This window comes from Vibrio proteolyticus NBRC 13287, from assembly GCF_000467125.1.
GTDB lineage: Bacteria > Pseudomonadota > Gammaproteobacteria > Enterobacterales > Vibrionaceae > Vibrio > Vibrio proteolyticus.
Genome location: NZ_BATJ01000029.1, coordinates 1 through 46918 on the forward strand (window position 1 = coordinate 1; position 46918 = coordinate 46918).

Sequence of the window (46918 nt, forward strand, 5' to 3'; positions counted from 1 at the left end):
TTGTTGCGAAAATCTTTGAATAAGATTTGACGAAACACTGGTAAAAAGGGCATCATTTGATGCCCTTTTTATGCGCTGAATGAAGTGTTTGCTGGTTTCTTATTCATGCAAATGCGCAGTCAGGATTTTATTCGGTTGAGAGTTTGCACTCGACTGATAAAAAGAGCACATCACGGGGTTTCCCTTGGTGTTATGGATTTGCCCTGCAACAGCGGGGTTGTTGTCGTCTATATTAAGACTTAGACAGGTTGGTTTTATGAAAGCAAATAATGCTGAAACTCCTGATAGCTCGAACGCAGCAGACACATTTAAGTGGATCGTCGCTTTTGTTCTGCTAGCTGCCGCTGTTGTGGGAAACGCGCTTTTGGGTGGAAGTGGTCCACAGTCAAGCTTTACTGTGTATGAACTGCATGTGGTTGCGCGAGCAGCCGGCGCGGTAGTTTTGGTTGTTGCAGCACTGGGTGTGTTGGCGACGACCGTGAAAGGTAAAGCTGCGATCGCATTCGCTCGCGATGCACGTATGGAAGTTCGTAAAGTGGTTTGGCCGACTCGTCAGGAAACCATGCAAACAACTTTTATCGTTTTAGCTGTAAGTATTGTAATGGCTCTGGTGCTATGGGGCATTGACGGCATTATGGTCCGTCTGGTTGCCTTTGCGACTGGGGTATAGAGGGTTTTAATTCATGAGTGAAGCTCCAAAAAAACGCTGGTATGTGGTTCAGGCCTTCTCTGGTTTTGAAGGTCGAGTAGCACAGTCTCTGCGCGAGCATATCAAAATGCACGGCATGGAAGAGCTGTTTGGTGAAGTTCTGGTTCCTACTGAAGAAGTAGTAGAAATGCGTTCAGGCCAACGCCGTAAGAGTGAGCGTAAGTTCTTCCCTGGCTACGTTCTGGTTCAGATGATCATGAACGATGAATCATGGCACTTAGTACGCAGCGTGCCGCGTGTCATGGGCTTCATTGGTGGTACCTCTGACCGTCCGGCTCCGATCACAGACAAAGAAGCCGATGCGATTCTGAATCGTCTGGAGAAAGCCAGCGAAGCACCACGTCCTAAGACTATGTTTGAAGCCGGTGAAGTGGTTCGCGTTAACGAAGGTCCGTTTGCTGACTTTAACGGTACGGTTGAAGAAGTGGATTATGAGAAGAGCCGCCTGAAAGTGTCTGTGTCGATCTTTGGTCGTGCAACACCGGTTGAGCTCGAATTTGGTCAAGTCGAAAAACTTGATTAAAAAAACACCTTTTTAAGGCTTGTTTAAGGCGCGAAATATGACTATAATTTCGCGCCTTTTTGCTTCTATTGAAGCGAAAAGTTTTGTACATCAACGGGGAGCTGATCAGTCGATTAGCGTTTGAACCCAAGAATTAGGTATTATCATGGCTAAGAAAGTTGAAGCTTATATCAAGCTGCAAGTTGCTGCTGGTATGGCAAACCCAAGTCCACCAGTTGGTCCTGCACTAGGTCAGCACGGTGTTAACATCATGGAATTCTGTAAAGCGTTCAACGCAAAAACAGAATCTCTGGAGAAAGGCCTGCCTACTCCTGTTGTTATCACAGTTTACAACGACCGTTCTTTCACGTTCATCACTAAGACTCCACCTGCGGCTGTTCTGCTGAAGAAAGCGGCTGGCGTTAAGTCTGGTTCAGGTCGTCCAAACACTGAAAAAGTGGGTACTGTAACTGACGCTCAAATCCAGGAAATCGCAGAAACTAAAGCTGCAGACATGACTGGTGCTGACATCGAAGCGATGAAGCGTTCTATCGCGGGTACTGCTCGTTCAATGGGCCTAGTGGTAGAGGGTTAATATCATGGCAAAACTAACTAAGCGCATGCGCGTAATCCGCGAAAAAGTTGACGTAACTAAAGAATACGAAATCAACGAAGCTGTTGCTCTTCTGAAAGAACTGGCAACTGCTAAATTCGTAGAGTCTGTTGACGTTGCTGTTAACCTAGGTATCGACGCTCGTAAATCTGACCAAAACGTTCGCGGTGCAACTGTACTGCCACACGGTACTGGTCGTGATATCCGCGTTGCTGTATTCACTCAAGGTGCTAACGCTGAAGCTGCGAAAGAAGCTGGTGCGGACCTAGTGGGTATGGAAGACCTGGCTGAGCAAGTTAAGAAAGGCGAAATGAACTTCGACGTTGTTGTTGCTTCTCCAGATGCAATGCGCGTTGTAGGTCAACTAGGTACTATCCTGGGTCCTCGTGGTCTGATGCCAAACCCGAAAGTTGGTACTGTAACGCCTAACGTTGCTGAAGCGGTTAAGAACGCGAAAGCAGGTCAGGTTCGTTACCGTAACGACAAGAACGGTATCGTTCACACGACCATTGGTAAAGTTTCTTTCGAAGCTGACCAATTGAAAGAGAACCTGGAAGCACTTCTAGTGGCTCTTAAGAAAGCTAAGCCTTCTTCAGCGAAAGGTACTTTCCTGAAGAAAGTCAGCATCTCTACCACTATGGGTGCAGGTGTTGCAGTGGAACAGGGTAGCCTGAACACTCAAGCTTAAATGATTTGATTAGGCGTGAAATTGATGTATAATTTCGCGCCTAATTATTGTGGTTGGGGCTGAATTTTGGTTCTTTGAACTGTCTTTGGTTCGAAATGAATTAAGACTCAGTCTCCGTCCAAGACCGTAGGCGTTTGAATTCTTTCAGACTTAATTGTCCTACGTAGATGGTGCCCAAACCCGACAGAAAGCTCTATGTAAATAGTTACCTTTCTTCTGGGAATGCACCTAATTAACTCTCACTGTTGTGATAATAGTGAGTGGTGTAATAACAACCAGGAGTAAATCCAAGATGGCTTTAAACCTTCAAGACAAAAAAGCAATTGTTGCTGAAGTCAACGAAGCAGCCAGTGGTGCACTTTCTGCAGTTGTAGCTGATTCTCGTGGCGTTGAAGTTGGTGCAATGACCGCTCTACGTAAACAAGCTCGCGAAGCGGGTGTTTACATGCGTGTTGTTCGTAACACTCTTGCACGCCGTGCTGTTCAGGGTACTGACTACGAGTGTCTGACTGACACTTTCACTGGTCCTACTCTGATTGCATTCTCAAATGAGCACCCAGGTGCTGCAGCGCGTCTTTTCAAAGACTTCGCTAAAGAGAATGCTGAGTTCGAGATCAAAGCTGCTGCATTTGAAGGCGCAGTTACTGATGCTGAAATTCTAGCGACACTACCAACTTACGACGAAGCGATTGCACGCCTGATGATGTGCATGAAAGAAGCTTCTGCTGGCAAGCTGGCACGTACTATCGCTGCTATCCGCGATCAAAAAGAAGAAGCTGCGGCGTAAGCCTTGCTTTTTACTGGTTGCTTAATAAACTTATTGTTGACTTAAAAGAGAATTGTTATGTCTATTACTAACGAGCAAATCCTAGACGCAATTGCAGAAATGTCTGTAATGCAAGTTGTTGAACTGATCGAAGCTATGGAAGAGAAATTCGGTGTTACTGCTGCTGCTGCTGTTGTAGCTGGTGGCGCTGCTGGCGGCGAAGCTGCTGCTGAGCAAACTGAATTCGACGTAATCCTAGAATCTGCTGGCGGTAACAAAGTTGCTGTAATCAAAGCAGTTCGTGGCGCAACTGGTCTAGGCCTGAAAGAAGCTAAAGCTCTAGTAGACGGCGCTCCAGCACCTCTGAAAGAAGGCGTTGAGAAAGACGAAGCTGAAGCTCTGAAAGCTCAGCTAGAAGAAGCTGGTGCAACTGTTGTTGTTAAGTAATTATTACTTAGCTTCTTAGCCGTATGGCTAATGGCTGGTGGTTTTTTAACCACCGGCCTTTTTGCGCTGTAGGGCATAGGTGAATTTTCCCGCTGTTTAAGCACCTATCTCCGAGCAAAAAACATTTCATGCTCTCTTAATGGAATGTCACTACAGTTTAAACAGTTGTTTAGTCACTGTCTCATTATTAGTGGAGACAGTTTGGGTCACTTATCAGCGAGCTGAGGAACCCCATGGTTTACTCTTATACCGAGAAAAAGCGCATCCGTAAGGACTTTGGTACTCGTCCACAAGTGTTGGACATTCCATACCTGCTATCGATCCAGCTCGATTCGTTCGAGAAGTTCATCGAACAGGATCCTGAAGGGCAATACGGTCTTGAGGCTGCTTTCCGTTCTGTATTCCCGATTCAGAGCTACAACGGCAATTCCGAGCTGCAATACGTTAGCTACCGTCTTGGTGAGCCAGTTTTTGACGTTAAAGAATGTCAAATCCGCGGCGTAACATACTCAAAGCCACTGCGCGTGAAACTGCGCCTGGTGATCTTTGATAAAGACGCGCCAGCAGGTACTGTAAAAGACATTAAAGAACAAGAAGTCTACATGGGTGAAATTCCACTCATGACTGAGAATGGTACCTTCGTAATCAATGGTACCGAGAGGGTTATCGTATCCCAGCTGCACAGAAGCCCAGGTGTGTTCTTCGACAGCGATAAGGGTAAGACCCACTCATCAGGTAAAGTTCTTTATAACGCACGTATTATTCCTTACCGCGGTTCATGGCTCGACTTTGAGTTTGACCCTAAGGACAACCTGTACGTACGTATCGACCGTCGTCGTAAACTGCCTGCTTCTATCATTCTTCGCGCACTAGGCAAGACGTCAGAAGAGATCCTGGATATCTTCTTCGAGAAGATCAATTTTGAAGTGAAAGATGAAACGCTTCACATGGAATTGGTCCCTGAGCGTCTGCGTGGTGAAACCGCAACCTTCGACATCGAAGCGAATGGTACTGTTTACGTAGAAAAAGGTCGTCGTGTAACGGCTCGTCATATCCGCCAACTAGAAAAAGATGGCGTTGATCACATCGAAGTACCGGTTGAGTACATCGTAGGTAAAGTTGCATCGAAAGATTACATCAACGAAGCAACTGGCGAGATCATCGTTGCAGCGAACCAAGAGATCTCTCTTGAAGCGCTGGCGAACCTGTCTCAGGCTGGTCACAAGAAACTGGAAGTTCTGTTTACGAACGACCTGGATCACGGCCCATTCATGTCAGAAACCCTGCGTATCGACAACACGGTTGATCGTATTTCTGCACTGGTAGAAATCTACCGCATGATGCGCCCTGGTGAGCCGCCAACGAAAGAAGCAGCAGAAGCCCTGTTTGAAAGCCTGTTCTTCTCTGAAGAGCGTTACGATCTGTCGACTGTTGGCCGTATGAAGTTCAACAGCTCAATCGGTCGTGAAGACGCGCAAGAGCAAGGCACACTTGACGAAACTGACATCGTTGAAGTGATGAAGAAGCTGATCGCGATCCGTAACGGTATCGGTGAGGTCGACGATATCGACCACCTGGGTAACCGTCGTATCCGTAGCGTTGGCGAAATGGCTGAGAACCAATTCCGTGTTGGTCTGGTACGTGTAGAACGTGCTGTGAAAGAACGCCTAAGCCTTGGTGATCTTGATGCCATCATGCCTCAAGATCTCATCAACGCGAAGCCTATCTCTGCTGCGGTTAAAGAATTCTTCGGCTCTTCTCAGCTGTCTCAGTTTATGGACCAGAACAACCCGTTGTCGGAAGTGACGCACAAACGTCGTATTTCTGCCTTGGGTCCTGGCGGTCTGACTCGTGAACGTGCGGGCTTCGAAGTTCGAGACGTCCACGTAACGCACTATGGTCGCCTGTGTCCTATCGAAACACCTGAAGGTCCGAACATCGGTCTGATCAACTCGCTGTCAGCGTTTGCTCGTTGTAACGAGTACGGTTTCCTGGAAACGCCTTACCGTCGTGTTGTTGATGGTGTGGTGACGGATGACGTGGATTACCTGTCTGCGATTCAGGAAGGTCAATACGTTATCGCTCAGGCGAACACGGTACTGACTGAAGAAGGTACGTTTGCCGAAGAACTGATCACTGCTCGTCAGAAAGGTGAGTCTGGTCTGCACCCACGCGAACACGTTGACTATATGGACGTTGCGACCAACCAGGTTGTATCGATCGCGGCCTCGTTGATTCCATTCCTGGAACACGATGATGCGAACCGTGCCTTGATGGGCGCGAACATGCAACGTCAGGCGGTCCCAACACTGCGCGCAGACAAGCCGCTGGTCGGTACCGGTATCGAACGTAACATCGCGGTCGACTCCGGTGTAACTGCTGTGGCAAAACGTGGCGGTATTATCCAGTCAGTTGACGCTTCTCGCATTGTTGTGAAAGTGAATGATGAAGAACTGGTTCCGGGTGAAGCAGGCATCGACATCTACAACCTGACCAAGTACACCCGTTCAAACCAGAACACCTGTATCAACCAGCGTCCATGTGTGATGCCGGGTGAACCAGTACAGCGCGGTGACGTGCTGGCAGACGGTCCGTCGACTGACCTGGGTGAACTGGCTCTGGGTCAGAACATGCGCATCGCATTCATGCCTTGGAACGGTTACAACTTCGAGGACTCGATCCTGGTTTCTGAGCGTGTTGTTCAGGAAGACCGTTTCACCACGATCCATATTCAAGAGCTGTCTTGTGTGGCGCGTGACACCAAGCTGGGTGCAGAAGAAATCACGGCTGATATTCCAAACGTAGGTGAGTCTGCTCTGTCTAAACTGGACGAGTCAGGCATCGTTTACATTGGTGCAGAAGTGAAAGGTGGCGACATTCTGGTCGGTAAAGTAACGCCGAAAGGTGAAACTCAGCTGACGCCAGAAGAGAAACTGCTGCGTGCAATCTTCGGTGAAAAAGCGTCTGACGTGAAAGACACTTCACTGCGTGTACCAAACTCAGTATCTGGTACCATCATCGACGTTCAAGTCTTTACCCGTGATGGTGTAGAGAAAGACAAGCGTGCGCTTGAAATTGAACAGATGCAGCTGAAAGAAGCGAAGAAAGACCTGACAGAAGAATTCCAGATCCTGGAAGGCGGTCTTCTGAACCGTGTGAAAGCGGTCCTGATCGAAGGCGGTCACGCTGAAGCGAAACTGGACTCAGTCGATCGTAAGAAGTGGCTGGAAATGACGCTGGAAGACGACGCACTGCAAACTCAGCTGGAACAGCTGGCTGAGCAGTACGACGAGCTGAAAGCGGAATTCGATAAGAAGTTCGAAACCAAGCGCCGTAAGATCACTCAAGGTGATGACCTGGCTCCTGGCGTACTGAAGATCGTGAAAGTTTACCTGGCAGTGAAACGTCGCATTCAGCCTGGTGATAAGATGGCGGGTCGTCACGGTAACAAGGGTGTAATCTCGAAGATCAACCCTGTTGAAGACATGCCTTACGATGAGAAAGGCCAACCGGTCGACATCGTGCTTAACCCACTGGGTGTACCTTCGCGTATGAACATCGGTCAGATCCTGGAAGTTCACTTAGGTCTGGCAGCGAAAGGTATCGGTGACAAGATCAACCAGATGGTGAAACAGCAACAAGAGCTGGCGAAATTCCGTGAGTTCCTGCAAGAGGTTTACTCTCTGGGTGACACTCGTCAGCGTGTTGACGTTGCATCACTGACCGATCAGGAAGTACTGACTCTGGTTGAAAACCTGCGTGGTGGTCTACCAGTTGCAACGCCAGTCTTTGACGGTGCAACCGAGCCAGAAATTAAGAGCCTGCTGAAACTGGCCGATCTGCCAGAATCAGGTCAGCTGACTCTGTTTGATGGTCGTACTGGTGACGCATTCGAGCGTCCGGTAACCGTTGGTTACATGTACATGCTGAAACTGAACCACCTTGTTGATGACAAGATGCACGCACGTTCAACCGGCTCTTACAGCCTGGTAACGCAGCAGCCGCTTGGTGGTAAAGCTCAGTTCGGTGGTCAGCGTTTCGGTGAGATGGAAGTATGGGCACTGGAAGCATACGGTGCAGCTTACACCCTACAAGAAATGCTAACCGTTAAGTCGGATGACGTTAACGGCCGTACCAAGATGTACAAAAACATCGTGGACGGTAACCACAGCATGGAACCTGGTATGCCAGAATCGTTCAACGTATTGTTGAAAGAGATTCGCTCGCTGGGTATCAACATCGAACTAGAAGACGAAGAGTAATCCACTGCCTTTCAATAGAAAGCGGATTATCTGGTAGAAAGCAGCCTGCGCTGGCAGGCTGCTTTTAACTCCTTACAGGAGCTGATTGTGAAAGACTTATTAAACTTTCTAAAAGCACAGCATAAGACTGAAGAATTTGATGCAATCAAAATCGGTCTGTCTTCACCGGACATGATTCGTTCATGGTCTTTCGGTGAAGTTAAAAAACCTGAAACGATCAACTATCGTACGTTCAAGCCTGAGCGCGATGGTCTGTTCTGTGCGCGTATCTTTGGCCCGGTAAAAGACTACGAATGTCTTTGTGGTAAATATAAGCGCCTGAAACACCGTGGTGTTATCTGTGAGAAGTGTGGCGTAGAAGTGACCCAAACTAAAGTTCGTCGTGACCGTATGGGCCACATCGAACTGGCGTCACCAGTTGCTCACATCTGGTTCCTAAAATCACTGCCATCTCGTATCGGTCTGCTGATGGATATCCCTCTGCGTGATATCGAACGTGTTCTGTACTTCGAAATGTACGTAGTTACTGAACCGGGCATGACCGATCTGGAAAAAGGTCAGATGCTGACAGAAGAAGAGTATCTGGACCGTCTGGAAGAGTGGGGTGATGAATTCACCGCTAAGATGGGTGCGGAAGCCATTAAGGACCTGTTGGGTTCAATGGATATGCATGCAGAAGCGGAACAAATGCGCGAAGAGCTGGAATCGACCAACTCTGAAACTAAGCGTAAGAAAATCACTAAGCGTCTGAAGCTGGTTGAAGCGTTCATCGCATCAGGGAACAACCCTGAATGGATGATCCTGACTGTACTGCCAGTTCTGCCGCCGGATCTGCGTCCTCTGGTACCTCTAGATGGTGGCCGTTTTGCGACGTCTGATCTGAACGATCTATACCGTCGTGTGATCAACCGTAACAACCGTTTGAAGCGTCTGCTAGAGCTGGCTGCTCCGGACATCATCGTACGTAACGAAAAACGTATGCTGCAAGAGTCTGTTGATGCGCTGCTGGATAACGGTCGTCGTGGTCGTGCGATCACAGGTTCAAACAAGCGTCCTCTGAAATCTCTTGCTGATATGATCAAGGGTAAACAAGGTCGTTTCCGTCAGAACCTGCTAGGTAAACGTGTAGACTACTCAGGCCGTTCTGTAATCACAGTTGGTCCTTACCTGCGTCTGCACCAGTGTGGTCTTCCGAAGAAGATGGCACTAGAGCTGTTCAAACCATTCATCTACAGCAAGCTGGAAACACGTGGCCTGGCTACAACGATCAAAGCTGCGAAGAAAATGGTAGAGCGCGAAGAAGCAGTGGTATGGGATATTCTGGATGAAGTTATCCGTGAACACCCAGTGCTGCTGAACCGTGCACCAACTCTGCACCGTCTGGGTATTCAGGCATTTGAACCGGTTCTGATCGAAGGTAAAGCGATTCAGCTTCACCCACTGGTTTGTGCGGCGTACAACGCGGACTTCGATGGTGACCAGATGGCGGTACACGTACCTCTGACTCTGGAAGCTCAGCTTGAAGCGCGTACCCTGATGATGTCGACCAACAACATTCTGTCGCCAGCGTCAGGTGATCCGATCATCGTTCCTTCTCAGGACGTGGTATTGGGTCTGTACTACATGACCCGTGAAAAGATCAACGTGAAAGGCGAAGGTATGTACCTGGCCAGCTCTGCAGAAGCAGAGAAGGCGTACCGTACCAAGTCAGCAGAACTGCATGCTCGCGTTAAAGTACGTATCACTGAAACTGTGGTTGATGAAGACGGTCACAGCACGACAGAAACCAAGATGGTGGACACCACGATCGGTCGTGCAATGCTATGGCAAATCGTACCGAAAGGTCTGCCTTACAGCATCGTGAACCAGAAGCTGGGTAAGAAGCAAATCTCGAACCTGCTGAACGAGGCTTACCGTAAGCTGGGTCTGAAAGACACCGTTATCTTCGCTGACCAAATCATGTACACCGGTTTTGCGTACGCAGCACTGTCAGGTGTGTCTGTTGGTATCGACGATATGGTTGTACCACCAGCGAAATACACTGAAATCACTGAAGCTGAAGAAGAAGTTCGCGAAATCCAGGAACAGTACCAGTCTGGTCTGGTTACTGCAGGTGAGCGCTACAACAAAGTGATCGATATCTGGGCTTCGACCAATGACCGCGTTGCGAAAGCGATGATGGAAAACCTGTCCTCTGAAACCGTACTGAACCGTGACGGTGAAGAAGAGCAACAAGAGTCGTTCAACAGTATCTACATGATGGCCGACTCGGGCGCTCGTGGTTCTGCTGCGCAGATTCGTCAGCTTGCTGGTATGCGTGGTCTGATGGCACGTCCGGATGGTTCAATCATCGAAACGCCGATCACCGCGAACTTTAAAGAAGGCCTGAACGTACTTCAGTACTTTATCTCAACCCACGGTGCTCGTAAGGGTCTGGCGGATACCGCACTGAAGACAGCGAACTCGGGTTACCTGACTCGTCGTCTGGTTGACGTAGCACAAGACGTCGTGGTTACTGAACACGACTGTGGTACGGTTGAAGGTGTCGACATGATGCCTCACATCGAAGGTGGTGACGTTAAAGTTGCTCTGACTGAGCTGGCGCTGGGTCGTGTCGTTGCAGAAGACGTGCTGAAGCCGGGTACCGAAGAAGTTCTTATCCCGCGTAACACCCTGATCGATGAGAAGTGGTGTCAGATCATGGACGAAAACTCGGTTGATAGCATGAAAGTGCGTTCAGTCGTAACGTGTGATTCTGACTTCGGTTGTTGTGCTCAGTGTTACGGTCGTGACCTGGCTCGCGGTCACTTGGTTAACCAAGGTGAAGCCGTGGGTGTTATCGCCGCTCAGTCTATCGGTGAACCGGGTACACAGCTGACGATGCGTACGTTCCACATCGGTGGTGCAGCATCAACAGCGGCAGCGGAAAACAGCATCCAAGCGAAGAACAATGGTTCTGTGAAACTGAACAACGCGAAATTTGTTATCAACAAAGATGGCAAACTGGTGATCACGTCTCGTGCTTCTGAGATGACCATCATCGATGAGTTCGGTCGTACCAAAGAGAAACACAAACTGCCATACGGCTCGCTGTTGAGCAAAGGTGACAACGACGCAGTTGAAGCTGGTGAAACAGTGGCTAACTGGGAAGCGCACACCATGCCAATCATCACTGAAGTGGCGGGTCGTGTTCAGTTCGTGGACATGATCGATGGCGTGACGGTTTCTCGTCAGACGGATGACCTGACTGGTCTGTCGTCAAGCGAAGTGACGGAGCCGGCTGCTCGTCCTGCAGCAGGTAAAGACATGCGTCCAGCGGTCAAACTTGTGGATGAGAATGGCAACGACGTAATGATCGCGGGCACTGATATGCCAGCGCATTACTTCCTGCCAGGTAAAGCGATCGTCAACATCGAAGATGGCGCGGAAGTTGGTGTGGGTGATACCCTAGCCCGTATTCCTCAGAAGTCTGGTGGTAACAAAGACATCACCGGTGGTCTACCACGCGTTGCTGACCTGTTCGAAGCCCGTAAGCCGAAAGAGCCTGCGATTCTGGCGGAACACACAGGTACAGTCAGCTTCGGTAAAGAGACTAAAGGTAAACGTCGTCTGGTGATCACTCGCGATAGCGGTGAGGCTTACGAAGAGATGATTCCTAAGCATCGTCAGCTGAACGTGTTCGAAGGCGAACGGGTTGAGCGTGGTGACGTGATCGCTGATGGTCCAGAGACTCCGCATGACATCCTGCGTCTGCGTGGTATCCATGCTGTGACTCAGTACATCGCCAACGAAGTTCAGGAAGTTTACCGTCTGCAAGGCGTTAAGATTAACGATAAGCACATCGAAACGATCGTTCGTCAGATGCTGCGTAAGTGTACTATCACGCATGCGGGTGACTCTGAGTTCTTGCCGGGTGAACAGGTTGAATACTCACAAGTTAAGATTGCTAACCGTGATCTGGAAGCAGAAGGCAAAGAGCCTGCACGTTTCGAGCGTGAACTGCTGGGTATCACCAAAGCGTCGCTAGCGACTGAGTCATTCATCTCTGCGGCATCGTTCCAGGAAACGACTCGCGTACTGACAGAAGCTGCGGTATCGGGCAAGCGTGATGACCTGCGTGGTCTGAAAGAGAACGTTATCGTGGGACGTCTGATCCCTGCGGGTACCGGTTTTGCGTACCATCAGGATCGTCAGGCGAAGCGTGCGGAAGCTCAGGACGGTCCGTCTGCTGAACAAGCGACTGATAACCTGGCGGCGTTGCTAAACGCTGGCTTCTCAGCCGACGAGTAATCGCTCAGCGAGACAATGAAAAAAGGCACCTTAGGGTGCCTTTTTTGTGTCTGGAGTAAAGCGAAGACAGACAGCAGGTCTTGCCGGATAAGTGTATGCCCACCTAAGTTAAACGTTGATCGTGGACACGCCTAGGCGCCGGGTGGCACCGATAAGCTGTCGGCGATCAGTTGGATCAGCTGGTCTTCTACCTCAAAACGGTATTCCATGGTTTCCCCGACGTCGGATAAGGCATTGTCGAAGTTCTCCAGATCGTCTTTTTCATCCACTGCCGAATAGCGTTCGTAGAATTCAATCAGCGGCTCAGTGGTTAACACGATTTTGGCGTAGGTTTGGTTGATCTCGTCGGTGGCGGTAAAACCGGTCGATTGCCATTTATCCATCACCATGTCGTAGATTTGGTAGTGACCTTCGGAGATATAGTCAACCAGATGTTCGCAGAAGCTGTGAATTTCAGGGGGAGAAGGGAGTTCCAGTACGGCAGATTTGTTTGCGCAGGGTTGCAGAGAGGCCAGTTTACAGTATTCAACTATCAAACGTTGCCTGGTTTCCAGCCAGTGGTCGATGACATCACTGGAGCCACCCCATTGTTCCTGCGTGTGTTTGAATTTTTTTAGCATGACCATGCCCTCATGATCGAGTCACATTCCCGTGACTATTTAACTTCGCTCAGCAAAGTGTCCATTAGAGTGTTAAGCTCTTTTGCTCACAAGAGTTTTTGCCTGAATTGTCCAGGTTGATTAACTCTGGTATGAAATTAGATTGCCAGTAAAATGAACGAACTGCAAGTTGATAGGAGTGGCGACAGTGGAAAACAGTGAAGTCAACTATGGTGACCAAGCTTACTGGTGTGTTGTATCAGGAAGTGAGCTCTGGATGGCATCCGGTATGCTACCGAAAGGAAAAGCCAGTGATTTTGAACTGCCGGCTGAACAAGCGGTGTGTATCGGTGACTATCAGGGTAACGCTGTAATGTGGCTGGATGAACACCACGTCGATCGACCACTGGAGATGGTGTCACTGCGTGATTGCCTGCACTTACCTGAACCACTGTTTTTGCTTCTCAGCAAGGCGGTGCAATACGGTCACATGACTCAGTCGATGCGCTTTTGTCCGCAGTGCGGAGGACGCAATCATCTCAATCACAATCAATTGGCAATGCAATGCGGTGACTGCCGAACACTGCATTATCCGCGGATCTTCCCGTGTATTATTGTCGCCGTCCGTGATCAGCAGCGGATATTGCTGGCACAACATCCGCGCCATCGTAATGGCATGTATACGGTGATCGCCGGTTTCTTGGAAGTCGGGGAAACGCTGGAGCAGTGTGTGGCACGTGAAGTCCGTGAAGAGACCGGTATTGAAGTGCGTAACATCCGTTATTTTGGCAGCCAGCCGTGGGCATTTCCGTCGAGCATGATGATGGGGTTTGTGGCCGATTACCACAGCGGCGTGCTAAAACCGGACTACAGTGAACTGAGTGATGCGCGCTGGTTTGAGGTGGATGAGATGCCGCCCGTCGCCCCGCCAGGGACCATTGCAAGAGCGTTGATCGAGCACACGATAGAACGCATCAAATCTGGACATCATACTGAAAAATAGGCAAAAAAAACCCTCCGGGTAGGAGGGGGTAAGTAAGATGTCGTTATGAGATGCTGAGCCTCACGGACTTAGTGAGTAATTATTGTTTTCGCTAGCGAACAAATTTTTAACATTGAAGTCAGGTGGGTGCAAATTAAGCACTGATTTAAAAGTTAATAACTTGATCCAGATTGCAAAGCCGACTGATTTTGCGAGGCGAAGAGTGTTAGAATAGCGCCCACAAAAAGCGCCTCAAATAAGTGGAATAACGGAATGACTGAATTAAAGAATGACCGCTACCTTCGTGCCTTGTTGAAACAACCTGTCGATTACACTCCGGTGTGGATGATGCGTCAGGCTGGCCGCTACCTGCCAGAGTACCGTGAAACCCGGGCGCAGGCCGGCGACTTTATGTCGCTGTGTCGCAACGCGGAGTTGGCATCAGAAGTGACTCTTCAGCCGTTGCGTCGTTTTCCACTTGATGCGGCGATTCTGTTTTCCGATATTCTGACCATCCCGGATGCCATGGGGTTGGGCCTGCGTTTCGCAGCCGGCGAAGGTCCGGTATTTGATAATCCCATCACCTGTAAGGCTGACGTGGATAAGATTGGTCTGCCTGATCCTGAGGGTGAACTGCAATACGTGATGAATGCGGTACGCCAGATCCGTAAAGATCTTAAAGGAGAAGTCCCTCTGATTGGTTTCTCCGGCAGTCCGTGGACATTGGCGACTTACATGGTCGAAGGTGGCAGCTCGAAAGCCTTCACCAAGATCAAGAAGATGATGTACGCCGAGCCGCACACGCTGCACGCGTTGCTGGATAAACTGGCCGACAGCGTGATCGAATACCTCAATGCCCAAATCAAAGCCGGCGCTCAGTCTGTGATGGTGTTTGATACATGGGGTGGGGTGCTGACGCCGCGTGACTACAACCTGTTCTCATTGCAGTACATGCACAAGATCGTCGATGGCCTGATTCGTGAAAATGAAGGTCGCCGCGTGCCCGTCACATTGTTCACCAAAAATGGCGGTATGTGGCTGGAGCAGATTGCGGCCACGGGCTGTGATGCGGTTGGACTGGACTGGACGATCAATATTGCTGACGCCAAGGCGCGTGTGGGCGAGCAAGTGGCCCTACAGGGCAACATGGATCCGTCAATGTTGTATGCCCAGCCGGAACGTATTCGTGAAGAAGTGGCATCGATTCTGGACGGATTTGGCCACGACGGGACCGGCCATGTCTTTAACCTCGGACACGGCATCCATCTGGATGTGCCGCCGGAAAACGCCGGTGTGTTTGTCGAGGCTGTCCACCAGTTGTCCCGGCCGTACCACAAATAATCACCTTCGCAAAAGCGCCTGATAAGACCAGGCGCTTTTTGCTTATAGCGTAAACTAGTCGCTATACTCAGATAAATACTCAGCGGGAATTGAATAAATCGATGAAAACACGCGATAAAATCGTTTATGCGGCACTGGAACTGTTTAATCAACAAGGTGAGCGTAATGTGACCACCAATCACATTGCGGCGCACATCGATATCAGTCCCGGCAATCTCTATTACCATTTTCGTAATAAGCAGGAGATTGTGCGGGAGATTTTCGCGTTGTACTCGGCTGAGCTGCTGGAGCGGTTCACGCCGATCCAGGGGCAGCAGGAGAGTCTGGTGTTGCTGAAACAATACCTGGACTCGATCTTCACCCTGATGTGGAAATACCGTTTTTTCTACGCCAATATGCCAGAAATTCTTCAGCGCGATCAGGTGTTGCAGGAAGAGTACATTCAGGTACAAGAGCGGCTTCAGTCTAACCTGGTTGATATCATGGGCGTGTTTGTTGAACTCGGCCTGCTTAAAGGCAGTGATGCGGACCTGAAAGCCTTGGTGACGACGCTCCACATGATTGCGTACAGCTGGTTGGGGTATCAGTCAGCGATGTCGAAAAACACCGACATCACCGAACGGGTGGTGCATCAGGGGATGTTGCAGATGATCGCGGTGGTGAAGCCAAGCGCCACTGCGCAGGGGCGGGAACAACTGCAATTGCTGGAAGATGGCGTCAAAGCCATGTATTCCTGAGTTGATCCTATCGTAACAGACTGACTTATAACCTTTTGCTCTTTGTTGCCCGGCCGTGAAACCGTTAGATTAATCTCTTTGAACGGACGTTACCGCGCGGGGTAATTGCATGCATTTTGATGTCTTCAACGGGGATGCCGACGGCATTCTCTCTCTGGTGCAACTTCGTCTGGCCGAGCCCAGGCCGGCGAGGTTGGTCACGGGCGTGAAGCGGGATATTCAGTTATTGGAGCCGCTGGACGCCGCTGATGGAGACACGCTGACGGTGTTGGACATTTCCATGGCGAAGAACCAGAGCGCGTTGTTGCGCTTGCTGAGCGCTGGCGCCAGCGTGTTTTACGCCGACCATCATCAACCGGGCGAGATTCCTACCCATCCGGCGCTGCAGGCGCACATCAACTTAGATCCGAACACTTGTACCGCTCTGATCATTGATGAGCTGTTGCAAGGGCGGTTTCACTTATGGGCGATCACCGCTGCGTACGGCGACAATCTGATCGCGCGTGCCGATGAACTAGCGACGGCGGCGGGCTTGTCTCGTGAGCAAAGGGACCCGTTGCGTGAACTAGGCACCCTGATCAATTACAATGGTTATGGGGCCGAAGTGGCGGATCTGCATGTTCATCCGGCCGAGCTGTTTCGCGCATTACTGGAGTACACTTCGCCGCTGGAGGCCATCAGCGATCCGGCGTCACCGTATCTGCGCCTAAAGCAAGCCTACGCGGCGGACATGCAACAAGTGCAGGCACTCGCAGCGGATTACGTCTCGGATAAACTGGCCGTTTATCATCTCGATGACAGTGCGGCATCGCGGCGGATTAGTGGGGTGCTTGGCAATACGTTGGCCAATCAGACGCCATCCAGAGCGCATCTGGTGGTCACCCCCAATCGCCAGGGTTCTCTGACCGTGTCGCTGCGCGCACCGCTGGACAACAAGCAGGGCGCGGCGGCGATTTGTACCCAGTTTGCCACCGGAGGTGGCCGCGAGGCGGCAGCAGGCATTAATGTGTTGCCGCGCGAAGTGTTGCCGCGTTTAATTGCGGTAATTGAAGCTTACTACTGATTATTTCAGCCAGCTTGATGGGTTCTGGGTTTTGCTGTTACGGCGGATTTCAAAATACAAGCCCGGCTGGCTCTGACCACCGGTATCACCCGCGAGCGCAATGGTTTCACCGGCGGTGACTTTATCGCCTTCTTTTTTCAGCAGCGTTTGGTTAAAGCCGTAAAGAGTCATGTCGCCTTTGCCGTGATCGAGCAGCACCACCAGACCATAACCGCGCAGGTATTCGGCAAACACCACCGTGCCCGGATACACCGCTTTGACCGCCTGACCGTAACTGGCACCGATCACCATGCCTTTCCAGTTAATTTGTCCGGTTTGATGCGAGCCATAGCTGTGCAATACCCGGCCGTTGAGTGGCCAGGGCAGGCGACCTTTCTGACGGCCGAGGCCGTCCATTGGGACGGCGTTACGCTTGGCGGCTTTGGCGATTTCGGCCTTGAGCCGGGTTTCATTGCGTTGCAGCTCTGCCAAGTAGACTTTGTTGCTGGAGATGTTGCCTTTGATCTTGTTGACGGTCTGTTTGCGTTTGGACTGTGTCTGAGCCAGTTCGTCCCGTTTGTCGGTCTGCTCTTTGAGCAGCGAGGTGATCTGTTCTTTTTCCAGCTCTAGCTGACGTTCGCTGTCGTTCAACTCTTGTTGGGTGATCTCCAGTGCTTCGATGGTTTCCGCTCGTGCTTTAGCCAGGTGCTGGAAATATTGACTCATGCGATCTTCTTCCGGATCGCTGCGCAGCAGATTCGAACCGTTGCTTTTATTCATCATGTAATAGTTTTGCAACAGTTGCGCCAGCTTGTCGCTTTGGGCGGTTTTTTGTGCTTCGAGCTGAGTGATTTTCTCTTTGAGTTTGGCAATATTGGCGTTGGCCGTGACCAGTGAAGCCTTGGTTTGTTTGATCTGGGTTTCCAGCCTGCTGATCCCAAGCTCCTGTTGCTTGAGCGATTTTTGCAGCTTATCCAGTTCGTTTTGCTGTGAGCTGAGGGATTTTTGCTGACGGGTGATTTCGCTTTTTACGCCTTTGAGCTCGTTCGGTGATACGGCGTGTGCCGGTGTCAAAGCGGATGAGACCAACATGAGTGTCGCAATAGTCAGGCTACGACGAAAAAAAACGAGCGGCGACGAAAAGCAGAAGGTCATGGTTTGTGTGGTTCCGTATCCCAGATTCAGGTAAGCCAGTATACCCAAAGACTTTTGTCAGAAGAAAGGACTATGTCAAAACTTCCTCTGTCGAACGCCGATGAAAAAAACGCCCCGCTGGTGAGCAGGGCGTGGTATCGACATCGTGTACTTATTTGTACAGTACGTCACCGGACATTTCTGAAGGAATTTCCATGTCGGTCAGTGACAACATGGTTGGTGCCAGATCCGACAGTTTGCCGCCAGATTTGAATTCCAGATCTTTGCCGCCAACGTAGATCAGTGGCACCGGCAGGTTGGTGTGCGCCGTGTGCGTGCCACCAGTTTCCGGGTTCACCATCATTTCAGCGTTACCGTGGTCGGCGGTGATCAGCAGCTGACCGTCCACTTCTTTAATGGCTTCAACTACACGGCCAATGCATTCATCTACGGCTTCACAGGCCTGAACGGCGGCGTCGTATACGCCGGTGTGACCAACCATATCGCCATTCGGGTAGTTACAGATGATCGCGTCGTACTTGCCGGATTTGATCGCTGCAACCAGTTTGTCGGTCAATTCAGGTGCGCTCATTTCTGGCTGAAGGTCGTAAGTCGCTACTTTTGGTGACGCCACCAGTTGACGCTCTTCGCCGTCAAACTCAGTTTCCACGCCACCATTGAAGAAGAAGGTTACGTGTGCGTATTTCTCTGTTTCCGAGATGCGCAGCTGAGTTTTGCCGGCTTTCGCCAGCCATTCACCGTACGTATTGTCCAGCGATGCTGGTGGGAATGCGCACAGCAGTGGAATGTCAGCGGCGTACTGAGTCAGCATCACAAAGTCGACTTGTGGGAACGCTTTGCGCTCGAACCCTTCAAAACCCGATACAAAAGTGCGGGTAATTTGGCGGGCACGGTCTGCACGGTAGTTCATGAAGATCACGGCGTCGCCATCTTGCATCGCGGCAGACTCTTGGCCTTCTGCCCGGATTTCCGTGGCTTTGACAAACTCATCGTTTTCTTCACGGGCGTAAGCGGCTTCCAGACCCGCTACCGCGGAGTCATAAGTGAAGTCGCCTTGTGCCTGAGTCAGCAGGTCGTATGCTTTTTCAACGCGTTCCCAGTTGTTGTCGCGGTCCATGGCGTAGTAACGGCCAACCAGCGAGGCGATGCGGCCCTTGCCCAGTTCAGCAAACAGCGCGTCAAAGCGTTGCAGTGAGTTTTCTGCGCTGCGTGGCGGCGTATCACGGCCATCGAGGAAGCAGTGCAGGTAGATTTTCTCCGCGCCACGTTCGGCGGCCATTTTAACCGCTGCGTAGATGTGATCTTCGTGTGAGTGTACGCCACCCGGTGACATAAGACCCATCAGGTGCACCGCTTTGCCGGCAGCGACCGCCTTATCAATGGCGTTGACCAGAGTCGGGTTGTGTTGGAATTCACCGTCAGCAATCGCTTTGGTGATACGGGTCAGATCTTGGTAAACCACGCGGCCGGCACCGATATTGGTGTGGCCCACTTCTGAGTTACCCATCTGACCGTCTGGCAGGCCAACATCCATACCGGACGCTGAAATCAGCGTGTGTGGATTGTTTGCCATCAGGCTGTCCATGACCGGAGTGTTCGCGTTGTTGATTGCGTTGCTGTCGTTGTCTTCACGGTAACCCCAACCGTCAAGAATCACCAGTGCCATTGGCTTCTTAGCTGACATAGTTATGACCTCGTCAAATTCAAAGTAACTTTAGAAAGAAATTAGCGTAATTTTACTACACTTTGAAGTGATTGCAGTAGGTTAAGATCAATGATTCTCCCTATCAATGCAATCGGAGCGGCCGAAATGATCAGAAACCACCTCAAAATGAAAATTTATTAGCAACACCCTTTATCCGGGTATTGTGGTCACGAGACCAGTATTCCGGTCCCGCACACCGCAACGACGGCTCCCAGCCAAGCGTATCGGTTAGGGCGGCGCCGAGTGTAGATCCATAGTATAGGCAATAGCATGATGGGTGTGGTCGAAGAGAGCAAGGCCACCATGCCGACGTTGCCTTCGCGCAGTGCGTAGAGGATTAAGGTCATCCCAACCGCCATGGCCAAAAAGCCGTTGATGGCGGTGATCGCAAATATTCTGACGGTCATTCGTTGGGTTGCGCGGGCCAGGCGGGCTCCGCTCAGCAGCAGTAAGGAGTGCGCGATGAATGCGGTGATCATCCGGATCGCCGAGGCCGCAATGGGATCAATATCGGTTTGCATCACAGGTTTGGCGATTATTCCACCGAGTGCCTGGCACAGTGCGGCGGTCAGCCCCAGTGCCACGCCGATCCAGACGTTGCCTTTGACGGCTTCAAGGTGATTACTGCTCTGGCCTCGGCGGCCAAAAAAGATTGCCGTCAGTACACCGGAAAACACCAGTGCAGCGCCGATCAGCTCATTGGTGGTCATGCTTTCGCTAAACAGAAAATAGCCGAGAATGGCTGAGAACACTGCGTGACAGGAGAATAGCAGCCCGGCCTGGCGTGGTCCCATCCGGTTAAGGCAGGCGAACAGCGCGGTATCACCGATAAAGATCCCGATCAGACCGGACAGCATCATTGGGGTAATGGCGTTATCTGCGACGCTTGACCAGCCTCCGGACAGCCAGGCCATCAGCGACAGAATCAAGGCCGTGCAGCCCATACGCCAACGGCTGTAAGCAAACGTGCCGAGGTGTTGTGCGGGTGTCACAGACAACAAGCTGGCGACCGCCCATAAAAACGCGGCCGCCAACGCTAACCATTCGTAACCCATGAAAAAGACGTCCTTGTACTGGGAGGGAAGTTAAGGACATCACTATGCCTCAATCAGGCCGGGTCACAAAGCAAAGATTGAGGCCGGGTGAGATCAGACTTTAAAGCGACTGATCTGCTGGCGCATTGCGTCCGCCGCTCGGTTCATGTCTGCCGCACTTTCGCTGCTCTGGATGGACTGCTGAGCCAGCGCATCGGAGGCGTCTTTGATGCCTTGTGTATTGCGACTGATGTCTTCACTGACCGCACGCTGCTCTTCCGCCGCACTGGCGATTTGCAAGGCCATATCATTGATTTCATTAATTGCAGTTGTGATTTTCGACAAGCTGTCCTGAGCTTCCTGCGCGTAGCTGACACTGGTGTCCGCCAACTGAGTGCTGGTTTGCATGCTGTCAACGGCCTGACGGGTGTTGCCTTGCAGTGTTTCAATCATGGCCCGGATCTCCTCGGTGGAGCCGTGGGTACGCTGGCTCAGTACCCGAACTTCATCCGCCACCACGGCAAAACCGCGCCCTTGCTCACCCGCACGTGCGGCTTCGATCGCGGCATTGAGGGCCAGCAGGTTGGTCTGCTCGGCAATATCCTGAATGGTGGACAGGATCTGGTTGATGCTCTGGGCGTTGTTTTCCAGCTCGCTGATGACATCGGCGGCACTGGTGACCTGATTGGCCAGGCTGATGATGGATGAGCGGTTTTGCTCGATCACCTGTTGGCCGTCCTGACAGGCACTGGCCGAGGCTTGGGAGGCCGTTGCGGTCAGTTCGGCGTGGCTGGCCACTTCGGCGGCGGTAGCCGACATTTCGTGGATCGCGGTGGCGATCTGGTTGACGTCGTTCTGCTGGTGCTCGACCCGGTCAGCAGCCTGCATAGAAAGGGAACTGGCTTGACCGGCCTGATCCGACAAAGTCTGGCTGTGATCGACGATGCCCCGCAGCATCTGCTGTAACTGGCTGAGGAACTGGTTGACGTGTGTCGCCAGTTCGCCGATTTCGTCCATCCGTTTGATGTCGATACGCTGAGTCAGATCGCCTTCCCCCTGAGACAGTTCCTGTACTGCATCAGACAGAGTTTTGAGTGGCATCAACAGGCGGGTGATGATCAATGTACTGATGGTCGCGATGATCACGTACAACACCACCGACGCGATGGCGGTAAAGGTAATCTGCTCCGAGACCGAAGCGTATGCCATCTGTTTGTCGACCACGATACCCAGAGACCAGTCGGTGTTAGGCACTGAAGCCAGATACACCAGCTGTTCGTTCTTCGCTGGCCAGTCGACAGTGGTGATGCTGCTCTGGCGGGTCAACTCGGCCACCTGACTGGCGGTCAGCGCCGGATTGAGGTTGGTCAGTGGTTTCTGACTCAGTTTTTCATCCTGATACGCCACGATGTTGTTCTGGCCATCGACCAGAAACGCAAAACCATTGTTGTCCAGACGCAGGTTGAGAACCTCTTTAATGATGTTGGTGACGGTCAGATCCGCCGCCAGTACCCCGCGTTTTTGTCCGGAAAAGGCTTTAGCAATACTGACAACGATGCTGCCATCAAAGTCCTGGTAGGGTTCAGTGATGATCAGACCGTTGCTGGCCATGGCATCCTGATACCAGGGGCGGCTGCGCGGATCGTAATCGGTGGGCCAATCTTCGGTTTTGTCGCCGTAGGCAATGCTGCCGTCATTGAAACCGGCGTACACCGAAAGGAAGTTCCCAGCCCGTTTGGTCACCAGCAGCTCGCGGTCGGCGTTGGATTGGTCTGCAATCGCCTTCTCGTTGGCGAGCATCATGTTGCTGCGCGTGGCCAGCCAGTCACTGATGTAGCGCGTGGTTGCCCGACTGGCATTTTCCATTTCCTGGCTGATGGCTGAGGTGGTTTCCTGCCTCAGTTGACTGACCGAAATCCATGCCTGAACACCGCTGACTATCGCGATGATGATCGCTATGGCGATTTGAATTTTAAACTTTATTGTGTTTCTCATTGCCTTTCCTTCATTACAGCAGAAGAGTGCCTAACAGGCCTCGATTGGGCTCATACTCCGCCTTGTTATGGTTGTGAATTGACGGAGATGCTTCACAGCATCCGCTGATAGTAGTGGATGACGGCAGTGAGTAATTTGATCGCGTCGACGTATTAAATGTGTGGATTATCGCCAAATTGCGTATATATGGGGTGGATTTGCGATGATGTGACCTCCGATCCAGAAATTCTGTCGCGGAGGTCGGAGTTACATCAGGTGAGCATCAGCGTGGCACCATACACCACCAACAGACCGATCACGCCCATGATCAGGCCGGTTTTGGCCATATCTTTACTCTCGATGAGCCCGGTGGAATAGGCGAGCGAGTTCGGCGGTGTCGATACTGGCAGAATCATCCCCAGTGAGGCCGAGAAGGCGACGATCACCAGCAACCCCTGCAGGCCACCGACGGTTGTCAGGCTGTCCATGGAACTGCCAATCGCTGCGGCGATCGGCATCAACAAGTTGGCAGTGGCGGTGTTGGACATAAAATTTGCCATCAGCCAGCACACCATCGACAGAGCAATCACCACCGCCATCGGTGACAGCGCTTCATAATGGATAGCATGAGCCAGCGCGGCTGCCAGACCGGTGTGATCCAGTGCGATGCCGATCGCGATCCCGCCGGCAACCAGCCACAATACATCCCAGTTGATCAACTTAAGCTCCTCTTTACCCATGATGCCGGTCAGGGTGAATACCGCGAGGGGAATGATCGACACCACGTATGTGTTCATGCCGTGCAGTTGTGTGGTCATCCACAACAATATGGTGGCGGCAAAGGTGACGTACACCACAATCGCGCGCCATTGCATACTGAACTGACCATTGAGTTTGAGCTCCATGCGGACCTGAGTCGACGGAAACAGCTTCTGCAGCAAAAACCAGGCGATGGTCAGTTGCAGAATAACAAACGGTAGCCCCATCATCATCCAGCTGAGAAAGCTGATGCTGTGTTCCCCTGTCAGGTATTGCAGGGCAATCGCATTAGGGGGCGTGCCGATGGGGGTCGCGATGCCTCCGGTATTGGCGGCGATGGGAATACACAGCACCAACGCTTTGATTCCCAGATCACCTTTTGGCGCTGATGCGACGATCGGGCCAAGCAGCGCCAGCATCATCACGGTGGTGGCGGTATTGGACATGAACATTGAGAACACGGCCGTGATCAGCATCAGGCCGAGCATAATGAATCTAGGCTGATTCCCGAACGGTTTTAACAACACCCGGGCCAGGTTGTTGTCCAGTTCATATTTGGAAGCGGCGATCGCCAGCGCGAAGCCACCCATGAACAGAATAATGATCGGCGAAGAAAAGGCGCTGAAAATGTCGGTATACGCTAATAGCTGCCCCAAGTCGTGGCCGCTGGGCGGCGTGCGGAACAGGTGCAGGCCTTTGTCGGAAATCATCACCAGTTCCAGAGCGATGATCAGAATGGAGGTGGCAAACACCGGCACCGGTTCCAGCACCCACAACAGAGCCGCCAGCAGGAAAATCGCCAGCAGGCGATGTTGGATCAGGGTCAGGTTGTCGATCGGTATCGCATCCATTGGCATCATCAGGACACCGAGTGGGAGCAGGAAGCAGATGAATAGCTTGATGACTGTCTCGGTTTTCATCGTCGGCATAATGCACTCTCTGATAAGGTCGATGTCATTAGCATAAGAGATGCGTGGCGGTGGGTCTTAGACCAAGCTTAGAGTTTTGATATGTCGCGGATTTTTATGCGATTGTTTTGTTTTTTATCAATAAAAAGCCCCGTGAGGTACGGGGCTTGGAAAGGTGCTGAGTGAAGGGATTATTCTGTGTCACTTTGCTCGGTTTTACGGTACGCATATGGGGCGCCCATGCGTGTCGGTGCGTTGTCCTGGATGCTGTCATCAAACCGGATGGCGTCTTTGGCGAACAGGTTGATCACGGTCGAGCCCAGTTTGAAACGGCCCATTTCCTGACCTTTTTTCAGTACCACGGACTGAGTTCCCTGCGCCGGATAATCCCAACGGTAAACGGTGTTGCCACGCGGTGGCGTGACCGTGCCTGCCCAGACCAGTTCAATGCTGCCGACGATGGTGGCGCCGACCAGAACTTGGGCCATCGGGCCGAATTCGGTATCGAAAATACACACCACACGCTCGTTGCGCGCAAACAGGTTTGGTACGTTTTCGGCCGTCAGCGGGTTGACCGAGAACAGATCGCCCGGTACGTAAATCATCTGACGCAATACCCCATCACATGGCATGTGCACCCGGTGATAATCACGTGGTGACAGGTACAGAGTGGCAAACTCACCATCGGCAAACTCGGCGGCCAGTTGCTCGTCCCCCCCCAGCAACTCCTGAGCGCTGAAGTAATGACCTTTAGCTTGGATCAGTTGGCCGTCTTCGATGGGGCCAAACTGGCTGACACACGCGTCAGCCGGGTGCGTGATGAGATCCGCCCCGTCTGCCAGCGGGCGTGCATCGTCTTTCAGTTCACGTACGAAGAACTCATTGAAGGTCTTAAAATGTGTCGGATCAGAGTGGCGCGCTTCGTCCATATTGACGTGGTATTTTTTGATGAACCAGCGGATCACAGCGGTGGTCAGACCGCCAGCCTGGGCTGACGCCAGTTTGCCCATCAGGCGGGTCAGGCCGTGCTGAGGAATCCAGTACTGCAGTCCAACTTTAATCTTGTCCATTGTGTTTCGTTCCAATGTTAATAGTCGGTTTCAAATCTTCAGGGCGCGAGATAGTACTTAAAAAGGCACCGCTTGTCAGCAGTGTCTCATCTCGCGTCGCCAAGGAGTGTGTTACAGGTCGGCTTTTTTGTTGCGGGAATACTGACGGTTGGCTTTGTTTTCCGCCATGCTTTCCAGAATGCGATGATAGTTATCAAAGCGTACTTCGCTGATCTCGCCGTTTTCAACCGCTTCACGTAGCAAACAGCCGGGATCGTCCAGATGTTTGCAGTCACGGAATTTACAGCCACCGAGGTAGGGACGAAATTCGACAAATGCCTCGGTGACTTCGTCGGCTTCCAGGTGCCACAGGCCGAATTCGCGTACGCCCGGCGAATCAATCAGATCGCCACCGGATGGGAAGTGGTACAAGCGCGCAGCGGTGGTGGTGTGTTGGCCCAGTCCCGAGTTTTGCGAGACTTCTCCTTCTTCGACGTCCAGACCTGGCATCAGGGCGTTCACCAGACTGGATTTGCCCACCCCAGACTGACCAACGAAGATATTGACGCGATCGCGCAGCTGGTCTTCGAGCTCTGTGATGCCTTCGCCGCTCTCTTTACTGACCAGCACAACTCGATAACCAATGCGCTGATATTCACTCATCCACTCGCGGTAGAGGGTACGCTGCTCTTCATCCAGCAGATCGATTTTGTTCAGCACCAGCAGCGGTACAATGTTGAGTGTCTCAGACACCACCAGATACCGGTCAATGATATTGAGAGATAGCTCCGGCAGGACAGAAGAGACGATCACCATCTGGTCGACGTTGGCGGCCACTGGCTTCAGACCGTCGTAGTAATCCGGGCGAGTCAGCACAGAGCTGCGAGGTTCGACAGCTTCCACCACACCGGAAATGCCGTCCATCGATTCCAGACCAGAACGCCAGATCACTTTGTCTCCGGACACCAGCGTTTCAATACCCCGGCGCAGATTACAGCGATGTACCTCTTTGGTCTCGGTGTCTTCGATGTCGGCGTGCTGGCCAAAGCGGGTGATAACCAACCCGGTTTTGCTGCCACCCAGCATGGTTTCGTCCCACTGAACGGTTTCTTCCTGAGTGAGCTTGCGCTTTTGATTACTTCTAACTCGTCTTACCTGACCTTTGGTCAGTTTTTTCTTCTTTGCCACAATTTGTCTCAATGATCGCAGGTGCACCGAACTATCACTGCCGGCATACACCTATCTTGGGGATCTCAATTTGGGTATAGTACCTTTTTTATCGGCAAACAAATAGGCAACGTCTCTATGTCCTTTAGTGACCAGAACTTAATCTGGGTCGATCTGGAAATGACCGGTCTGGATCCCGAAACGCACAAAATTATTGAAATCGCGACCATCGTCACCGACAGTGAACTGAATATCCTTGCAGAAGGGCCCGTGTTGGCGGTTCATCAATCGGAAGCGGAGCTGGCGAAAATGGATGAGTGGTGTACTACCACACACACCAACAGCGGGCTGGTGGCGCGGGTTCGTCAGAGCCAGATCGATGAGGCGGAAGCGGTGCGTCAGACCTTAGCTTTTCTGGAGCAGTGGGTGCCGAAAGGAAAATCACCGATTTGTGGTAACAGTATTGGGCAGGATCGCCGCTTCCTGTATCGGTATATGCCGGAGTTGGAAACCTATTTCCACTACCGATACCTTGACGTCAGCACGCTCAAAGAGCTGACCCGACGCTGGAAGCCTGAAGTGCTCGACGGATTCACCAAACAGGGCAGTCATTTGGCTCTGGACGATATTCGTGAGTCAATCGCTGAGCTAAAATATTACCGCGAAACGATTTTTAAGATATAATCGCCCGGCTGCGAAAACTCCGCTGATGGTAAAAACAACGCCAGCTGTTGCTTTGTTACCCGGAGTTGTGTGGTTTTTCGTCAAACAGAAAAAAAATGACTTTTTTTGGCGCGAAGGACTTGCATCACAAAAAAATGCTCTTATAATTCGCAGCCCTAAACGACGGAAACGTTGTTGATGCGACACTAGCTCAGTTGGTAGAGCGCAACCTTGCCAAGGTTGAGGTCACGAGTTCGAACCTCGTGTGTCGCTCCACTTTCTTTAAGCAGAAAGTACAGTTGTCATCGTACTTAACGATGAAATACGGACGCGGGGTGGAGCAGCCTGGTAGCTCGTCGGGCTCATAACCCGAAGGTCGTCGGTTCAAATCCGGCCCCCGCAACCAAATTCAGTCAATAGCATTAGCTGTTGATGTGCGACACTAGCTCAGTTGGTAGAGCGCAACCTTGCCAAGGTTGAGGTCACGAGTTCGAACCTCGTGTGTCGCTCCACTTTCTTTAAGTGGAAAGTGAGACCCTCATCGTGCTTAACGGTGATACAACGCGACACTAGCTCAGTTGGTAGAGCGCAACCTTGCCAAGGTTGAGGTCACGAGTTCGAACCTCGTGTGTCGCTCCAAATCTTCTTCAGATCAGCATAAGATCTGAATCGGTCATTTAAGACCACCGCTCTTTACTTAATGCTGCGAAGCATAAGCCCAAAACAGCGAGAGACAATCCACCTATTCGGTGGATGTTTTTTTGTCTCAAAATCTCACTAACGCATTCTTACTATGCGACCATTCCCTTATAGGGAGTGCGTTTCCGAGTACTTGTCATATTTCAATCAACAGACTTATCCACAGTGTATTCTATGTGGATAACTTGGTGGGTAAATCGATTTTTTCCTATTGACAAGCTGGATTTACAAGGATCCTTGAACTCTGTTCTGGATGAGATGAATAAATGGGCTTGGTTTAACTTGTTGTTTTTAATGGTTTTTGCGTGTTAATGGCGAATGTCAATAGTCATTAAATTCGATCTTTAAGTGATTTTTCCTTGATCTTTGTCATTTCATCGGAATGTGGCTAACTTTCTTTTTTTAGCGTACGGCTGCTGACATTCTGTAGTTTTTCCACACTGTCAAAATTTAGAGCTAGCTCAAATTCTGTACATGGCAGAAGCGGTGGTTTTATGCATCTCTTGGCATACCCTTCTGGACGATTCTGATCAGACGTTGGGTTTTTCGGTTAACGTCAGACAGCGAGGCCGGCAGCTGAGCCAGCTGTTCATTCAATGCCCACTCAATGTGAGGGGTCAGTAGCACATGCTCGTCACGACGTGCTTCCAGTGCTTCCAGAATACGTTGAGAGTAAGGGGCATTACCCAGCGCGATTGCCAGATTACGTAGCCACTGTATATGGCCAATGCGACGAATGGGTGAACCTTCCATGTTTTTCATAAACGTTGCCTCATCCCACTGAAACAGGTTGACCAGATCGGCGTTTTTAAATACCGGACGGCGGTGGAAATCACTTTGTTCAGTCAGTGAGGAGAAGCGGTTCCAGGGGCAAACCAACTGGCAATCATCACAACCGTAGATGCGGTTACCCATTGCTTTACGAAACTCAAGCGGAATGACACCTGCGTATTCAATGGTCAGGTAAGAGATACAACGTCTGGCGTCTACCACTCCCTCGGCGACGATGGCATTGGTCGGGCAGGACGTGATACAGGCGGTGCATTTACCACACTGATCCGTGCTGGGTTGATCGGTCGGCAACGGCAGGTCGATGAGTAATTCACCGAGGAAAAACCAGGAGCCGGCGTCTTTGTCCAGAATCAGTGAGTGTTTACCTGTCCAGCCCAGACCCGCTTTTTGGGCCAGAGGACGCTCGAGAATCGGTGCGGAATCCACAAACGGACGATAGCCAAATTGCCCGACTTCCTGCTCAATACGCTGACCGAGTTTTTTCAGTTGATTGCGCACCAGTTTATGGTAGTCACGTCCGAGTGAGTAGCGGCTGATGTAGGCTTGGGTGGGATCGGACAGGTTCGAAGCAAACTCGGCTTCGGGCGGCAGATAGTTCATTCGTACACTGATGACACGTATGGTTCCGGGCAACAGTTCATCAGGCCTGGCGCGCATCATACCGTGACGCGCCATCCAGTCCATTTCGCCATGGTAGCCGTTGTCCAGCCATTGTTGCAGTGTCGCTTCGTGTTGTTTCAAGTCGACGTCGCAGATGCCGACTTTCTGGAAACCGAGCTCCTGGCCCCAGATTTTTATCTTGTCCGCGAGGTGTTGAAAATCCATATTGGCGTCACTTATGCTGAAGGGGGCGAGATCTTACCGGATCTTAGAAATTGGATCTAGCTGAGAGTTGGGCGAAAAACGCGCTGAATTTATGAATATTTTCTTTTAACTTACATAACAGAGCTTGTCTCTCAATTCCCACCCAGTTTACTATTCTGGTTCTTTTGATTTTTATATAGTCAATTCTGACCCTTTAGAGAAAGTATTTCATGAGCACGAAACAATTTGCCCTCAAAGATGAACAAGCCACGATTCAGATGGGGACAGCGCTGGCCAGTCTGTGTTCTCGGCAGACCACCATTTATCTTCACGGTGATCTGGGGGCGGGTAAGACCACGTTCAGCCGTGGCTTTATTCGTGCTTTGGGTCATAACGGGAATGTAAAGAGCCCGACTTACACCCTGGTTGAACCGTATCAATTGGCAGAGTGGCAAGTGTACCACTTTGACTTGTACCGTCTGGCCGATCCGGAAGAACTGGAATTTATGGGGATTCGTGACTATTTCACCCCAGACGCCATCTGCTTAGTGGAATGGCCGGAAAAAGGCCAGGGCCTGCTCCCGGAATCGGATCTGGATATTGAACTGCGTTATGACGGTGATCAACGTATCGTACTGATCACGGCCAATAATGACTATGGAAATTCGCTGCTTGACCAATTGGAGTTATGTTGATCATTAAGCCGTTCAGGGCCTTTTTCTCCATTGTTGCCCTATTACTGACGTTTTTGCCCGGCCTGAGCTGGGCAAATGCCATTCAAGGCCTGCGGGTCTGGCCATCGCCGGACGAAACGCGGGTCGTTATCGATATGAAGAGTGAGCCGGATTACAGCTATTTCTCGCTCAGCAGCCCCGACCGTTTGGTGGTGGATCTGAAAGATGCCTCGCTTGCGACGCAACTGCCAGTGACAGTGTCTGACAGCCCGGTTTTGAAAAAAGTGCGTAAGAGCTCTCCGCCGGAGAAAAATACCTACCGCTTGGTATTTGAGCTGAAGAAGAAAGCCAACGCTCAGCTGTTTAAACTGGCGCCGACGCCGGGTGGCCAGTATGGTCACCGTCTGGTGATCGATCTGTCGCACGGGAACAGCAGTGAGAGTGCTGCGGCCAGTTCTGCGTCACCGGGCAGCGCGTCTAAGGTTAGCCGCGATGCGTCCCAATTTCTCGGTACGGCAGACATCGTCGTCGCTATTGATGCCGGTCATGGTGGTGAAGACCCAGGCTCGATTGGCCCAACGCGCAAGTATGAGAAAAGTGTCACCTTGGCGGTGGCTAAAAAGCTGGCTGACCAGATCGACAAAGTTCCGGGAATGCGTGCGGTACTGACCCGGAAAGGGGACTATTTCGTGAACCTCAACAAGCGCTCTGAAATTGCCCGGCGCAATAAAGCGCACCTGCTGGTTTCGATCCATGCGGATGCGTTCCACTCGCCTAAACCGCGGGGGGCATCGGTGTTTGTGCTGAATACCCGTCGCGCCAATACCGAGATCGCCCGTTGGGTGGAAAACCATGAGCAGCAATCGCAACTGCTGGGTGGGGCCGGTGAAGTGCTGGCAAAAAACAACAGTGACCGCAATGTCAGTCAGACGCTGTTGGATTTGCAGTTCAGCCATTCGCAAAAAGAAGGCTACAAAGTGGCCACCAATATTCTGCGTGAAATGGGCAAGGTGGCACATTTGCATAAGCGCGAGCCCGTCAATGCCAGCCTGGCGGTGCTGAAATCGCCGGACATTCCGTCGGTATTGGTGGAAACCGGTTTTATTTCCAATCCGACTGAAGAGCGCCTGCTGTTCCAGCGCAGCCACCAGGACAAACTGGCGCACGCACTGACCAAAGCGATCGTGCAGTACTTCGAAGACAACCCGCCGGAAGGCACTTTGCTTGCCAACCGGGCAAAGGTGAAAAAACACAAGGTTCAGCGTGGTGAGTCGCTGTCGGTGATCGCTCAGAAATACGGCACCTCAACCAGCGCGTTGATGAGCACTAACAAGCTGAAGAGCAGCAGCCTTAATGTGGGTCAGGTACTGACTATACCGGGTACCACCGCCGCCATCCCAGTACCGGAAGTGAAGAACCCGGTGGAAACCCAGACGATCACACACGTGGTCGAGAAAGGTGACTACCTGGGCAAAGTGGCGGCGAAATACAAAGTCAGTGTGGCGGCGATCAAGCGGGAAAATAACTTGCGCTCTGATACCTTGAAGTTAGGGCAGAAACTTAAGATCACCGTCAGTCTGAAAGACGTACCACTGCGGAAACATAAAGTGCAGCGCGGTGATTACCTCGGCAAGATTGCTTCGCAGTACAATGTGTCGGTCGATAGCATTCGCAAAGCAAACAAGTTACGATCCGATACCCTGACCGTGGGTCAGGTGCTGATCATTCCAAATAAGTAACATACGCTATGACGATCAAGATCCTGCCAGCACGATTGGCCAACCAGATAGCCGCAGGCGAGGTGGTAGAACGCCCCGCCTCAGTGGTTAAAGAACTGGTGGAAAACAGCCTCGACTCGGGGGCGACCCGCATTGATATTGATATCGAGAAAGGGGGGGCCAAGCTGATCCGTATCCGGGACAACGGCAAAGGGATCGTCAAAGATGAGCTCGGGCTGGCGCTCAGTCGCCATGCCACTTCCAAAATCCATACACTGGATGATCTGGAAGCGATCATGAGCCTCGGTTTTCGTGGTGAGGCGCTGGCCAGTATCAGTTCCGTGTCGCGTCTTACGCTGACGTCGCGCCCGGCGACGCAAGAAGAGGCGTGGTCTGCGTATAGCGAAGGCCGTGACATGGCGGTGAAGCTGACGCCGGCAGCGCACCCCATCGGTACCACGGTGGAGGTGCTGGATCTGTTCTTCAATACGCCTGCCCGGCGTAAATTTCTTCGTACCGAAAAGACCGAATTCAGTCATATTGATGAGTTGCTCAAACGAATTGCGCTCAGTCGCTTTGATGTGTCAATCAATCTGCGTCACAACGGCAAACTGATGCGCCAGTATCGGGCGGCCAAAACCGAGGCGCAGACGGAAAAACGCATCGCGGCAGTTTGCGGCAACCCGTTTGTACGTCATATGCTCAAGATTGAGCTGGCGCATCAGGGGCTGAAACTGTGTGGCTGGATCACCACACCGGAAGGCGCGCGCCAGCAAAGCGATTTGCAGTTCTGCTACGTTAATGGCCGGATGATGCGTGATAAGTTGATCAATCATGCTATCCGGCAGAGTTATGAAAATAGTCTGCGTCCGGATCAGTTTGCGGCCTATGTGCTATTCATTGAGTTGGATCCGCATCAGGTCGATGTGAACGTGCATCCGGCCAAGCACGAAGTTCGCTTTCATCAGGCTCGCTTGGTGCATGACTTTATTTATCAGGCGCTAACTGACGCCTTAGTTCAGAGCCAGCACATTGCCGCGCCTTCGGTGAGTGAATCCGCGTATCATGTGGCAGAGCCTCAACAGGCCGTCAACGAAGAGAGCGTGACGTCGACGCCAACTCCGGAGCCTGAGGCGAGCGATACTGCCCGGACGGTGCCACAGCAGGTGTATCAGGCCATCGATAACACACCGGCGTATCCGGGGAGAGCGGGCTATGAACGTCGTGTTGAGTCGTCGGAGCGGGTATCAAATCAGGCGACTAGCTCTCGTGACTGGGTTGACTCCCCCAAACCGGCGTCGACGAATAAGTCCCGTGAGCGAAGCGTCGAGAGTGCTCCCAGCCATCAGGAGTTGCAAGCGTATCGCGAGTTATTGACCACGCCAGACATCCCGGCTGCGCAAGTCCATGATAGTGCGACAGCCGAGTATCAGGCTCAGGCTCGCGTCGAGTCGCTGGGTAAGGCGATTACGGTGGTGCAGCAGCAGTACTTAGTGATGGGCAACAAACACCTGTGTGTCTTAGTGGCACTGGCCCGGGCGGAGTGGCTGAGAAATCGTGGGCAGTTGGAGGTGCGGGCACAAGCACTCAAAGCGCAACCGCTGTTGGTGCCGTTGTCTCTCAAGCTGTCGTCAGCGACGTTGCAGCATATCGAGCAGGCGAATCGTTTGTATCAACAATTTGGGATTGAGTTTAAAGCACGTAATAAAGAAAGTGTGCTGGTGATGGGCGTGCCTCAACCGCTGCGACAACAAAACTTACAACACTTAATCCCAGATCTGGTATCTTACGCCGCTCAGTTAGTCGAACAGGGTGACACTCCCGATGTTTGCTTTGACCGAGTGGCATGCTGGTTGGCCGATCAGATCACGCAGGTAAAAAGCGACTACACTCTGTCGGAAGCGATCCAAATCGTGGCGGAGTTGGAACAACTCTGGCAAGGCCAGTTACCTTTGGACGATACTCGATTTGTCCGTCCGGTCGATTTTTCCGTGACGATCGCGGCGCTGTTAGCAAAATAATCAAAGAGATCATGAACAAACAATTACCTCTGGCCCTGTTTTTGATGGGGCCAACGGCATCAGGCAAGACAGAGCTGGCGATCCGGTTGCGTCAGCAATATCCGGTTGAGATCATCAGCGTGGATTCTGCTCTGATCTACCAGCAGATGGACATTGGCACCGCCAAACCCGATGAAAGAGAACGGGCACTGGCACCGCATCGCCTGATTGACATCCTCGATCCCAGTGAATCTTACTCGGCGGCAGACTTTCGGCGTGATGCGCTGCGCGAGATGGAGGCGATCGTGGCGCAGCGCAAGATCCCATTGCTGGTCGGCGGCACCATGCTGTATTACAAAGCGTTACTTGAAGGTCTATCACCCCTTCCTGCTGCAAACCCTGAAATTCGCCAGCAAATTGAACACGAAGCATTGACTCAGGGCTGGCAGGTGCTGCACGATCAGCTCACAGAGATTGATCCTGTCTCGGCACAACGAATCCACCCGAATGATCCACAAAGATTGTCCCGGGCATTGGAAGTTTACCGAATTTCAGGTAAAACTCTTACTGAGTTGACCCAGACCAAAGGCGAGAGCCTGCCGTACCGGGTCAAACAATTTGCGATAGCTCCCAAGGAAAGGGCTGAGCTCCACCGTCGGATTGAACTGCGTTTTGACAAAATGATCGAAGCGGGCTTCGAAGATGAAGTTCGGGCATTATATGCCCGGCCGGATCTTCACCCGGATCTGCCGTCGATTCGTTGTGTCGGTTACCGACAAATGTGGGACTATTTGGATGGGCACTGCACGCTGGATGACGCGATCTTTCGTGGTATCTGTGCAACCCGCCAATTGGCCAAGCGACAGGTTACCTGGTTGCGCAGCTGGGATAACTTAACTTGGTTGGATAGCGAGAACCTTGATCACGCGTTGGAAACCCTCTCAAATGCAATAGCATCTGATTGAAAACGCTGTGTATAATGTGATCGCTTTTGCGTGATTGTACCCTGTAAAGGATCTGTTACTTGAATTTTGAAAGGTTTGGCATCATAACAAGTAACGCACGGGGTGTTTTTTATGTTCGTTTAGCTCAGATGCGAAGGCCGCACCAGTATTGCCAGTGCACCAATAGCTAAATAATTACAACTATATTCAAAATAAGGAAAAATATAATGGCTAAGGGGCAATCTCTACAAGACCCATTCTTAAACGCACTACGTCGTGAACGTATCCCTGTATCAATTTACCTGGTTAATGGTATTAAGCTGCAAGGTCAAATCGAATCGTTCGACCAGTTCGTTATTCTACTGAAAAACACCGTCAATCAGATGGTTTACAAGCACGCGATCTCAACCGTTGTTCCGGCTCGCCCAGTGAGCCACCACAGTGGTGATCGTGCACCATCTGATCGTCAACAAGATAAAACGTCTGAAGAGTAATCTCTGAGTCGTTTGATCTGTAAAAACTTAAGGAGTTGATTGCTTGTTTGACCGTTATGAAGCCGGTGAGCGAGCCGTACTTGTTCATATCAACTTCACGCAAGAAGGAGAGTGGGAAGACCTGAGCGAATTTGAAATGCTGGTCTCTTCCGCGGGTGTCTCGACACTACAGGTGATCACCGGTAGTCGTCAGGCACCTCATCCTAAATACTACGTTGGAGAGGGTAAAGCCCAGGAAATTGCACAAGCGGTGCAGTTAGCTGGTGCAGATATCGTGATATTCAATCACGCCCTCTCTCCTGCCCAAGAACGTAACCTGGAACAACTGTGTAAGTGCCGCGTGCTTGATCGCACCGGTCTGATCCTCGACATCTTCGCTCAACGCGCACGTACCCATGAAGGTAAGCTGCAAGTCGAACTGGCACAGTTACGTCATATTTCCACCCGTCTGATCCGTGGTTGGACCCACCTTGAAAGACAAAAAGGGGGGATAGGTTTACGTGGTCCTGGTGAAACGCAGTTAGAAACAGACCGTCGTCTGTTGCGTGAACGCATTAAAGCGATTTTGCGACGCTTGGAAAAAGTGGCCAAGCAACGTGAGCAAGGGCGCCGAGCAAGACACCGAGCTGAAATTCCGACGATCTCGCTGGTGGGTTACACCAACGCGGGGAAGTCGACCCTATTTAACCGAATCACGGAAGCGGGGGTGTACGCCGCTGACCAGTTGTTTGCCACATTGGATCCGACATTGCGCAAGATTGAACTGGATGATGTCGGTACCGCGATCCTGGCCGATACCGTTGGATTTATTCGTCACCTGCCACACGATTTGGTCGCGGCTTTTAAAGCGACGTTACAAGAAACGCAGGAAGCTGACATTTTGTTACATGTTGTCGATGCGAGTGACGACCGTTTTCGTGAGAATATTCAAGCTGTTCATGAAGTGCTTGAAGAGATCGATGCCCACGAAGTGCCCGCACTCGTGGTAATGAACAAAATCGATAATCTGGACGATCAACAGCCACGTATAGAAAGGGATGAGGAAGGCGTCCCGCGTACCGTTTGGGTATCGGCGATGGAAGGCCGTGGTATTGAGCTGCTGTTTGATGCACTGACCGAACGTCTGGCCAGTCAGATGGTGCAGTACCGTCTGCAAATACCGCCACAATATCAGGGCCGGTTGCGCAGTACGTTCTTCCAGATGAACTGTATTCAGAACGAAGAATACGATCCGGACGGTAATCTGTTGATCGATATCCGAATGCAACAGGTAGATTGGTCTAGACTTGAAAAAAGAGAAGGGGCAGTTTTACGTGACTTTATAGTTACTTAAAGGACTGCTACAGTATAACGTCATATCTAATGATGGAGCTTTCTAATGGCGTGGAATGAGCCTGGTAATAACAACGGCGATAAAGGCCGCGATAAAGACCCATGGGGTAATAACAATAATCGTGGTGGTCGTGATCAAGGACCGCCAGACTTAGATGAAGTCTTCAACAAGCTGAGTCAAAAGCTGGGTGGAAAGTTTGGTAAGAAAGGCGGAGGCAAAGGCCCGTCCTTCGGTGGTGGCGGTGCGCTGGGTTTCGGCGTCATCGCAGCAATTGCCGTGGCAATCTGGGTATTCTCCGGCTTCTACACCATAGGTGAAGCTGAACGTGGTGTCGTACTGCGTCTGGGTAAATACGATCGTATCGTCGATCCGGGCCTGAACTGGCGCCCACAGTTTATCGATGAAGTGACCCCGGTTAATGTACAGGCGATTCGCTCGCTACGCGCATCCGGTTTGATGCTGACCAAAGATGAGAACGTGGTCACGGTATCGATGGATGTTCAGTACCGTGTCGCGGATCCGTACAAATACTTGTACCGGGTAACCAACGCAGACGACAGCTTGCGTCAGGCGACAGATTCGGCACTGCGTGCTGTGATTGGTGACTCTTTGATGGACAGCATTCTGACCAGTGGCCGTCAGCAAATTCGTCAAAGCACTCAGGAAACGCTGAACGACATCATCGACAGCTACGACATGGGTCTGACGATTGTTGACGTCAACTTCCAGTCCGCGCGTCCACCAGAGCAAGTCAAAGATGCGTTTGATGATGCGATTGCCGCGCGTGAGGATGAAGAACGTTTCATCCGTGAAGCGGAAGCGTACAAAAACGAGATCCTGCCCAAAGCGACCGGTCGTGCTGAACGTCTGAAGAAAGAAGCGCAGGGTTACCGCGAACGCATCATCAATGAGGCGGAAGGTCAGGTGGCCCAGTTTGATAAGCTACTGCCAGAGTATCAGGCAGCGCCGCAAGTGACTCGTGAGCGTCTCTATCTGGATACCATGCAGGAAGTGTACTCTCGTTCGTCAAAAGTGCTGATCGACTCTAACTCCAGCGGTAACCTGCTGTACCTGCCGATCGATAAACTGACCGGACAAGACAGTCAGGGCTCCACCAAACGCAGCAGTAAGGCATCGTCCAGCTATGACAAAATCGAGCTTGAATCTGAGCGCAGTGACGCGTCTCAGTCTGACTCCTCATCTCGTTCAACCGGTTCACGTCAAGGGAGATACTAAGAATGCGTAAGTTAATGATCCCTCTATTGGTGTTCGTGTTGGCACTGATGCTGATGTCGCTGTTTGTGATTCCGGAAGGTGAGCGTGGTATTGTGATCCGATTTGGCCGAGTGCTGAAAGACGATCAGAACATGTCTCACATCTACGAACCGGGTTTGCATCTCAAACTGCCTCTGTTTGATCGCGTTAAAACACTGGATGCCCGTATTCAGACCATGGACGGCCGTTCAGACCGTTTCGTGACTTCTGAGAAAAAAGACGTCATCATCGACTCTTACGTGAAATGGCGTATTGAAGATTTCGGTCAGTACTACCTGGCAACCGGTGGCGGTAACACTCTGACCGCAGAAGCCTTGCTGGAACGTAAAGTGACCGATGTACTGCGTTCTGAAATCGGTTCACGTGAGATCAAACAGATCGTCTCGGGCCCACGTAACAACGACGTGCTGCCAGACAGTGCGGACGCGGATGTGGTGACCACCGAAGCGGCCAAAGAAGCGTTGGAAATCGATGGTCAGCGTGATCAAATCATGGATGAAGTGTTGAATGACACCCGTGAAAGCGCAATGAAAGACCTTGGTGTTCGCGTAGTAGATTTCCGTATGAAGAAAATCAATCTGCCGGATGAGATCAGTGAGTCGATTTACCGCCGTATGCGTGCTGAACGTGAGTCTGTGGCACGTAAGCACCGCTCACAAGGTCGTGAGAAAGCGGAAGTGATCCGTGCTCAGGCGGAGCTGGAAGTGGCGACCATTCTGGCCGAAGCGGACAAAACTGCCCGTGTGACCCGCGGTGAAGCGGATGCACAAGCAGCGAAGATCTACTCTGACGTGTACAGCAAAGATCCGGAGTTCTTTGCCTTCCTGCGCTCATTGAAAGCGTATGAGAAGTCATTCAGTGAGAAGAGCGACATTCTGGTCTTGGATCCGAAGAGCGACTTTTTCCGTTACATGAAAGACTCCAACGGCGCCGTTCAAAAATAACCGCGTCCGATAGTATGTCAAAGGCTCCTGAAAAGGAGCCTTTGTTGTTTGGTCATCGCGATAATGGAGAAACACATGGCGAAATCATTATGGCTGGCATTTGGCCTGGTGCTGATCGTTGAAGGGCTGGGGCCATTACTGGCACCAAATGGTTGGCGGAATATGGTGGCGCAGCTGAGCCTGCAACCCGACAACCAGTTACGCCGGATAGGCGGTTGCCTGGTCGTCGCGGGAGCGGTGATCGCTTACTGTGTTTGGTAAGCGATGGTTTAATAGTGCGGGGGCGGAGTCTCTTCCGATGGGTCGGCCAGTTGTGAGGTATCCATCGTCTTCAGTTTACCGACCATGAACTTCATCTGTTCCTGCATTTTGCTGATCAGCAATTGTTGCTGACTCAGCGCTGCGTTTAATTCTTCAATACTCTGTTCCTGAAACGCCAATTGGCATTCCATATCGTTGATACGCTGCTCAAGCTGCTGGACGTAATTTTCTGTCATCACTCATCATCCATTTTCCACGCCTGGGCAATGCCGGCGGATGTCCCGCTGACGACCCGGTGTTGATTATCAAAGGCAGCATCATACACGACTGCACGGGGAGGGCGAGTATCTTTACGCGGTTCCGCTTCAAAACCGGCCAGTCGTTTGCCGCTGTCTGTATCCCAGACCATGATCCGACTGGAAGGCGTGCCGGTGAGCAGACGGCGACCGTCATCGGAAAAACGAGCGGTTGAGAAAATCAACTGACGTGAGAATGAACGCAGTCGGGAGACCTGTTCACCAGTACGCAAATCCCAAATCAGTGCCTGATTGCCCCCATCCGACGTAAACGCCAGCAGACCATCGCGTTGCAGCGCAACCCGACTGATGCGTTGTTCGTGTTCAAATTTACGCAGTATTTTGCCACTTTGTGTATCCCACAGGTAAGCTATGTAGTCGTTGCCGCCCGTCAGTGCGTAGCGCCCGTTGGGCGACAACGCGACGCTGTTCACTTTTTCATTGTGCGCCAGGAACTCCAGTCGGCGTCCGGTGACTAAGTTGACGTAAATGGCTTTACCGTTGGATAACCCCAACAGGGCGCGCTCGCCATTATTAGAGATATCGACATCGCGGATTAAGCCGTCGGAAATCGACCACAAGCCCTTGGCTTGCGACCAGCCGAGATCCCACACCGCGAAATTGATCTGGCTGGCGGTGATCGCGTAGCGCCCGTTATCGGCAATACGGATGCGCGACACAGTGCTCGCCTGTGGATCCTGCGCGCCCAAATCGGCCAGTTTCTCGCTGGCGTAGAGATCCCACAGCACCAACTGATGCTGCTTGGAATAAATGAGTGCAAACCGGGCATCGCGGCTCAGCGCGAACGCGGTGGTGCCATCTGGCTCCAGCTCCCATTTTTGCTCTTCACTGCTGGAGAAGAAGCAGCCATTTAACAGGCTAATGACAATAACCAGCAGGAATCTGTGAAAAATTATTCGCATCAAGTCTAATTATCCGCTTGGTGTAAAGACAATCGGTATACATATGGCTATATTGGTACAACAACGTCAGGCACTCCAGTCTTAAGCAGAGATTTGTGCACAATGACAAACACTTAGCCAATCAATTGGAGAAATAAATGAAATCTATTTTTAAAGTGTCATTGCTAGCGGCCACTGTCGCACTAGCGGTTGGCTGTCAGAAAGAAGAAGAACCGAAAGCCACCACTGCTCCGGCTGCAGAGCAGACCGAGCAAGCAAGCGCTGACACGACGGCGACTGAATTCAAAACCGAAGATGATAAAGCGGCGTATGCCATCGGTGTTTCGTTTGCCAACTACCTGAGCACCAGCATTGAGAAGCCGGGCGAGCTGGGAATTAAACTGGATAAAGCGCTGGTTCTGCAAGGTATTGAAGACGTGTTTGCCGGTAAACCGCAAATGAATGAACAGGACACACGTACCGCTCTGGAAGGTTTGGATAAGCGCGTAGCTGAAACCATGAAGCAGCAGGCTGACGAAAAATCAGCAGCCAACAAAAAAGCCGGTGATGAGTACCGTGCCGAATTTGCGAAACAAGACGGCGTCAAAACCACTGAATCGGGCCTGATGTTCAAAGAGCTGAAGCCTGGCACGGGTGAGAAGCCAAAAGCGACCGATACCGTTCAAGTGCACTACAAAGGTACTTTGATCGACGGCACTCAGTTTGACAGCTCCTATGATCGTGGTGAGCCAGCGACGTTCCCGCTGAACCGCGTGATCCCAGGCTGGACGGAAGGTGTACAACTGATGCCAGTCGGCTCGAAATTTGAGTTTGTTATCCCGCCAGAGCTGGCTTACGGCGAGCAAGACACACCAACCATTCCGGCGAATTCAACGTTGGTGTTTGAAGTTGAACTGCTGAAAGTGGAAAAACCAGCAGAAAAAACCACCGACAGCGACGCGCAGTAATCGGCAGCATACGTCGCTAAGGCCTGACAATGTCAGGCCTTTTTTGTGCCCGTGTCACGGCGAAAGCGTGAATAAATATTTGTCCTAAATCACTAGTCGGCGAGTTAGAGGGAGGTGATATTCAAAATTTCTGATAAACTTACGTCAATTTGTTGATTTTTCGCTCTAAGGCCAGACAACAGTGACAACGACAGAAAGCTTGAATACCGAGATGTTGCTCGAAATGGAATCCGTCAATGTGATGCCGTTCAGTGATCATGACAAAATTATTTTAAAGTCGTATGAGGCGGTGGTCGATGGTATTGCCAGCCTGATCGGCCCGTTCTGTGAGATTGTGCTCCACTCTCTGGAGGATCTGAATACCTCTGCGATTAAGATTGCCAACGGTGAGAACACCGGTCGTCAGGTCGGCTCGCCGATCACGGATCTGGCACTGAAAATGCTCAAAGACATCGAAGGCTCAGAACGTAATTTCTCTCGCTCCTACTTCACCCGGGCCAAAGGCGGCGTGTTGATGAAGTCGATCACAGTGGCGATTCGTAATGGCGACAACCGGGTGATTGGTCTTCTGTGTATCAACGTGAATCTGGACGCGCCGTTTTCTCAGGTCTTACAGTCATTTATGCCCACCGAAGAGGCCAAGCAGGCCGCCTCTTCGGTCAACTTTGCCAGTGATGTCGAAGAGCTGGTGGATCAGACGGTGGAACGCACCATTGAAGAGATCAATGCCGACAAATCGGTGTCCAATAACACCAAGAATCGTCAGATCGTGATGGAGTTGTACGATAAGGGGATTTTTGACATTAAGGATGCGATCAACCGTGTTGCGGATCGCCTCAATATTTCGAAACACACCGTTTATCTGTATATCCGCCAGCGCAAAACTGAGGATGACGAAAGTTGATGGCGCTGAGTTATACCCTGGTGGTCAACGGACCGCTGTATGGCACCCAGTCAGCCCGCAGCGCCTATCAGTTTGCGTGCGCATTGTTGGCGAAAGGTCATACCCTTCGCAGTGTGTTTTTTTATCGGGAAGGTGTGAGCAATGGCAGCCGTTTAAGTGTACCGGCCAATGATGAGTTTGATTTAAGCAACGCCTGGCAGACGTTGGCCCGTCAACACAACGTGCGTCTGGAAACCTGTGTGGCGGCTGCCCTGCGCCGGGGCATTGTCGGTCAGGACGAAGCGGCCCAACACGGTTTAAGCGCCGATAACCTGGCGGATGGGTTTCATCAGGCCGGTTTAGGCAGCCTGGCGGAAGCTTTGCTGACCCAGGACAGAGTGGTGCAGTTTTGAGTTTGTTAACCTATTTATTTCGCACGGCGCCACATGGCAGTAATGCCGGCCGCGAAGGCATCGATGCACTGCTGGCCGCATCGGCGTATTGTGAAAACATCAGCGTGATTTTCCTCGGGGATGGCGTATTACAGCTGTTGCAGGGCCAACAGACCGATGACATTCTCGCTAAAAACTATGCGCCGATGTTGAAACTGTTTGATCTGTACGACATTGAGCAGGTGTATGTTTGTCAGTCATCGCTGAGCGAACGTGGTTTGGCTCAGGCCGATTTGGTGCTGCATGCCGAGCGATTGACGCGTGAGCAAATCGCACAGCGTCTCACTCAGGCTGGTAAAATCCTGACATTTTAAGGTGGTAGTATGCTCCATATGATCAAATCTTGCCGCGCTCTGAGTGAAGCGGTGCAGTACGTCTCTGGTGATGACGCTCTGCTGCTGATCGAAGACGCCGTGTACGCTGCCAATGGCCAGCATCAGGACTTCAGTTTACTGATGCCGTTTACCGCCTTTGTACTGCACGCCGATGCGCAAGCGCGTGCGATTAGCAACCGCATCAGCCCGTCAGTGACGGTGGTCGACTACAGCGGATTTGTTGATCTGACAGCCGCACACACGCACACCATGACCTGGGATTGATTGCGCACGACCTGAACCTACGTCGTCGCAAGGGCGGCGTGCTGCTCGTGCCTGGCCCGAGTGGGTAAATTTTGCGCAAAAAAGATCTGTATATTTCTTGACACACATCCCACTGCTGCATAGAATTTTGCGTCCCTAATTACCATTGGTGTTTGGGGATTAGATTTTTCACAAAGCTTACTTTCAAGTAAATCAGGAGCTAGTTAATGGCAACTATTAACCAGTTGGTACGCAAACCACGTGCAAAGCAAGTTGTTAAAAGCAACGTGCCTGCACTAGAAGCGTGCCCACAAAAACGTGGTGTATGTACTCGTGTTTACACTACTACACCTAAAAAACCTAACTCAGCACTTCGTAAAGTTTGTCGTGTACGTCTGACAAACGGTTTTGAAGTAACATCGTACATCGGCGGTGAAGGTCACAACCTTCAAGAGCACAGTGTTGTTCTGATCCGTGGTGGTCGTGTTAAAGACCTTCCAGGTGTGCGTTACCACACTGTTCGCGGCGCACTTGACTGTGCTGGCGTAAATGACCGTAAACAAGGTCGTTCTAAGTACGGTGTGAAGCGTCCTAAGTCTTAATGCGTCTTTTTTATAAAGAAAGCGTTAAGTAAGGCCAAACACTTATTTTCAATTTTAATTTTTTGAAAAAACTGAAAAGTTTTGGATAAAACCTGAAGAAGACAACGGAGATAAATCCATGCCACGTCGTCGCGTCATTGGTCAGCGTAAGATCCTTCCAGATCCAAAGTTCAAATCTGAACTGCTGGCAAAATTCGTTAACATCCTAATGGTTGACGGTAAGAAATCTACTGCAGAAAAAATCGTTTACACTGCACTAGATGCTATGGCTGAAAAGTCTGGTAAAGACCACTTAGCTATTTTTGAAGAAGCTCTTGAAAACGTTCGCCCAGCGGTTGAGGTTAAATCTCGCCGTGTTGGTGGTTCAACTTACCAAGTACCTGTAGAAGTACGTCCGGTTCGCCGTAACGCACTTGCTATGCGTTGGTTGGTTGAAGCTGCGCGTAAGCGTGGTGAAAAATCTATGGCTCAACGCCTGGCAGCTGAAATGCTGGATGCGTCTGAGAACAAAGGTACTGCTGTTAAGAAACGTGAAGACGTTCACCGTATGGCAGAAGCGAACAAAGCATTCGCTCATTACCGCTGGTAATACCTTCTGTGCTGCGAGGTTCTCTCGCAGCACATTTCTTTACTCTAAGGTGTACCTTAGTAAGAGGATACAATCGTGGCTCGTAAAACTCCTATTGAGCGCTACCGTAACATCGGTATCTGTGCTCACGTAGATGCAGGTAAAACAACCACAACTGAGCGTATTCTGTTCTACACTGGCCTTTCTCACAAAATCGGCGAAGTTCACGATGGTGCAGCGACCATGGACTGGATGGAGCAGGAGCAGGAGCGTGGTATCACTATCACCTCAGCTGCGACTACGACCTTCTGGCGTGGTATGGAAGCACAATTCCAAGATCATCGCATCAACATCATTGATACCCCAGGACACGTTGACTTTACGATCGAAGTAGAGCGCTCTCTTCGTGTACTTGACGGTGCAGTGGTCGTATTCTGTGGCTCATCTGGTGTTGAACCTCAGTCTGAAACTGTTTGGCGTCAAGCTGACAAGTACCACGTTCCTCGTATGGTGTTTGTCAACAAGATGGACCGTGCAGGCGCAGACTTTCTACGCGTTGTGGACCAAATTAAACATCGTCTTGGTGCGAACCCGGTTCCAATCCAATTGAACATTGGTGCGGAAGACGAGTTCAAAGGTGTCATCGACCTTATCAAGATGAAAGCAATCAACTGGAATGAAGCCGATCAAGGCATGTCGTTCACGTACGAAGACATTCCAGCGGATATGCAAGAACTCGCAGAAGAGTGGCGCAACCACATGGTTGAAGCGGCCGCGGAAGCAAGTGAAGAGCTGATGGACAAGTACCTGGAAGAAGGTGAATTGTCTGAAGCGGAAATCAAGCAGGCACTGCGTACCCGTACACTGAACAACGAAATCGTGCTGGCCACTTGTGGTAGTGCGTTCAAGAACAAAGGTGTACAGGCCGTACTGGATGCTGTGATCGAATTCTTGCCATCGCCAGTCGACGTGCCGTCTATCAAAGGCATTGACGAAGATGAGAACGAAGTTGAGCGTCACGCTGACGACAACGAACCGTTCTCTGCATTGGCCTTTAAGATCGCCACTGACCCGTTCGTGGGCACGCTGACCTTTATGCGCGTTTACTCCGGTGTGGTGAACTCCGGTGATTCTGTTTACAACTCAGTCAAACAGAAGAAAGAACGTTTCGGTCGTATCGTACAGATGCACTCGAACAAGCGTGAAGAGATCAAAGAAGTTCGCGCAGGCGACATTGCTGCGGCAATTGGCCTGAAAGACGTGACAACAGGGGATACGCTGTGTGACACCAACCACAAAGTGGTGCTGGAACGCATGGAGTTCCCTGAACCGGTAATCCAGATCGCGGTAGAGCCTCGCTCTAAAGCTGATCAGGAGAAGATGGGTATCGCGCTGGGTAAACTGGCGGCAGAGGATCCTTCTTTCCGCGTGGAAACCGACGATGAAACTGGCCAGACTCTGATTTCTGGTATGGGTGAGCTTCACCTCGACATCATCGTGGATCGTATGAAGCGCGAATTCAGCGTCGACTGTAACGTAGGTAAACCTCAGGTTGCTTACCGTGAAACCATTCGTGGTAGCACGGAAGTGGAAGGCAAGTTTGTTCGTCAGTCTGGCGGTCGTGGTCAATACGGTCACGTTTGGCTGAAACTGGAACCGGCTGAACCTGGTGAAGGGTTTGTCTTTGTTGACCAAATCGTGGGTGGTGTGATTCCGAAGGAATACATCAGTTCAGTATCGAAAGGTGTTGAAGAACAGATGAACAGCGGTGTGTTGGCGGGCTATCCGGTACTGGATGTCAAGGCAACCCTGTTTGACGGTTCTTACCACGATGTTGACTCCAGCGAAATGGCGTTTAAGATTGCCGGCTCGATGGCCTTCAAGAAAGGTGCACTGCAAGCGCAGCCAGCTCTTCTTGAACCAATGATGAAAGTTGAAGTAACCACTCCGGAAGACTGGATGGGTGATGTGGTGGGTGACCTGAACCGTCGTCGCGGCATTATCGAAGGTATGGATGAAGGCCCTGCTGGCCTGAAGATCATCCGTGCTCAGGTTCCGCTTTCCGAAATGTTCGGTTACGCAACTGACCTACGTTCTGCAACTCAGGGCCGTGCGTCCTACTCGATGGAATTCTTCGAGTACGCTGAGGTACCTAAGAACTTTGCAGAAGCGATTATCGCGGAACGTGGTTACTAATAGGGCGGAACAGGCTGAACTTTTTCCGAGATCAGGCCGCCCAAATATTGCGCTGGCGAACGTTGGCGCATAAAATAGCAATTTCTGGCGCGCCGTGATCAATAAAGATCGCGGCGAATCATAACTAGGAAGGAACACGATCG

At 51.3% G+C, this 46918-nt stretch carries 41 protein-coding genes and 4 tRNA genes; 34 read left to right on the forward strand and 11 right to left on the reverse strand.

The window, feature by feature from the left end; genetic code table 11:
- The first annotated feature begins 256 nt into the window (after nucleotides 1-256).
- From secE to rpoC, 8 genes are all read left to right on the forward strand, one after another.
- Nucleotides 257-670 carry a preprotein translocase subunit SecE gene (gene secE / locus VPR01S_RS20910; RefSeq protein ID WP_021707363.1) on the forward strand — a complete coding sequence of 138 codons (414 nt, stop codon included), beginning with the start codon at nucleotides 257-259 and terminating at the stop codon, nucleotides 668-670.
- Nucleotides 671-683: 13 nt separating this feature from the next.
- Complete coding sequence (gene nusG, locus VPR01S_RS20915) at nucleotides 684-1232, forward strand: transcription termination/antitermination protein NusG (protein ID WP_021707364.1); 549 nt, start codon at nucleotides 684-686, stop codon at nucleotides 1230-1232.
- A gap of 145 nt (nucleotides 1233-1377) precedes the next feature.
- On the forward strand, nucleotides 1378-1806 hold the full coding sequence (gene rplK, locus VPR01S_RS20920; protein ID WP_004415883.1) for a 50S ribosomal protein L11: 429 nt from the start codon (nucleotides 1378-1380) through the stop codon (nucleotides 1804-1806).
- A gap of 4 nt (nucleotides 1807-1810) precedes the next feature.
- Nucleotides 1811-2512 (forward strand): 50S ribosomal protein L1, encoded by a 702-nt coding sequence (gene rplA, locus VPR01S_RS20925; RefSeq protein WP_021707365.1) that lies wholly within the window; start codon nucleotides 1811-1813, stop codon nucleotides 2510-2512.
- Between the two features lie 292 nt (nucleotides 2513-2804).
- Nucleotides 2805-3299 (forward strand): 50S ribosomal protein L10, encoded by a 495-nt coding sequence (rplJ, locus tag VPR01S_RS20930; protein WP_021707366.1) that lies wholly within the window; start codon nucleotides 2805-2807, stop codon nucleotides 3297-3299.
- A gap of 57 nt (nucleotides 3300-3356) precedes the next feature.
- On the forward strand, nucleotides 3357-3725 hold the full coding sequence (gene rplL, locus VPR01S_RS20935) for a 50S ribosomal protein L7/L12 (protein ID WP_021707367.1): 369 nt from the start codon (nucleotides 3357-3359) through the stop codon (nucleotides 3723-3725).
- A 233-nt stretch (nucleotides 3726-3958) separates the two neighbouring features.
- Nucleotides 3959-7987 (forward strand): DNA-directed RNA polymerase subunit beta, encoded by a 4029-nt coding sequence (gene rpoB / locus VPR01S_RS20940; RefSeq protein WP_021707368.1) that lies wholly within the window; start codon nucleotides 3959-3961, stop codon nucleotides 7985-7987.
- Between the two features lie 87 nt (nucleotides 7988-8074).
- Nucleotides 8075-12277, forward strand: a complete 4203-nt coding sequence (rpoC, locus tag VPR01S_RS20945) for a DNA-directed RNA polymerase subunit beta' (protein ID WP_021707369.1) — start codon at nucleotides 8075-8077, stop codon at nucleotides 12275-12277.
- 131 nt (nucleotides 12278-12408) lie between these two features.
- Here rpoC and VPR01S_RS20950 read toward each other — a convergent pair whose 3' ends face one another.
- Nucleotides 12409-12903: an Rsd/AlgQ family anti-sigma factor gene (locus VPR01S_RS20950; protein ID WP_021707370.1), complete on the reverse strand. Its 495-nt coding sequence runs from the start codon at nucleotides 12901-12903 to the stop codon at nucleotides 12409-12411.
- A 181-nt stretch (nucleotides 12904-13084) separates the two neighbouring features.
- Here VPR01S_RS20950 and nudC point away from each other — a divergent pair, with 181 nt between their 5' ends.
- The 4 genes from nudC to VPR01S_RS20970 all read left to right on the forward strand — a co-directional run bounded on the left by nudC (nucleotide 13085) and on the right by VPR01S_RS20970 (nucleotide 16999).
- Complete coding sequence (nudC, locus tag VPR01S_RS20955) at nucleotides 13085-13879, forward strand: NAD(+) diphosphatase (protein WP_021707371.1); 795 nt, start codon at nucleotides 13085-13087, stop codon at nucleotides 13877-13879.
- A 252-nt stretch (nucleotides 13880-14131) separates the two neighbouring features.
- The gene (hemE, locus tag VPR01S_RS20960; RefSeq protein ID WP_021707372.1) at nucleotides 14132-15199 is read left to right on the forward strand and encodes a uroporphyrinogen decarboxylase; all 1068 of its coding nucleotides are present in this window, start codon (nucleotides 14132-14134) and stop codon (nucleotides 15197-15199) included.
- Nucleotides 15200-15300: 101 nt separating this feature from the next.
- Nucleotides 15301-15936, forward strand: coding sequence for a TetR/AcrR family transcriptional regulator (locus VPR01S_RS20965; RefSeq protein ID WP_021707373.1), 636 nt, complete (start codon nucleotides 15301-15303; stop codon nucleotides 15934-15936).
- A gap of 109 nt (nucleotides 15937-16045) precedes the next feature.
- On the forward strand, nucleotides 16046-16999 hold the full coding sequence (locus tag VPR01S_RS20970; RefSeq protein ID WP_021707374.1) for a hypothetical protein: 954 nt from the start codon (nucleotides 16046-16048) through the stop codon (nucleotides 16997-16999).
- On the opposite strand, the gene VPR01S_RS20975 is transcribed toward VPR01S_RS20970, so the two are convergent.
- From VPR01S_RS20975 to rsgA, 7 genes are all read right to left on the reverse strand, one after another.
- Entirely contained in the window at nucleotides 17000-18070 is a 1071-nt protein-coding gene (locus VPR01S_RS20975) for a murein hydrolase activator EnvC family protein (protein WP_245580806.1), read from the reverse strand. It lies immediately after the preceding gene.
- A gap of 214 nt (nucleotides 18071-18284) precedes the next feature.
- Nucleotides 18285-19817 carry a 2,3-bisphosphoglycerate-independent phosphoglycerate mutase gene (gpmM, locus tag VPR01S_RS20980; RefSeq protein ID WP_021707376.1) on the reverse strand — a complete coding sequence of 511 codons (1533 nt, stop codon included), beginning with the start codon at nucleotides 19815-19817 and terminating at the stop codon, nucleotides 18285-18287.
- 188 nt (nucleotides 19818-20005) lie between these two features.
- Nucleotides 20006-20893, reverse strand: a complete 888-nt coding sequence (locus tag VPR01S_RS20985; protein ID WP_021707377.1) for a DMT family transporter — start codon at nucleotides 20891-20893, stop codon at nucleotides 20006-20008.
- 93 nt (nucleotides 20894-20986) lie between these two features.
- Entirely contained in the window at nucleotides 20987-22867 is a 1881-nt protein-coding gene (locus VPR01S_RS20990) for a methyl-accepting chemotaxis protein (RefSeq protein WP_021707378.1), read from the reverse strand.
- Nucleotides 22868-23118: 251 nt separating this feature from the next.
- The gene (locus VPR01S_RS20995) at nucleotides 23119-24534 is read right to left on the reverse strand and encodes an SLC13 family permease (RefSeq protein ID WP_021707379.1); all 1416 of its coding nucleotides are present in this window, start codon (nucleotides 24532-24534) and stop codon (nucleotides 23119-23121) included.
- 170 nt (nucleotides 24535-24704) lie between these two features.
- Nucleotides 24705-25583, reverse strand: coding sequence for an archaetidylserine decarboxylase (asd, locus tag VPR01S_RS21000; protein WP_021707380.1), 879 nt, complete (start codon nucleotides 25581-25583; stop codon nucleotides 24705-24707).
- Between the two features lie 111 nt (nucleotides 25584-25694).
- A complete protein-coding gene (rsgA, locus tag VPR01S_RS21005; RefSeq protein WP_021707381.1) occupies nucleotides 25695-26750 on the reverse strand; it encodes a small ribosomal subunit biogenesis GTPase RsgA in 1056 nt (351 codons plus the stop codon).
- A 117-nt stretch (nucleotides 26751-26867) separates the two neighbouring features.
- On the opposite strand from rsgA, the gene orn reads away from it, so the two are divergent.
- The 5 genes from orn to VPR01S_RS21030 all read left to right on the forward strand — a co-directional run bounded on the left by orn (nucleotide 26868) and on the right by VPR01S_RS21030 (nucleotide 28031).
- Nucleotides 26868-27413 carry an oligoribonuclease gene (gene orn / locus VPR01S_RS21010; protein WP_021707382.1) on the forward strand — a complete coding sequence of 182 codons (546 nt, stop codon included), beginning with the start codon at nucleotides 26868-26870 and terminating at the stop codon, nucleotides 27411-27413.
- Between the two features lie 179 nt (nucleotides 27414-27592).
- Nucleotides 27593-27668, forward strand: a tRNA-Gly gene (locus tag VPR01S_RS21015).
- A 53-nt stretch (nucleotides 27669-27721) separates the two neighbouring features.
- Nucleotides 27722-27798, forward strand: a tRNA-Met gene (locus VPR01S_RS21020).
- A gap of 30 nt (nucleotides 27799-27828) precedes the next feature.
- Nucleotides 27829-27904, forward strand: a tRNA-Gly gene (locus tag VPR01S_RS21025).
- A gap of 51 nt (nucleotides 27905-27955) precedes the next feature.
- Nucleotides 27956-28031 (forward strand) — tRNA-Gly (locus VPR01S_RS21030).
- Nucleotides 28032-28583: 552 nt separating this feature from the next.
- Here the strand turns inward: VPR01S_RS21030 and queG are convergent.
- Nucleotides 28584-29708: a tRNA epoxyqueuosine(34) reductase QueG gene (queG, locus tag VPR01S_RS21035; protein ID WP_021707383.1), complete on the reverse strand. Its 1125-nt coding sequence runs from the start codon at nucleotides 29706-29708 to the stop codon at nucleotides 28584-28586.
- 209 nt (nucleotides 29709-29917) lie between these two features.
- Here queG and tsaE point away from each other — a divergent pair, with 209 nt between their 5' ends.
- The 9 genes from tsaE (at nucleotide 29918) to VPR01S_RS21080 (ending at nucleotide 39330) form a co-directional block, all read left to right on the forward strand.
- Nucleotides 29918-30382, forward strand: coding sequence for a tRNA (adenosine(37)-N6)-threonylcarbamoyltransferase complex ATPase subunit type 1 TsaE (tsaE, locus tag VPR01S_RS21040; RefSeq protein WP_021707384.1), 465 nt, complete (start codon nucleotides 29918-29920; stop codon nucleotides 30380-30382).
- Nucleotides 30376-32100, forward strand: coding sequence for an N-acetylmuramoyl-L-alanine amidase (locus VPR01S_RS21045; RefSeq protein ID WP_021707385.1), 1725 nt, complete (start codon nucleotides 30376-30378; stop codon nucleotides 32098-32100). The genes tsaE and VPR01S_RS21045 overlap by 7 nt, the downstream gene beginning before the upstream one ends.
- Before the next feature lie 8 nt (nucleotides 32101-32108).
- Nucleotides 32109-34100, forward strand: a complete 1992-nt coding sequence (gene mutL / locus VPR01S_RS21050; protein ID WP_021707386.1) for a DNA mismatch repair endonuclease MutL — start codon at nucleotides 32109-32111, stop codon at nucleotides 34098-34100.
- Between the two features lie 11 nt (nucleotides 34101-34111).
- Complete coding sequence (gene miaA, locus VPR01S_RS21055; RefSeq protein WP_021707387.1) at nucleotides 34112-35044, forward strand: tRNA (adenosine(37)-N6)-dimethylallyltransferase MiaA; 933 nt, start codon at nucleotides 34112-34114, stop codon at nucleotides 35042-35044.
- 206 nt (nucleotides 35045-35250) lie between these two features.
- Complete coding sequence (gene hfq / locus VPR01S_RS21060; protein ID WP_021707388.1) at nucleotides 35251-35517, forward strand: RNA chaperone Hfq; 267 nt, start codon at nucleotides 35251-35253, stop codon at nucleotides 35515-35517.
- A gap of 43 nt (nucleotides 35518-35560) precedes the next feature.
- The gene (hflX, locus tag VPR01S_RS21065; protein ID WP_021707389.1) at nucleotides 35561-36850 is read left to right on the forward strand and encodes a ribosome rescue GTPase HflX; all 1290 of its coding nucleotides are present in this window, start codon (nucleotides 35561-35563) and stop codon (nucleotides 36848-36850) included.
- A 45-nt stretch (nucleotides 36851-36895) separates the two neighbouring features.
- Nucleotides 36896-38086, forward strand: coding sequence for an FtsH protease activity modulator HflK (gene hflK / locus VPR01S_RS21070; protein WP_021707390.1), 1191 nt, complete (start codon nucleotides 36896-36898; stop codon nucleotides 38084-38086).
- A 2-nt stretch (nucleotides 38087-38088) separates the two neighbouring features.
- Complete coding sequence (gene hflC / locus VPR01S_RS21075) at nucleotides 38089-39069, forward strand: protease modulator HflC (protein ID WP_021707391.1); 981 nt, start codon at nucleotides 38089-38091, stop codon at nucleotides 39067-39069.
- Between the two features lie 75 nt (nucleotides 39070-39144).
- Nucleotides 39145-39330 (forward strand): DUF2065 domain-containing protein, encoded by a 186-nt coding sequence (locus VPR01S_RS21080; protein ID WP_021707392.1) that lies wholly within the window; start codon nucleotides 39145-39147, stop codon nucleotides 39328-39330.
- Nucleotides 39331-39338: 8 nt separating this feature from the next.
- Here the strand turns inward: VPR01S_RS21080 and VPR01S_RS21085 are convergent, their stop codons facing one another.
- Both VPR01S_RS21085 and VPR01S_RS21090 read right to left on the reverse strand, forming a co-directional pair.
- Complete coding sequence (locus VPR01S_RS21085) at nucleotides 39339-39566, reverse strand: SlyX family protein (RefSeq protein WP_021707393.1); 228 nt, start codon at nucleotides 39564-39566, stop codon at nucleotides 39339-39341.
- Nucleotides 39566-40549 carry a WD40 repeat domain-containing protein gene (locus VPR01S_RS21090; protein ID WP_021707394.1) on the reverse strand — a complete coding sequence of 328 codons (984 nt, stop codon included), beginning with the start codon at nucleotides 40547-40549 and terminating at the stop codon, nucleotides 39566-39568. The genes VPR01S_RS21085 and VPR01S_RS21090 overlap by 1 nt, the downstream gene beginning before the upstream one ends.
- 137 nt (nucleotides 40550-40686) lie before the next feature.
- On the opposite strand from VPR01S_RS21090, the gene fkpA reads away from it, so the two are divergent.
- The 8 genes from fkpA (at nucleotide 40687) to fusA (ending at nucleotide 46775) form a co-directional block, all read left to right on the forward strand.
- On the forward strand, nucleotides 40687-41496 hold the full coding sequence (fkpA, locus tag VPR01S_RS21095) for an FKBP-type peptidyl-prolyl cis-trans isomerase (protein WP_021707395.1): 810 nt from the start codon (nucleotides 40687-40689) through the stop codon (nucleotides 41494-41496).
- Nucleotides 41497-41677: 181 nt separating this feature from the next.
- Nucleotides 41678-42400, forward strand: coding sequence for a helix-turn-helix transcriptional regulator (locus VPR01S_RS21100; protein WP_040903285.1), 723 nt, complete (start codon nucleotides 41678-41680; stop codon nucleotides 42398-42400).
- On the forward strand, nucleotides 42397-42792 hold the full coding sequence (gene tusD / locus VPR01S_RS21105; RefSeq protein WP_174377450.1) for a sulfurtransferase complex subunit TusD: 396 nt from the start codon (nucleotides 42397-42399) through the stop codon (nucleotides 42790-42792). Before VPR01S_RS21100 ends, tusD begins: the two co-directional genes overlap by 4 nt.
- Entirely contained in the window at nucleotides 42789-43145 is a 357-nt protein-coding gene (tusC, locus tag VPR01S_RS21110; RefSeq protein WP_021707398.1) for a sulfurtransferase complex subunit TusC, read from the forward strand. The genes tusD and tusC overlap by 4 nt, the downstream gene beginning before the upstream one ends.
- Nucleotides 43146-43154: 9 nt before the next feature.
- Nucleotides 43155-43430 carry a sulfurtransferase complex subunit TusB gene (gene tusB / locus VPR01S_RS21115; RefSeq protein WP_021707399.1) on the forward strand — a complete coding sequence of 92 codons (276 nt, stop codon included), beginning with the start codon at nucleotides 43155-43157 and terminating at the stop codon, nucleotides 43428-43430.
- A 206-nt stretch (nucleotides 43431-43636) separates the two neighbouring features.
- Entirely contained in the window at nucleotides 43637-44011 is a 375-nt protein-coding gene (gene rpsL / locus VPR01S_RS21120; RefSeq protein WP_004399892.1) for a 30S ribosomal protein S12, read from the forward strand.
- 118 nt (nucleotides 44012-44129) lie between these two features.
- Complete coding sequence (gene rpsG, locus VPR01S_RS21125) at nucleotides 44130-44600, forward strand: 30S ribosomal protein S7 (protein ID WP_021707400.1); 471 nt, start codon at nucleotides 44130-44132, stop codon at nucleotides 44598-44600.
- Nucleotides 44601-44675: 75 nt separating this feature from the next.
- The gene (gene fusA, locus VPR01S_RS21130) at nucleotides 44676-46775 is read left to right on the forward strand and encodes an elongation factor G (protein WP_021707401.1); all 2100 of its coding nucleotides are present in this window, start codon (nucleotides 44676-44678) and stop codon (nucleotides 46773-46775) included.
- The last annotated feature ends 143 nt before the right edge of the window (nucleotides 46776-46918 follow it).

What these genes read in the sequence shown, in the direction of transcription:
- secE (WP_021707363.1), top strand. Translation starts at nt 257, where the DNA reads ATGAAAGCAAATAATGCTGAAACTCCTGATAGCTCGAACGCAGCAGAC.
- nusG (WP_021707364.1), top strand. Translation starts at nt 684, where the DNA reads ATGAGTGAAGCTCCAAAAAAACGCTGGTATGTGGTTCAGGCCTTCTCT.
- rplK (WP_004415883.1), top strand. Translation starts at nt 1,378, where the DNA reads ATGGCTAAGAAAGTTGAAGCTTATATCAAGCTGCAAGTTGCTGCTGGT.
- rplA (WP_021707365.1), top strand. Translation starts at nt 1,811, where the DNA reads ATGGCAAAACTAACTAAGCGCATGCGCGTAATCCGCGAAAAAGTTGAC.
- rplJ (WP_021707366.1), top strand. Translation starts at nt 2,805, where the DNA reads ATGGCTTTAAACCTTCAAGACAAAAAAGCAATTGTTGCTGAAGTCAAC.
- rplL (WP_021707367.1), top strand. Translation starts at nt 3,357, where the DNA reads ATGTCTATTACTAACGAGCAAATCCTAGACGCAATTGCAGAAATGTCT.
- rpoB (WP_021707368.1), top strand. Translation starts at nt 3,959, where the DNA reads ATGGTTTACTCTTATACCGAGAAAAAGCGCATCCGTAAGGACTTTGGT.
- VPR01S_RS20950 (WP_021707370.1), bottom strand. Translation starts at nt 12,903, where the DNA reads ATGGTCATGCTAAAAAAATTCAAACACACGCAGGAACAATGGGGTGGC.
- hemE (WP_021707372.1), top strand. Translation starts at nt 14,132, where the DNA reads ATGACTGAATTAAAGAATGACCGCTACCTTCGTGCCTTGTTGAAACAA.
- VPR01S_RS20965 (WP_021707373.1), top strand. Translation starts at nt 15,301, where the DNA reads ATGAAAACACGCGATAAAATCGTTTATGCGGCACTGGAACTGTTTAAT.
- VPR01S_RS20970 (WP_021707374.1), top strand. Translation starts at nt 16,046, where the DNA reads ATGCATTTTGATGTCTTCAACGGGGATGCCGACGGCATTCTCTCTCTG.
- VPR01S_RS20975 (WP_245580806.1), bottom strand. Translation starts at nt 18,070, where the DNA reads ATGTTGGTCTCATCCGCTTTGACACCGGCACACGCCGTATCACCGAAC.
- gpmM (WP_021707376.1), bottom strand. Translation starts at nt 19,817, where the DNA reads ATGTCAGCTAAGAAGCCAATGGCACTGGTGATTCTTGACGGTTGGGGT.
- VPR01S_RS20985 (WP_021707377.1), bottom strand. Translation starts at nt 20,893, where the DNA reads ATGGGTTACGAATGGTTAGCGTTGGCGGCCGCGTTTTTATGGGCGGTC.
- VPR01S_RS20990 (WP_021707378.1), bottom strand. Translation starts at nt 22,867, where the DNA reads ATGAGAAACACAATAAAGTTTAAAATTCAAATCGCCATAGCGATCATC.
- VPR01S_RS20995 (WP_021707379.1), bottom strand. Translation starts at nt 24,534, where the DNA reads ATGCCGACGATGAAAACCGAGACAGTCATCAAGCTATTCATCTGCTTC.
- asd (WP_021707380.1), bottom strand. Translation starts at nt 25,583, where the DNA reads ATGGACAAGATTAAAGTTGGACTGCAGTACTGGATTCCTCAGCACGGC.
- orn (WP_021707382.1), top strand. Translation starts at nt 26,868, where the DNA reads ATGTCCTTTAGTGACCAGAACTTAATCTGGGTCGATCTGGAAATGACC.
- queG (WP_021707383.1), bottom strand. Translation starts at nt 29,708, where the DNA reads ATGGATTTTCAACACCTCGCGGACAAGATAAAAATCTGGGGCCAGGAG.
- tsaE (WP_021707384.1), top strand. Translation starts at nt 29,918, where the DNA reads ATGAGCACGAAACAATTTGCCCTCAAAGATGAACAAGCCACGATTCAG.
- VPR01S_RS21045 (WP_021707385.1), top strand. Translation starts at nt 30,376, where the DNA reads ATGTTGATCATTAAGCCGTTCAGGGCCTTTTTCTCCATTGTTGCCCTA.
- mutL (WP_021707386.1), top strand. Translation starts at nt 32,109, where the DNA reads ATGACGATCAAGATCCTGCCAGCACGATTGGCCAACCAGATAGCCGCA.
- miaA (WP_021707387.1), top strand. Translation starts at nt 34,112, where the DNA reads ATGAACAAACAATTACCTCTGGCCCTGTTTTTGATGGGGCCAACGGCA.
- hfq (WP_021707388.1), top strand. Translation starts at nt 35,251, where the DNA reads ATGGCTAAGGGGCAATCTCTACAAGACCCATTCTTAAACGCACTACGT.
- hflK (WP_021707390.1), top strand. Translation starts at nt 36,896, where the DNA reads ATGGCGTGGAATGAGCCTGGTAATAACAACGGCGATAAAGGCCGCGAT.
- hflC (WP_021707391.1), top strand. Translation starts at nt 38,089, where the DNA reads ATGCGTAAGTTAATGATCCCTCTATTGGTGTTCGTGTTGGCACTGATG.
- VPR01S_RS21080 (WP_021707392.1), top strand. Translation starts at nt 39,145, where the DNA reads ATGGCGAAATCATTATGGCTGGCATTTGGCCTGGTGCTGATCGTTGAA.
- VPR01S_RS21085 (WP_021707393.1), bottom strand. Translation starts at nt 39,566, where the DNA reads ATGACAGAAAATTACGTCCAGCAGCTTGAGCAGCGTATCAACGATATG.
- VPR01S_RS21090 (WP_021707394.1), bottom strand. Translation starts at nt 40,549, where the DNA reads ATGCGAATAATTTTTCACAGATTCCTGCTGGTTATTGTCATTAGCCTG.
- fkpA (WP_021707395.1), top strand. Translation starts at nt 40,687, where the DNA reads ATGAAATCTATTTTTAAAGTGTCATTGCTAGCGGCCACTGTCGCACTA.
- tusB (WP_021707399.1), top strand. Translation starts at nt 43,155, where the DNA reads ATGCTCCATATGATCAAATCTTGCCGCGCTCTGAGTGAAGCGGTGCAG.
- rpsL (WP_004399892.1), top strand. Translation starts at nt 43,637, where the DNA reads ATGGCAACTATTAACCAGTTGGTACGCAAACCACGTGCAAAGCAAGTT.
- rpsG (WP_021707400.1), top strand. Translation starts at nt 44,130, where the DNA reads ATGCCACGTCGTCGCGTCATTGGTCAGCGTAAGATCCTTCCAGATCCA.